Consider the following 52,217-nt stretch of genomic DNA (forward strand, 5'->3'; position numbering starts at 1 on the left):
TGGTTCGTGCGCCGTGATGCCTCGATGCTGCGGGCCAGCATTGATCGCTTCCTCACCGTCTACAAAAAACCATCGGATCAGGACGCCGCGTTCCTGCGGATCTATCGTCGTCTCTATCAAGTGCACTATCCACTGGCCAGGGCGGACCGACAGCGCCTGGAAAAACTTCGCCCGGTGCTGCAGAAACACGCCGACGCCCAGGGCATGGACTGGCTGAACCTGGCGGCGCTGGCCTTCAAGGAGTCATCCCTGCAACCCGTCGCCCGCAGTGGCGGTGGCCCCACCGGTCTGATGCAGATCACGCCTTCTGCGGCGCAGCGGGTGGGGGTCAACAATATTCAGGACCTTGATGGCAATGTGCAGGCCGGGGCCAAGTACCTGGCGATGATCCGGCGCAAATTCTTTGCCAGTCCGAAACTCAACGAGCGCGAACGCATGGCCTTCGTGCTGGCGGCCTACAACATCGGGCCGGAGCGGGTGCAAGGCATGCGCGCCGAAGCCCGTCGGCGAGGCTTGAATCCCAACCAGTGGTTCTTCCAGGTCGAACGCATTGCCATGGAGCAAGTGGGTATGGGGCCTGTCAGTTATGTTAATAGCGTGAACAAGTATTACTTGGCGTTCGACCGGGAGCGGGAGTCGTTGGAGCCCCAGGGGCAAAAGTTTGTCTCACGCAAATGATCAACTAATCTGATTGTTATGACGGGTTTTTTGCGCTTTTAGTATGTGAATTTCTGATTAATATAGCGGCCAACCAACACACACTGACAAGGAATGAAACAGCATGAGCACTCTGATCAATAAGGTACTGTCTACACGCGCTGGCTACGGCCTGACCGTTCTGCGCATCGTGGTCGGCATTATTTTCGCCGCTCACGGTTCGCAGAAGCTTTTCGGGGCATTCGGTGGCTATGGTCTGGCTGGAACCGCGCAGTACATGGAAAGCCTTGGACTGGCGCCGGGTTACCTGATGGCGGCACTGGCGGGCGGCACCGAATTCTTCGCCGGCCTGGCCCTGATCATCGGCTTGCTGGTTCGCCCGGCCGCACTGGGCCTGATCTTCCTGTCGCTGGTCGCGATTTTCTCGGTGCACATCAGCAACGGTCTGTTCATGGCCAACAACGGTTATGAGTTCGCCCTGGCGTTGCTCGGTGGCAGTATCGCGGTATTGATCGAAGGTGCGGGCAAGCTCTCGGCGGACCGTGCCATCGCGGGTTGACCGCTCTGGTTCAACGAAAAGGCCCGCATTGTGCGGGCCTTTTTTGTTGCGCGTCATTCTTGACACTGTCCAGTCAGCTTCTCTAGGATGTTGCTCATGCGCCGATTTAAACAGCTACTTGCGGGGCGCCAGGTGACCCATCCAGTTGCCGATAGAAGCCGGAACAGGCTTCGAAATACCGCTAAAGCGCTGGTTCGGTGTTGCCTCTCACCTGCCATGCAGACTTTTGAGGCAGAGACACGACACAATGAATGCACTAAACCCCGTTGTACGTCCCGCGCCGATCACGGCACACCTGACCCAGCGCAATCCAAAAATCCTGCTTGGCGGCAAACATCAGCCGACGCTCTTGCGTTATCTCGATGGCTGGCCACGTCGTACCGGCGGTCCCGCTGCCTTCCTGATCCAGTTTGTCGAAGACGGTGAGTCGCTCGCTCGTTTCGCCGACGACAGTTTCGATCTGGCAGTGATTCAGTCCCCCAGCCTCGAAGATGCGCCTGAAGTGATCCGGCAACTGACCCGCGTTGCCCGGCAAGGGCTGATTACCCGGCTTTAAAGCTTACGGGTACTCGATTGCCACGATGTACACACACTGCTCACCCGTCGGTGTCTGGACCCGGACTTCGGCGTCCAGTGCCTTGCCGATCAATGCGCGGGCCAGGGGCGAGTCGATGCTGATCAGGCCCTGTTTGAGGTCCAGTTCATCCGGCCCGACAATGCGGTAGCGCGACTCTTTGCCGTCCTCGTCCTCGATCGTGACCCAGGCGCCGAAATAGACCTTGTTCGGATCGCTGGGTTTTTCGCTGACAACCTTGAGCGCCTCCAGGCGTTTGGTGAGAAAACGCACGCGACTGTCGATCTCTCGCAGCATCTTTTTGCCATAGGTGTATTCGGCGTTCTCCGAGCGATCACCCTGGGCCGCGGCTTCGCTGACAGCCTGGGTAACCTGGGGCCGACGTACATGCCACAACTCATGGAACTCGGCGCGCATCCGCGCTTCACCCTCGGGGGTGATCAGCGCGGTGCCAGCGGTGCGGGGAGGGCGGTAACGGCTCATGACAGCTTCTTGTGGTGAGGATGGCAGGAGTCTATCAACCCTCGCGCAAGACTGTCAGTGGGCTGGCGTTCAATGCCCGACGGGTGCCGAACACCCCTGCACCACCAATCAGCACGGCGCCCACCAGTGGGAGCAACAACAGCCATGGATGTGGATGCCACGGCAGGTCAAAGGCGTAGCGGTAGAGCACCCAGCTCACCACTTCCGAACCCAGCGCCGCCAGCAAGCCACTGACTGCGCCCAGCAAACCGAACTCGATACGCCGGGCCTTGACCAGCAATTGCCGCTCCGCTCCCAGCGCACGCAACAGTGCGCCCTGGCGAATGCGTTCATCCAGCGTCGCTTGCAGGCCGGAGAACAGCACCGCCATCCCCGCCGCCAACACGAACAACAACACGTACTCCACCGCCAGGGTCACCTGGGCGAGGATGCTGCGCAGTTGCTCCAGCAAGGCTTCGACCTGCAGGATGGTCACCGCCGGGAAGGCGCGGGACAGATCGACAATCTGTTGGTCGTGACCCGCTGCCAGATAGAAACTGGTCAGGTAGGTCGCTGGCAGATCCTTGAGGGTGCCGGGCTGGAAGATCATGAAGAAGTTCGGCTGGAAGTTGTCCCAGTTGATCTCCCGCAGGCTGGTGACCTTCGCCTCGCGATTGACTCCGCCAACGCTGAAAACCAGGTGGTCGCCGAGCTTTATTTTCAAACTCTCGGCGACCTTGCCTTCTACCGACACGCCGGGAACATCGTCCGGCATCTGTTGGTTCCACCAATTGCCGGCCGTGAGTTTGTTGCCCGACGGCAGGTCCGCGGCCCAGGTCAGGCTCAGGTCGCGCTGGATCGCCCGGTCGCCGGCCGATTCCTTGGTGACGATTTGCTGCACAGGCTCGCCGTTGATGCTGATCAAACGCCCTGGCACCACCGGATACAGCGGTGCCGATTGTGCCGACACGGCGATCAGGTGATCGGTGAACGTCTGTTTGTCCGCCGGCAGGATGTTCAGCGCGAAGTAGTTTGGAGCGTTTTTCGGCAGCTGGTTTTGCCAGGTGTCCAGCAACTCGCCGCGCAACAGCGCAATCAGCGCCATCGACAGCAGAATCAGGCCGAACGCCAGGGACTGGCCCGCGGCAGCGAGCGGATGACGCAGCAGTTGGCCCAGTCCCAGGCGCCAGGGCAAGGACGCACGAGCAAGCATGCGCCGCAGGCTCTTCAACAGCAGCAACAACAAGCCGCCCAGCACCAACGCTGCAATCACGCCGCCGCCGAGCAGGGCAAAGGTCAGCACCAGGTCCAGGCTCAGGCGCCACATGATCAGGGCGAGGGCGCCCAGCGCTGCGCCGTAGACCATCCAGGTGCTGGAAGGGATCGGCAGCATATCCCGGCGCAGCACGCGCAATGGCGGAACCCGGCCCAGAGCCGCCAGTGGCGGCAAGGCGAATCCGGCCAACGCCACCAGTCCGGTGCCGATCCCGGCAATAGCCGGAAACAGCCCGCCCGGAGGCACGTCGGTCGGCAACAAGTCATGCAGCAGGGCAAACAATCCCAGCTGTGCGAGCCAGCCGAGGAGGGCGCCGCTGATGCTGGCCAGCAGCCCGAGCACAGTCAATTGCAGGCTGAACAGCACCATGGTTTCCCGGCGCGACAGCCCGAGGCAGCGCAGCAAGGCACTGGCATCGAACCGTCGGGTGGCGAAGCGGGTTGCCGACAGCGCCACCGCCACGCCGGACAGCAACACCGCCACCAGGCTGGCCATGTTCAGGTAGCGTTCGGCTTTGCCCAAGGCGCCACCGATCTGTCGATTACCGTCGCGGGCGTCCTGCAAGCGCTGGTTGGCGGCAAGCCCCGGTTTGATCAGTTGCCGATACGTCTCGAGTGCCTGAGCGCTGCCTCGCCATAATTCGCGATAGCTGACCCTGCTGCCGGGCTGCACCACGCCGGTGGCTGCAAGGTCGTCGAGGTTGATCAGCACCCGCGGTGTCAGGCTGTAGAAATTGCCGGCGCGATCGGGTTCGTAAGTCAGCACCCGCGCCAGTTTCAGGGTTTTCATGCCGACATCGATGCTGTCACCGATCTTCAGGTCCAGGGTGGTCAGCAGGCGTGCCTCGACCCAGGCTTCACCGGGTTGCGGTCCGCCACCGACTATTTGCGTGGCAAAGGGGGCGGGCGCGCTTTTCAATTCGCCGCGTAGCGGGTAGGTGTCATCGGCCGCCTTGATGCTGGACAGCTGAATGCTGTTGTCGGTGGCGATGACGCTGGAGAATTCCACCACTTGAGCGTGTTCCAGACCCAGTTCGGTACCGCTTCTTATCTGTTCGGGGCGCGCAGGCGAACTGCCTTCGAGCAGCAGGTCGGCACCGAGGAATTCGGTAGCGCGCAGCATCATGGCGCCGTTCAGGCGCGCGCCAAAGTAACCGATGGCGGTGCTGGCGGCCACGGCCACCAGCAAGGCGAAAAACAACACGCGCAATTCACCGGCGCGGGCATCGCGTAGCAATTGGCGGATGGCGAGACTGAACAGGCGCAACAGCGGCAGGCGTGCCATCAAGGCTCCAGAGGGGCGACCAGCAGGCCGGCTTCAAGACGGATCAGGCGCCGGCAGCGATGGGCCAGGCGTTCATCGTGAGTCACCAGCACCAGGGTCGTGCCGCGCTCCTGGTTGAGCTCGAACAGCAAGTCGCTGATGCGCTCGCCGGTGTGGCTGTCGAGGTTGCCGGTCGGTTCGTCGGCGAACAGCACATCGGGCTCGGCGGCAAACGCTCGGGCAATCGCCACGCGTTGTTGCTCGCCTCCGGAGAGCTGGCGCGGCGAGTGAGTCAGGCGTTGGCCCAGTCCCACCCGTTGCAGCAATTGGGTGGCGCGCTCGCGGGCGTCTTTGCGGCCATCGAGCTCCAGTGGCAGCATGACGTTTTCCAGGGCATTGAGACTGTCGAGCAGCTGAAACGATTGAAAGACAAAACCCACGTGCTCGGCGCGGATGCGCGCACGCTGGTCTTCATCGAGGTTGCTCAGGCCTTGCCCGGCGAGAGTGACTTCGCCGCTGCTCGGCAGGTCGAGGCCGGCAAGCAGGCCCAGCAGGGTGGACTTGCCGGAGCCGGAAGCGCCGACGATGGCCAGGCTGTCGCCCTTGTTCAGTTCCAGGCTGAGTTGGTGCAGGATGGTCAGTTCACCTTCCGCGCTGGGAACCACTTTGCTAAGGTCCTTCGCGATGAGAATGCTTGCGCCCATGGAGAGTCCGATGCGTGTCTGGTTTTTGAGTGCTGGCCTGGCCTTGATGTGCATGGCCCAAAACGCAGCGGCGGGTACAGTCCTGATCGTTGGCGATAGTATCAGCGCCGGTTTCGGGCTGGATACCCGGCTGGGGTGGGTGTCGCTGCTTGAGCAACGGCTCAGGCACGAAGGTTTCGACGACAAAGTGATCAATGCGTCCATCAGTGGCGACACCAGTGCCGGAGGCCAGGCGCGCCTGCCCGCGCTGCTTGCAGAGCATAAACCGGAACTGGTGATCCTTGAGTTGGGCGGCAATGACGGCCTGCGCGGGATGCTGCCAACTCAATTGCAACAAAATCTTGCTTCGATGATCGACAGCTCCCGGGCCAGCGGTGCCAAGGTGTTGCTGCTCGGCATGCAATTGCCACCCAATTATGGTGCGCGTTACACCAAGGCGTTCGCCGAGGTCTACAGCAACCTGGCCGATGAGAAAAAGATCCCGTTGGTGCCGTTTTTCCTCGATGGCGTAGGCGGCCATCCGGACTTGATGCAGGCTGACGGCATACACCCGGCGGCTGGGGCCCAGGACAAGTTGCTGGAAAATGTCTGGCCTACTCTAAAACCGCTGTTATGACACTTTTCTAGAAGCAGGCTTTCGGCTAAGGTGGCGCCCCCGATTTGGAGCCCCCGATGCCGCGTCCCGCCTGGTCACTATTTGCCTATCAACTGATCGAGCCTGACGAACAGCTGGATCTGTTCGCCTGCCAGGAAGTGCGGGTGCATCTGGTGACCCGTCAGCTGGAATTGGGCGGTTCGGCGGACCGGACCCTGTGCGGCAGTCTGTTGCCAGCGCAACCGCGCTGGTCGAGTGTTGATCGCCGGGTGTTTCAGGACCAGCGGCTGTGTTCGTTGTGCCGGGCCATTCTTGAGTCGCAGAAGCGGGGGACGTCGCCGATCTGGCCTGAATTGCGGTTTGAGCTTTGATCCGTCAGGAGTCGTGGCGGCCTTCGAGCCGACCTGTCTTTTGTTGGCCGTGTACATATCCGTTGCTGCGGTAACGGCGGCTTATGGTTTCGCCCTTACGGCGAGTCCCTTTTGGCAAACGCCCCAAAAGGAACCAAAAGGTCTCGCCCCTTACGTACGGCCCCTCGCTAAAGCTCGGGGTTCCTTCGCTCCGGTATTCATCAGGGCGCATCGCCTCCGGTCTGCTTCGCGACGACCTCCTCTCGATGTGTTCGACTTCGTCGAACGGCGCTACGCGCCTGCCCCCCTGATGAACACCTCCACTCAGCCTTCCGAGGGGGCGGGTGGATCAAGATCAAAAGCTGCAGGCGAGCTAACGCTCGGCCTGATGAGTGGTGAAGAGCGTGGGGGTACGCGGCCCTGCTTTTGCTCTGCTCTTCTGTGGGAGCGAGCTTGCTCGCGATGGACGTCAACGATAACGCGTGCTGCCTGAATGCCCGCGTTGTCCTGGCGTTTTTCGCGAGCAAGCTCGCTCCTACAGGGAAACGCGTTCAGTTGTGATCAGCCCGGCCAGCAGGCCGCCTCGCTTTTGCTTTTGATCTTCTTGCCCCGGAGCGAGGCACCGAACGTCAGGGGCAAGAGCCCTTGGTTACTTGGGGTTTTTCCAGGTAACCCGCCTTAAGGGCGGAACCCTCAAAAATCCACACCGCCTGCCCTACAGCCTTCGCGAGCAAGCCCGCTCCCACACGGGATCGAAGATAATCGCAAAATCGGCCTGCACTGCCTGCAATCGGGCGATCTCCCCGAAATAACGGACTGCAGTGTACAATCGCGTTCTTATACTCTCAGTTGATCATGCATAGGATTTTCCGGATGTTGTCGCGCTTTCCTGCCGTCACCCGCTGCCTGACTCTTGCCGCCCTCTTTGTGGCCGGTCCAGTCGCAGCATTGGAGCTTCCCCTGCCACCGCCCGGTGAGGACATCATCGGCCAGGTGCAGGTGATCAAGGCCAAGTACGAAGATACCTTCGCCGACCTTGGTACCGCCTACGATCTGGGCTACACGGAAATGGTCGCGGCCAACCCGGGTGTCGATGCCTGGTTGCCAGGCGTCGGTACGGAAATCATTCTGCCGACTCGCTTCATCCTGCCACCAGGTCCGCGTGAAGGCATCGTGATCAACCTGGCCGAGTACCGCCTCTACTACTACCCGAAAGGCAAGAACGTGGTGTACACGTTCCCGCTGGGTATCGGTCGTGAAGGCTGGGGCTCGCCGATTGCCCACACCAGCATCACCGCCAAGACACCGAACCCTACCTGGACGCCTCCGGCTTCGATCAAGGCCGAGCACGCAGCAGACGGTGATCCGCTGCCCAACGTCGTGCCGGCCGGCCCTGACAACCCGCTGGGGCCGTTCAAGTTCACCCTGGGCACTCCGGGCTACCTGATCCACGGTTCGAACAAGAAGTTCGGTATCGGCATGCGCACCAGCCACGGTTGCTTCCGCATGTTCAACAACAACGTGCTGGAAATGGCGGGCATGGTACCGGTCGGAACGTCCGTGCGGATCATCAACGACCCGTACAAGTTTGGTCTCAGTGGCGGCAAGGTCTATCTGGAGGCGCATACGCCGCTGGACGACAAGGGCAACCCGTCGGTGGTCGACAAGCACACCGCAGTCATCAATGCGATGCTCAAGCGTGAAGACATCACCAACAACCTTCGTATGAACTGGGATGTGGTGCGTGATGTGGTCGCCGCTGAAGACGGCCTGCCGGTTGAGATCGCTGTGCCGGGCAACGGCGTTGCACCGATGGTATCGAGCATGCCGATCGACCCGCTGCAGTAACGCTGGCAAAGAGCCCGTCGGCGCGGACAGCGTCGACGGGTTTTTTATTGCCTGGAGAAACGCCAGGCAATAAAAAAGCCGACCCAAAAAATGGGTCGGCTTGATAACAATCCCGAAGGATTATTACTTGCGGCTAGCTTTGTCCAGCATGCGCAGAGCACGCTCGTTAGCTTCGTCAGCAGTCTGTTGTGCTTTTTGAGCAGCAGCCAGAGCTTCATCAGCTTTACGGTAAGCTTCGTCTGCACGAGCCTGGGAGCGAGCAGCTGCGTCTTCAGTAGCGGTCAGACGTGCTTCGGTTTCTTTCGATGCGCTGCTGCAACCGGTAGCCAGAACTGCGGCCAGAGCCAGAGCAGAGAATTTCAGAACGTTGTTCATCGTGTTCCCCTTCAAGGACTTTCTATTAAGTAGCTATCTCCTCCGATTGAGGAAAGAGCCGGCGTACATACTACCCATTACTTGTAGTAAGTAAAACTGACGTGACGCAAGAAGCAAAAAAAATTGTAGGCGTTGATTCTTTTTCGAGCAACTTTTAACTGAATTGTTTAAAAAATATCCAGCTACAAGGCCCGTGGCTGAGCGAGCCAATGAGAAAAAGTTCCTGTGGTACAGCGCTGTTTTTCAGTCTGGCTAAAGTCCGCCTACATGGAATCGTCTACACTTTTGTTCGGCTTTTGTGTGGCGCCTCTCAATATCTTTCTCGATGTTCAGGTGACTTTAACAACGGGCGCTCGTCTTAAGTCTCAACATCCGGCAATGTACAGGCTATCGACCCGGAGTGATCTTCGGTCGAGCCAATCCTGCGTGATCCGGAGCAGCACCCGCCAACCCGCACGATGACGAGCGCACCTTGAGCATTTCTGCCAATGGTGCCTACTATTTGTACGTGCTCGGTAGCGCGAGATCGGTGCAGCTCTTCTCGGTGTCCACTCAGGCACGGGGTGGCGTAGATGTTCCTTCGCCGGAAAAACATCGGTAAGGTAGGGGTCGGAATTCCAGACCCGCGAGGAGTAGTGATGAGCGAGGCGTTGTCCATCCACCATGACCAGGCTGGTCATCAGTTCGAGACCAGTGTGGACGGTCATCGTGCCTATCTGACCTATATGGATCTGGGGAAACAGACCCTGGATATCTATCGCACCTTCGTGCCCAACGCATTGCGTGGTCGCGGTATTGCGGCAGCCTTGACCGAGAGGGCGCTGGAGTACGCTGACGAAATGGGCTACACCGTCATTCCATCGTGCTCCTACGTCGAGCGCTACATGGAGCGTCACCAGCGGCATGCGGCCAAGCTGAGTCAGTGACCTTCAACAAAACGAATACATAAAAAACGCCGGGTTCAACCCGGCGTTTTTTTTGTGTGTGTTTTTTGCGTCGCCAATCAGGCGATCAGCTGCGATCGCGTTTAGGCAGCACATCCTTGAGCTTGGCATGCATGCTGCGCAAGGTGTTTTCGGTCGCGGTCCAGTCGATGCAGGCGTCGGTGATCGACACGCCGTATTGCAGGTCGGCGAGGTCTTTCGGGATCGCCTGGGCGCCCCAGTTCAAGTGGCTTTCAACCATCAGGCCGATGATCGACTTGTTGCCTTCGAGGATCTGGTTGGCGACGTTCTCCATCACCAGCGGTTGCAGTGCCGGATCCTTGTTGGAGTTGGCGTGGCTGCAATCGACCATGATGTTCGGCTTGATCTTCGCCTTGTTCAGCGCCTGCTCGCAGAGCGCAACGCTGACCGAATCGTAGTTCGGTTTGCCGTTGCCGCCGCGCAGCACCACGTGACCGTAGGCATTGCCCTTGGTGGTCACGATCGACACGCCACCTTCCTGGTTGATACCCAGGAAGCGGTGCGGGCTGGAAACCGATTGCAGGGCGTTGATCGCCACGGTCAGGCCGCCATCTGTGCCGTTCTTGAAGCCGACGGCCGAGGACAGCCCGGAGGCCATTTCACGGTGAGTCTGGGATTCGGTGGTGCGCGCGCCGATGGCCGACCAGCTGATCAGGTCCTGCAAGTATTGCGGGGAGATCGGGTCGAGGGCTTCGGTGGCGGTCGGCAGGCCTTTTTCGGCCAGGTCCAGCAGCAACTGGCGACCGATGTGCAAGCCGTCCTGGATCTTGAACGAGTCGTCCAGGTACGGGTCGTTGATCAAGCCTTTCCAGCCGACGGTGGTACGTGGCTTCTCGAAATACACGCGCATGACCAGATACAGGGTATCGGACACTTCGGCGGCGAGAACTTTCAGGCGCTCGGCATATTCGTGGGCGGCCTTGATGTCGTGGATCGAGCAAGGCCCGATGACGACGAACAGGCGATGGTCGGTGCCATCCAGAATGTTGCGAATGACTTCGCGGCCCTTGGTGACGGTGCGCAGTGCGGCGTCGCTCAGGGGAATATCGCGCTTGAGCTGATCGGGAGTGATCAGTGTCTCGTTGGAGGCGACGTTTAGGTCGTTGATCGGTAAATCAGCCATCGTTTACTCGTCAGGTCACGGGTGCCGGCCGCCAGCGAACCCGCGCGGCGGAGCACAGCAAATTAAGCGCGTCGGGGAGCTGAACCTTAGCGCGTTACACCGTGGCTCGACAATGGGCAGACGCCGGTTTGGTGGGGTTTCGCAGTCAGTTTCCCTGCCGCGAGGGGCAAACCGATCAAGAACGCCTCTATTCCAGCACCGGTTGCGCAAAAGCCTTGCGCACCGATTCGTGAGAGAACTCATCGGCATGCTCCTGGAGCCATTCGAGGGCCAGGGCCTGAATATCCTGCAAGTCCTCGTGGGCGTCATGCAGGCGGCAGTAGCGTTCGATCTGGCACACCTGCTCGCCCATCCGGGCGCTGAACAGCATTTGTTCGTCGACGAAGGCGATGCCCACCAGATAACCGCGTTTGCGCCGCAGGCACCAGGCGACATAACCCAGATAACGCACGTCTGGACTCACGGTCGGCATACGAACTTCCAGCGCCGTGCCGTGGCGCCACGCGCGGTGATAATTGCAAGCCATGCCCCCGAGACTGATAGTGTGCAGCTGTCGTCGCGAAATACATTCAGGTTTCAGCAACGTTAATTCGACGGGCACATCGTCAGGGTGAGGAATAAATCGTCCCATGAACACAGACTCCATGTGTCGGCCATCTGACATTGTTACACCCAGTATAGTGGTCGAATTGGAACTGACCGATTTTGACGCCGACCAACGGTTGCTGGCGATGAGCGGTGTATCGCTGGTCATTTTCACCAGTGTCGGCTGCGCCAGTTGCCGTTTTGCCCGCGAGCAATTGCCGACACTCGACCTGGCAGTCGATCGACTGTGCTGGATCGATGCCGGCAACAACGGCGGTGTGGTCGAGCGTTATCAGGTCTTTCACTTGCCGGCGCTGTTTGTCGTTCGCGACGGTGAATTCTTTGGAGCACTGAAATCGCGCCTGACCGACACCGAGCTCAATCGGGCCGTGCACCAGGCGCTGAGTCGAACAGCAGAGGAGTTGCCATGATGGGGACAGTTGCCAAGCCGACGATCGGCATTATCGGGACCGGCGCAATCGGCGGTTTCTACGGGGTGATGCTGGCGCGTGCCGGTTTTGATGTGCATTTTCTGCTACGCAGCGAGTTCTCCGCGGTGGCCGACCATGGCTTGCGAGTCGATAGCGCGCCCCACGGTGTACTGACGTTGAACCCGGTGCAGGCCTATTCGGACGCGCAAGACATGCCACCCTGCGATTGGCTGCTGGTGGGCGCGAAAACCACCAGCAACGCCGACCTGGCACCTGCCATCCTGCAGGCGGCGGCACCGAACGCCAAGGTACTGCTGTTGCAAAACGGCCTGGACGTCGAAGACAGCCTGCGCGCGTTGCTCCCCGATTCGCTGCATGTGCTTGGAGGGCTCTGCTACATCTGCGTCCATCGCGAGGCGCCGGGTGTCATTACCCATCAGGCGCTGGGCGCGGTGCATGTGGGTTATCACAGCGGTCCTGCCGATGGGCCGGCACGCAGCGCAATTGTCGAGGAGGGCGTCGGGCTGTTTCGCAGCGCCGGCCTCGATTCCCAGGCCATGGCGAATTTACATCAGGCGCGTTGGCAAAAACTGGTCTGGAATATCCCTTACAACGGTCTCTCGGTTTTGCTGGGGGCGAGCACCACACCGTTGATGGCCGATGCCGACAGCCGCGAGCTGATCAAGGCGCTGATGGCTGAAGTGGTCCAAGGCGCTGTTGCCTGCGGGCACGACGTACCGGCAGGCTATGCCGAGCATTTGTTCATGGTGACCGAAAAGATGCCCGACTACTGGCCGAGCATGTACCACGATTATTTACACAAGCGACCGCTGGAACTGGCCGCGATCTACGCCCGGCCTTTGGCGGCGGCGAAGGCAGTCGGGTGTGAGATGCCACGCATCGAGGCCTTGTATCGCAGTTTGAGTTTCATTGATCGACGCAACACCTGAGTCGACCTACCTGAGGGGGAAGGGCATGCCAAAGGCAATTGACGACAAGCTGGTGCTGGCGATTTCTTCGCGGGCGCTGTTCGACCTGAGCGAAAGCCACAAGGTCTACCTGTCGAGTGGCGTCGAGGCCTACCGGCAATATCAGATCGAACACGAAGACGAAATCCTCGAGCCCGGCGATGCCTTCCCGTTGGTGCAGAAACTCCTGAACCTCAACAACAGCCTCGGCCGCGCCCGGGTCGAGGTGATTCTGGTGTCGCGCAACAGCGCCGACACCGGGCTGCGGGTGTTCAACTCGATTGACCACTACGGACTGGCCATTTCCCGTGCGGCCTTTGTCGGCGGGCGCAGTCCGTATCCCTACCTCAAGGCCTTTGGCTGCGACCTGTTTCTCTCGACCCACGCCGAAGACGTGCGCAATGCACTGGACGCCGGGTTCGCGGCAGCGACCATTCTGTCGGGCGGTGCCAGCCGTGCGGCCAGCGACGAGTTACGCATTGCCTTCGATGGAGACGCGGTACTGTTTTCCGATGAGTCGGAACGCATTTATCAGGCCGGTGGTCTGGAGGCGTTCCAGGCCAGCGAGCGTGAGGCCGCCCGCGAACCGTTGCGCGGTGGGCCGTTCAAAGGGTTTCTCGCGGCCCTCAACCTGTTGCAGCGTGAGTTCCCGGAGGACACCTGTCCGATCCGTACCGCGCTGGTCACGGCGCGATCGGCGCCGGCCCATGAGCGGGTCATTCGCACGTTGCGCGAATGGGACATCCGTCTCGACGAGTCGCTGTTCCTCGGCGGCCTGACCAAGTCGGCCTTTCTCGAAGCCTTCGCGGCCGACGTGTTTTTCGACGATCAGGCCGGTCACTGCGAGTTGGCCCGAGAAGTCGTCGCCACCGGTCATGTGCCCCATGGCATAAGCAACGAGCAAAAGGTTTAAGCCCACCGTTCAATGCGTTGCGCGGGACGTCGTAGTCGCCAAGGCACTGCTAAGCTGAATCAAATCTCCGCCATGTTGGCAGTCGAGGAGGTCATATGATTCGTTCGATGCTGTATGCCACTGACCTTGGTCTGTACGCGCCCGTGGTGATGCAGCATGCCCTGGAACTGGCCAGGACCTTCAATGCCAGTTTGTATGTCGTGCATGCGGTTGAACCCATGGGGTTGTTTGCCGAATCGGTGCTGCAAAGTTATCTCGATGAACAGGCGCTGAACGAGTTTCACAGCCAGGGCCTCAATACGGTGATTGCCAGTATCGAGCAGCGGGTGCTCGACAGTTTTCGTGAGGAGTTGGGGGATGAAGGGGAGCACGACCTGGAGCGGATTCAGGCAGTACGGGTGCTGCAGGGCGATCCGTCGCAGGTGATTCTGGACCAGGCGCAGAAACTCTCCGTGGATTTGTTGATCGTAGGTAGTCACAGCCATGGTGCTGGTGCGGAAACGCCTCTGGGGCGAACCGCCGCCCGTGTGTTGCAACTGTCCAAGGTGCCGGTCTATCTGGTGCCGCTGGTGCAACGTCGTCGTCAAGGGGATCTCTAGAACACGAATAATGGCAATTTGATAAAAAAGTTCTAGATTTATTCTTCGAGCCATTAATATAGTTATATACCGACGCTGATGCCCGTGGCGTCTACCTGCTTTGAGGGATTCATATGAAGCTTCAACAATTGCGCTACATCTGGGAAGTGGCGCACCACGACCTCAACGTTTCCGCTACAGCCCAAAGCCTTTACACCTCTCAACCGGGCATCAGCAAGCAGATCCGTCTGCTGGAAGACGAACTGGGCGTCGAGGTTTTTGCCCGTAGCGGCAAGCACCTGACCCGTGTCACCCCGGCCGGCGAGCGCATCATCACCACCGCTGGCGAGATTCTGCGCAAGGTTGAAAGCATCAAGCAGATCGCCCAGGAGTTCTCCAACGAGAAGAAAGGCACCCTGTCGATTGCCACCACTCATACCCAGGCGCGTTATGCGTTGCCGCCGGTGATCAGCAATTTCATCAAGCAATACCCGGACGTGGCCCTGCACATGCATCAGGGATCGCCGATGCAAATCGCCGAAATGGCCGCTGACGGCACCGTGGATTTCGCCATTGCCACCGAAGCGCTCGAGCTGTTCGGTGATCTGGTGATGATGCCGTGCTACCGCTGGAACCGTTGTGTGGTCGTGCCTCAGGGCCACCCGCTGACCAAGCTGTCGAAACTGACCCTCGAAGCACTGGCCGAATACCCGATCGTGACGTACGTGTTCGGTTTTACCGGCCGTTCGAAACTCGACGAAGCCTTCAGCCATCGCGGCCTGACGCCGAAAGTGGTGTTCACCGCCGCCGACGCCGACGTGATCAAGACCTATGTTCGCCTGGGTCTGGGCGTAGGCATCGTGGCCAAAATGGCTGTCGACACCAAGCTCGATAGCGACCTGGTGGTACTCGATGCCAGCGAACTGTTCGAGTCCAGCGTAACCAAGATCGGCTTCCGTCGCGGCACCTTCCTGCGGGGTTTCATGTGCGACTTCATCGAGAAGTTCGCGCCGCACCTGACCCGCGAAGTCATGGCCAAGGCCATTCAGTGCCACAACAAGCAGGAACTGGAAGAGCTGTTCGAAGGCGTCGAACTACCCGTTCACTGATAGCGTTTCCTGCCGGTCAAACCACCTCGGTGACAGCGAACTGTTGCCGAGCGCCCGCCACCATGATCTCCACCTCATCGCCCTCGAACTTGCCCAGCAGGCTTTTGCCCAGCGGTGAGCGCGGGGTGATGACGGTGATCAGTTGTCCCACTAGATCGACCTTCAACCCTGCTGCATCGGGGGCCAGAAACAGCCATTGTTCGCGCCCCTTTTCGTCCTCCAGCCCGAGCAGCGCGCCCACTTCGATGCCCCGCTGATCGTCATACGGACGCAGGGCGAGGTTCTGGCAGAGGCTCAGTGACTGGCGAATTTCCTCGACCCGCCTGGCTTGCCCGGCCGCGAGATAGGACGCTTCAAGCCCCAGGGTGTCGTACTTGTTCTCGGCGATGTTTTCTTCGTGGGTCGCCGTTTCGTAGGCGGTTTGCGCGGCCCGTTCGGCAATGTCGAGATCGATCCGCAGCCTGTCGATAATCAGTTGGTGGACGGTTTGCTTATTCATGATCAATCGCAGAATTGCAGGACGTTGGCGCGGCTTTTTTCGCTGGGTGCAGTCCGGTCCTGTTGCAGCCAGAACTGACAGTTCGGGTTGGCCAGGTTGCGACTGCTGCTACGTGCCTGATCAAGCCGTTGCTGCTGTTCGTTCTTGCGCAGGTTTTCTTCATATTGCTCGAACAGCGGGCTCTGTGGCGGAATGTTCGGCAGCGGTTGAGCCACTGCGGGTGGTTGGGCCAGCTGCTCAACTGCCGCCGCGACCGGGGCGAGTTGCTCGCTGAAAAGCAGGCGCGACGCGAGCCAGCAGGTCAACACAATGGCAATGAACCCGAGCCACATGCCGAGGGCGATACTGCCGGTCAGTTGCAGGGCGCTGAGGCTGATCGGGAAGGATCGGCGCGGAGTGGGGCGATGGGGCATGGTTGCCTCTTGGCGAAAGGTCACTGGCGAGTGGCGATTGTCGCATGAAGAATAATCGCCGTCGGCTCTTCTGCACGGGGTAATTTATGCGGACAATCGGCGCCTTTGCCAACGGGAGCCTGGAATGCCTGAAATGAAAACCCGCTGGGATATTTTTTGCACCGTGGTCGACAACTTCGGCGACATCGGCGTGACCTGGCGACTGGCCCGGCAACTGGTGGCCGAACATGGGCTGGCGGTGCGTCTATGGGTCGATGACCTGCGAGCGTTCGAGCGCCTGTGCCCGGAAATCGACATCCATGCTCCCAGGCAGTTGCAGCAAGACGTCGAAGTGCGCCAATGGCCAGCCGAGTGGCAACCGACCGAAGCCGCCGATGTGGTGATCGCTGCTTTTGCCTGCCAATTGCCGAGCGCCTATATGGAGGCCATGGCCGAACGGGAGAAGACGCCGCTGTGGATGAACCTGGATTACCTGAGCGCCGAGGACTGGGTCATCGGCTGCCACGGTTTGCCCTCGGTGAAGTACAAAAACGTGCAGAAGTTCTTCTTCTTCCCAGGATTTCAGAAGGGCACCGGCGGACTGCTGCGTGAGCGAGGGTTGCTGGAACGGCGTCGGCAATTTCAGCAAAACCCGCAGGCTCAAAGAAAATTCCTGCAAGGTTTGGGAATTGATCCTGCGCCCGGCGCGCAGCTGATCTCATTGTTTGCCTACGAAAACACCGGTCTGGCCAGTTGGCTGGATGCAATGGCTGGCGATTCTACTGCCACTCATCTGCTGGTGCCGGAAGGGCGGATTCTCGGCGACGTCGAGCGTTGGCTCGGTATACAGGGTTTGGCGGCCGGTGCCGTGCATGTGCGTGATGCCTTGACCGTGCAAGTGCTGCCATTCGTCCGCCAGGACCAATACGACCGGTTGCTGTGGTGCTGCGATTTCAATGCCGTGCGCGGCGAAGATTCCTTTGTGCGCGCCCAATGGGCTGGCCGGCCATTTCTCTGGCACATCTACCAGCAGGAAGAAGACATCCACCTGGACAAGCTCGAAGCCTTCCTCGAACTCTATGTAAAGGGGTTATCTGCGCCTGCGCGGGAGGCGATCAGCGGTCTCTGGCGGGCGTGGAACGCCGGTGAAAAAATGGCCGACCACTGGCAATTCACTCGTAAACACTGGCCAGAGCTGGAAAAACACGCCGAGGCGTGGTGTCTGGAGCAGGCCTTGCAGGCCGATCTTGCCACGGCGCTGGTACAGTTTTATGGAAATTGGATATGATACGCGGCCTAGATTTTTGTAAATCCCATCCAAATTCGGATATTCGCAATGAAAACTGGTAAAGAACTGAAACCCGGGACCGTGATTCGTCTCGAAAACGATCCTTGGCTGGTTCAGAAAGCTGAATTCACCAAGTCCGGTCGTAACAGCGCGATCATGAAGACCAAGCTGAAAAACCTGCTGACCGGTTACAAGACCGAGATCGTTTACAGCGCCGACGACAAACTGGACGACGTAATCCTCGACCGCAAAGAAGCGACCCTGTCCTTCATCAGCGGCGACACCTACACGTTCATGGACACCACCGACTACACCATGTACGAGCTGAACGCTGAAGACATCGAAGCCGTTCTGCCTTTCGTTGAAGAAGGCATGACCGATGTTTGCGAAGCGATCTTCTTCGAAGAGCGTCTGGTTTCCGTAGAGCTGCCGACCACTATCGTGCGTCAGGTTGACTACACCGAAGGTTCCGCTCGCGGCGACACTTCCGGCAAGGTGATGAAGCCTGCCAAACTGAAGAACGGTACCGAGCTGTCGGTTGCTGACTTCATCGAAATCGGCGACATGATCGAGATCGATACCCGCGAAGGCGGTTCCTACAAAGGCCGTGCCAAATAAGCACAGCTTCAGGAATGAAAAAGCCCGACCATTGAGTCGGGCTTTTTTTTGCCTGAAACACTCCACCCTCTGTAGGAGCGAGCTTGCTCGCGATGGAGGCCCAGTCAACGCGGGCATTCAGATAGCCCGAGTTATCGTTAACAACCATCGCGAGCAAGCTCGCTCCTACAGGGGACAGGGTGGGGCGGTGCTATTTCTTCAGGTGTTGCTTGAGTTCTTCAGACGTCTGCAGCATCGCCGAACGCACCGCTGGCACCTGGCTCACCACGTTGAGCAAACCATAGTCGTGGATCAGGCCGTTGTAGCGAACCGAGGTCACCGGCACACCGGCCTCGTCCAGCTTGCGGGCGTAGGCTTCGCCTTCGTCGCGCAATACGTCGGCCCCGGCGGTCTGCACCAGCGCTGGAGGCAATCCTTTCAACTGGGCGGTGGTTGCGCGCAGTGGCGAGGCGTAGATCTCGTTCCGTTGCTTGGCGTCGGTGGTGTAGTTGTCCCAGAACCACTTCATCATGTTTTTGGTGAGGAAGTGCCCTTCGGCAAACTGGTTGTAGGACGCGGTTTCGAAGTTGGCATCAGTCACCGGCCACAACAGCACCTGGAACCTGATCGCCGGTGTGCCCTTGTCCTTGGCCATCAGCGCAACCACAGCCGCCATGTTGCCGCCGACACTGTTGCCGGCTACCGCCAGGCGTTGGCCATCGACGTTGATCTCTTTGCCGTGCTCGGCCACCCATCGGGTTGCGGCGTAAGCCTGGTTGATCGCCACCGGGTAATGCGCTTCCGGCGACGGCGTGTAGTTCACGAATACGGCCGCGGCACCCGAACCCGTCACCAGGTCACGCACCAGCCGCTCGTGGGTCGGGAAGTCCCCCAGCACCCAGCCACCGCCGTGGAAGAACATGAACACCGGCAGCTCGCCCTTGACCCCGGCCGGCCGGACGATGGTCAGGCTGATCGGTTGGCCGTCGACTTGAATGGTCTTCTGGCTGACATCGGCTTTTGGCAGCGTCAGCTTCACCCCGGCCTGCGCGCCCACCAGCACGGCGCGGGCCTCGGCGGGCGTCATTTGCTCCATCGGCTTGCCGGTTCCGGCGTTCAGAACGTCGAGGAACGCCTGGGTGTTGTGTTCAACCCCGGTACCTGCGAACGCGTTGCTGATGGACAAGGCGAGAAGGGTACCGGTCAAGACTTTGCTGAAAGTGTTCATGTTCGTTTCCTGTTCGGGCCTGGGTAGTCAGCGCTTAGACGGTTACGTGCAGACGCACATCGACGTTGCCACGGGTGGCATTGGAGTACGGGCAGACCTGGTGGGCCGCATCGACCAGTGCTTGTGCATCGGCTTGTTCAAGACCCGGCAGGCTGATGTGCAGGTCGATGTCCAGGCCGAAGCCGCCAGGGATCTGGCCGATGCCGACATGAGCGGTGATCGAAGCGTCGTTAGGAATGCTGCGCTTGGTCTGGCTGGCCACGAATTTCAGGGCACCGATGAAGCAGGCGGAGTAGCCGGCAGCGAAGAGTTGCTCTGGGTTGGTGGCTGCGCCGCCGGCACCGCCGAGTTCTTTGGGCGTGGCGAGCTTGACGTCGAGGATGTTGTCGCTGGAAACCGCACGACCGTCACGGCCACCGGTGGAGGTTGCGATTGCGGTGTAGAGAGTTTGCATGGTGAAAGCCTCGTTCAGGGTTTGTTTGTTTTGCGCTAAATGTTTGTGCGCTAAGTAAGTGCGAAATAAATGTATCGCGCTAATGTTTAGTGCGCAAGATAAATTTTCAAGGAAATTTGAAAAAAGACGAAAGGCTGTGGGGCGGTTTTGGTTGGAAGTATTGAATTAGAGCTATCGAGGGGGGATTTTTTCAGCAGAGATTTTTTCAGAAGCAGGTGGCGAGCCCGATCTTTCGGTACAGCACAAAACAAATGTGGGAGCGGGCTTGCTCGCGAAGGCGATAGATCAGTCGACTCTTGTGTTGACTGAAACACCGATTTCGCGAGCAAGCTCGCTCCCACAAGGGATTTGTGGTGAATTGGAAACTACAGGCTGTCTTGCAGGTGACGACGCAACTCCTGCAGCTCAGCTTGCAGGTTTTTCAGGCGCTCCAGGGTCATCCCGCTGGCGCCGAGGATGCACTGGGGAACATCCCGGGCCTTGTCGCGCAACGCCCGGCCCTGTTCGGTGAGTTCGACGATCACCACCCGCTCATCTTCGCGGCTGCGGGTTCGGCTGAGCAGGCCTTCGGCTTCCAAGCGCTTGAGCAGCGGCGTCAACGAGCCAGGATCGGTCAGCAACCGCGTGCTGATTTCACCTACGGTCAAACCGTCCTTTTCCCACAACACCATCATCGCCAGGTATTGCGGGTAGGTCAGGCCCAGCGCTTGCAGCAAGGGTTTGTAGACCTTGGTCATCATCAGTGAAGTGGAATGCAGGGCGAAGCAGGCCTGATTGTCCAGCAGCAGGTTGTCGCAGTTGTCCGGGGTGTTGCGCTCGGTGGTCATGTCGAAGCCTTGATCTGTGATCTGAAGAATCTAGCGGGCGAATCTTTAATGCGCCAGATAATTTTGATCAGTGCCGTTGCAAATGGGTTTGCAGCACCAGATCCCAGGGCGGAATCGGGCTGAAGCGGGTTTTCAGGTACTCCAGCAACAAGCGACTGCGGGAGTTGGGCTGCTGTTCCAGGCGCAAGGCGTAGATGCCGGCGCTTTCCGGTTTCGGCAGACCGCTGTCGCAGAACAGCGGCAGCAACTCACCCCGCAACAGGTATTCGCTGGCCAGCCAGGTCGGCAGGTGCGCGATACCCAGTCCGGCCAATGCGCCGCACACCAGCGCCTCGGCATTGTTGGCGCTCATGCGGATCCGCGCCGGCCGGTGCAACTGCATTTGCCCGTCGCGCTCGAAACGCCAGGCGAAGGGCGGAGCCAGGCCATCCCAGTCGAGTCCGTCGTGTTCAATCAGCTGTGTCGGCTCGGTCGGCACGCCCCGACGTCGCAAATAATCAGGGCTGGCGCAGGCGATACGCACCATGCTCGCCAGCGGCGTGGCCACCAGCCGGGTATCGGCCAATTGCCCGGCGCGCAGCACCAGATCGACCTTGCCGAGGTTCAGGCCCTGCATGTCGACGAAGCTGTCGATCAAGTGCAGCTGCACATCGAGCCCGGGGTAGAGCATCAGGAAGTCGGCAATCACCGGTGCCAGGTGCCGGCGACCAAAGGCTGCCGGCGCATCGATACGAATCAGGCCTTCCGGCGCGCTGCTCAGGGACACGGCCTCGGCCCGGGCCAGGCGCAACTCGGCGACGATCCGCCGTGCGCGTTCGGCAAAGGCCAATCCCGCCGGGGTAGCGCGTACCGCATGCGTGCTGCGCAGGAACAATTGACTGCCGACCGCGCTTTCCAGGCTGTCGATACGCCGTGCCACGGCCGAAGGGGTCAGCGGATGACGGCGCGAGGCGGCGGAAAAACTGCCGGTTTCCAGCACGTCGAGGAACAAGGCCAGTTGGTCGGTCAGTTGATTGGGGTTCATGGCAGGTTTGTGCTTGTGCGAATTTGGCACAGCCATTGTGCGATGCTGTGCGTTTCCGCGCCAGAAGCAACTGCGTAGGATCAAAGTCCTGACGGCAACGGGGAAAATACGGTGATTGAGTTCTTGATGTATCTGGTGTTCGGCGCTGCGTTGGGCACGCTCGGCGGTTTGTTTGGCATCGGCGGCGGCCTGATTGCCATTCCGCTGCTGGGCGTGCTGTTCGGGCTCGATCAGCAGATTGCCCAAGGCACCGCGCTGGTGATGGTGGTGCCGAACGTGATGCTGGCGCTGTGGCGCTATCATCAGCGCAACCGGATCGAACTGCGCCACGCGTTACCGCTGGCCATCATGGGGTTCTGCTTCGCCTGGCTCGGGTCGATCTGGGCGGTGGGCATTGATGCGCAAACCATGCGCATAGGCTTTGTCGCCTTTCTGATCGCACTCTCGGCGTACAACCTCGTTCGCATGTTCGCCGCCAGCGCTCCGCCGGTTTCGCAGATGAACTACTCATGGCCCTGGCTGGGCCTGCTTGGCGCTGCATCCGGCACGATGGGCGGGTTGTTTGGCGTGGGGGGCGCGGTGGTGGCGACACCGGTGCTGACCAGTCTGTTCGGCACGAGCCAAGTGGTTGCGCAGGGGCTGTCGTTGGCGCTGGCCTTGCCGAGTACGGGGGTGACGCTGGTGACTTACGCCGTGCACCATCAGGTCAGTTGGGTGATCGGCTTGCCCTTGGCGGTCGGTGGGCTGATGAGCATCAGTTGGGGCGTGAAGGTTGCCCACGCATTGCCGGAGCGGCTGCTGCGTGGGCTGTTTTGCGGGTTCCTGGTGTTCTGTGCGGTGATGCTCGCCTTCAAAGTTTGAAGCCTTCGATGATGTGTTCGGCCAGGCACTCGGTGATGGGTGACGGGTTATGCAGGTTGCGCACGAGCATGATGCTGGCCTCGGGCAGCAGCGGCAGGTCCTGGGCCTCACCGAGGATGCGCATGTCCGCGGTGATCAGGCTTTCAAGTTGCGCCGTGACGGCCAGGCCGGCGCTGACCACGGCCATGATCGCCGACAGGCTGTCGCTGTTGTACGCCACCCGGTAATCGCGCCCCCGGGCATCCAGGGCATTGCAGGCCCACAGGCGGCAGAAACAATCACTGTTGAACATTGCCAGTGGCAGCGGCGTCTGCTCATGAGCGCTGTAGCATTGCGCTTCGGCCCAGACAAAACGTTCCTTGCGCAACAACTGGCCGATTTCGCTGCCCGGTTCGCGGGTCACGATGGACAGGTCGAGGTCCTGGCGCATCAGCAGTTGTTTTGATGATTCGCAGTGCACTTCTATCTGAATCAGCGGGTAAGACTGGGCAAACCGGCGCAGAATCCCCGGGAGGAACCGCATCACATAATCGTCCGGCGTGCCGATACGCACCGTGCCGACCATGTCGGGCTCACGCAAGGTATTGAAGACCTCGCTGTGCAGCTTGAGGATGCGTCGCGCATAGCCGAGCAGCACCTGGCCTTCAGCCGTCAGTCGCACCTGCCGCCCGTCGCGCTGGAACAACTGACGCTGCAGCACATCTTCTTCCAGTCGTTTCATCTGCATGCTGACGGCTGACTGGGTGCGGTTGACGATTTCGCCGGCGCGGGTAAAGCCACCCTGGTCGGCGATGGCGACGAAGGTGCGCAACACTTCGGTATCGATACTCGGGTAGGCGGACATCCATCAATCTCCGAGATATGTGACATCAGAAACATTCGTTGGATTGATCTTAGACCCGGCGCGAGACTGGAGCCATCCAAACGGAGGGCAACAAGATGAAAGGTCAACACGAGTTCCAAGGATCAGAAAAACACTCGATTCACGTGATATCCGATCTGCTGCACAAGGTCGGCCGCTGGTACGAATTGCATCGCGAGCGCGAATTGCTGGCGAGCTTGAGCGACGAAGCACTCAAGGACATCGGCATGAGCCGTGCGGATGTGGAGAACGAGTCGATCAAGCCGTTCTGGAATGACCCGATGCATAAATGATGAATGCCACGCTACACAAACCCCTTACCGGTGAGGTAGGTTGCGAGCAGACAAGGAGGCCCCCATGCCCGCAACGTTGTCCTTTACCCTCAAACAGGCTCGGCGTCTGGCGCTGGCCGCCCAAGGGTTCAACGGGCGGTCGCCGCCAGCGGCGATCAAGGCTGTTGCGCTCAATCGCCTGATCGAACGGCTGGGCATTTTGCAGATCGATTCGGTCAATGCATTGGTGCGCTCGCACTACCTTCCGCTGTTTTCCCGCCTCGGTAACTACTCTTCCGATTTGCTCGACCAGGCTGCCTGGAGTCAGGGCCGGCGCCGTACGTTGTTCGAGTATTGGGGGCATGAAGCCTCGTTGTTGCCACTTTCCATGTTCCCGCTGATGCGCTGGCGCATGCAGCGTGCCAGACGTGGCGAGGACATTTATCAGCAGCTGGCGCGCTTCGGTCGTGAGCAACAGGACACAATTCGCCGGGTGCTGGCCTCGGTTGAGGAGCAGGGCGCGCTGGGGGCCGGCAGCCTGTCGACTCGTCAGGAACGGGCCGGCCCCTGGTGGGACTGGAGCGCGGAAAAGCATGCGCTGGAATGGTTGTTCGCTGCCGGTGAAGTGACCGTTGCCGGACGGCGCGGATTCGAAAGGCTCTACGATCTGCCGGAGCGGGTGATTCCCTCGGCGGTGCTTGCGCACCCCGTCCTGAGTGAAGACGAGGCCCAGCGCGGCCTGTTGCGGCATGCGGCAACGGCCTTGGGGGTCGGTACGGAGAAGGATTTGCGTGACTATTTCCGCTTGAACCCTGCGGACAGTCGTCCACGTTTGGCCGAGTTGGTCGAGGCCGGGGAATTGCTGACCTGCGAAGTGCAGGGCTGGCGGCAACCGGCCTATTGTCTGCCCGAGCCAAAAGTGCCACGTAAAGTCGTGGCCAGTGCCTTGCTTTCGCCGTTCGATTCGCTGATCTGGGAACGCAGCCGGACCGAGCGCCTGTTTGATTTCCGCTATCGGCTGGAGATCTACACGCCGCCGGACAAACGGGTGTACGGCTATTACGTCCTGCCGTTTTTGCACAACGAACGGATTGCCGCACGAGTCGATCTGCGCGCCGAACGGGCGACCGGCCGTTTGGCGGTGCATGCGGTGCATGAGGAGGAGGTGGGGCTGGATGACGAGGGGATGTTGGCGTTGGCGGTCAATCTGCGGCAGATGGCGGATTGGCTGGGGCTGGCACAGGTTCAGTTGAATTGCCCGCGGGCGAGTGCGGCGAGGTTGCGGGTGGCACTGGCACAGATTGAGGGTGGCTGAGCTGGCCTCTTCGCGAGCAGGCTCGCTCCCACAGGGGAACGCGGTCCAATGTGGGAGCGAGCCTGCTCGCGATGAAGGCGCCGGGATTTAGCGCCGAACCTGTTTCAAGGTTTCAGCAATCAAAAACGCCAGCTCCAGCGACTGATCGGCATTCATCCGCGGGTCGCAGTGGGTGTGATAGCGATCCGACAAGCCATCCTCGGTGATCGGCCGCGCACCACCGATGCACTCGGTCACGTTCTGCCCGGTCATTTCAATGTGGATACCCCCGGCATAACTGCCTTCGGCTTCGTGTACCTGGAAGAACTGCTTCACCTCGCCAAGGATCTGCGCAAAGTCGCGGGTCTTGTAGCCGCTGCTGGCCTTGATGGTGTTGCCGTGCATCGGGTCCGAACTCCACAGCACCTGCTTGCCTTCGCGCTGGACGGCGCGGATCAGCTGCGGCAAGTGATCGCCGACCTTGTTCGCGCCCATCCGCGCGATCAGGTTCAGGCGACCCGGATCGTTCTGCGGGTTGAGCACGTCGATCAAGCGAATCAGGTCGTCCGGGTTCATGCTCGGGCCGACCTTGACCCCGATCGGGTTGTTCACCCCGCGCAGGAATTCGACGTGGGCGCCGTCCAGCTGACGGGTGCGGTCGCCGATCCACAGCATGTGGGCCGAGCAGTCGTAGTAGTCGTTGGTCAGGCTGTCGCGACGCACGAAGGCTTCTTCGTAGTTCAGCAGCAGCGCTTCGTGGGCGGTGAAAAAACTGGTTTCGCGCAACTGCGGCGAACTGTCCATGCCGCAGGCGCGCATGAATGCCAGGGTTTCATCGATACGGTCGGCCAGGTGGCTGTACTTTTCCGCCAGCGCCGAGTTGGCAATGAAGTCCAGGTTCCACTTGTGCACCTGGTGCAGATCGGCAAAACCGCCCTGGGCGAATGCACGCAACAGGTTCAGGGTGGCGGTGGACTGGTGATAGGACTGCAGCAGGCGTTCCGGGTCCGGCACGCGGCTTTTTTCGTCGAAACCGATGCCGTTGACGATGTCGCCACGGTAGGCGGGCAAGGTCACGCCATCGATGGTTTCGTCATTGGCCGAACGGGGCTTGGCGAACTGCCCGGCCATGCGCCCGACCTTGACCACTGGGCAGCCGGCGGCAAAGGTCATCACGATCGCCATCTGCAACAACACCTTGAAGGTGTCGCGGATTTTCGCCGCGGAGAATTCGGCGAAGCTTTCGGCGCAGTCACCACCTTGCAACAGAAACGCGCGGCCCTGGGTCACCTCGGCAAACTGACGGCGCAACTCCCGGGCTTCACCGGCAAACACCAGTGGCGGATAGCTGGCCAGGGTCTGCTCGACCTGCTGCAGATGCGCGGCGTCGGGGTATCGGGGTTGTTGCTGGATCGGCAGGGCGCGCCAGCTGTCAGGGCTCCAGGGTTGGCTCATCACGGTCTCTAGTGTTTTCGCTCGGACGTCCATGTTATCAGCAAATTAGTGCGTGACCTGTTCCTGTCGCTTCGCCGACAATCTCGCCTTTGCCGCTCTCTACACGCGGTGTTATTGCGTTGCCGGCCCCGGTGACGATCAGGAGATGAAATGACTGAGGAGCGCGTCGAGCATCTGCTCGCCGAGGTACAGGACGAGTTCGGCGTGATTCGTGTGCTGGAAGTGGCCGATTACCGTTTTCTCGAATTCGGTGATGCCATCGAGCAAAGCTGCGTGTTCACGGCCGATCCGAGCTGGCTCGAGTACGACTACACCCGGGCGATGCTGATCGGTGCGCTGTGCCACCAGCAACCGGAAAGTGCGCTGTTTCTCGGCCTCGGCGCCGGGACACTGACCCAGGCCTGCCTCAAGTTCCTGCCGCTGGAAGATGTCGAAGCCATCGAACTACGCCCGGACGTACCGCGCCTGGCTATTGAATATCTGGGGCTGGATGACGATCCGCGCCTGTACATCCGCGTTGGCGATGCGCTGGAACTGCTGGACACCGCTGAGTCGGCCGACCTGATTTTCGTCGACCTTTATACCGATGTCGGTCCGGGTGTCGGTCATCTGGCCTGGAGCTTTCTGGAAAACTGCCAGAAGCGATTGAATCCGGGTGGCTGGCTGGTCATCAATCAGTGGGCGACCGACGATGGCAAACCCCTGGGTGCCGCCTTGTTGCGCGGTTTGTATCACCGACATTACTGGGAGCTGCCGGTGAAGGAGGGCAACGTGATTCTGATCGTGCCGTCGGAGCTGGACCAGGATCTGGACATGGACGGCCTGATCGCCCGCGCCGAAGCGCTGGCGCCGCGGTTGGGGTACTCGCTGGATTCGTTGATCAAGGCGATTCGCCCGGCTACCTGAGTTGTCAGTGATGGCCCCATCGCGAGCAGGCTCGCTCCCACATTTGACCGCGATCCCCTGTGGGAGCGAGCTTGCTCGCGATAGCTTTCGTACTGGCAATACAAGGCTAAAGCCCTTTGAACACGCCCGGCCGCCGCTCCACCATCGACCGCACACCTTCCTTGACGTCCTCGCTAGCCATCAACTTCTTGACCAGCTGCGGCAACGCCTGTGCCGCCGCGGTTTCCCCTTCATACCGGGCCTGTCGCGCAGACATCAGCGTCGCCTGCACCCCAAGCGGTGCCTGACGGGCGATCCGTTCGGCCAGTTCAATCGCCCGGGGCAGCAAGTCCTCACTGGCCATGACCTCCTGCACCAGACCCAGGTGCAAGGCATCACGGGCGTCGAATTCATCACCGGTCAACAACCAGCGCATGGCATTGCCCCAGCCGGCCACTTGATGCAGGCGCAGGGTCGCACCGCCGAACGGGAAGATTCCGCGTTGTACTTCCATTTGCGCGAACCGGGTGTTGCTGGCGCACAGGTTGATGTCGGCGGCCAGCATCAACTCGATGCCGATGGTCAGGCAGTAACCCTGGGCGGCGACGATTACCGGTTTGCTGACCCTGGGACCTGCGAACACCGCCCACGGATCACAGCCGCCGGGTGGAACCTGCCAGCCATCTGTCAGTGTGACGCTGGCATTGACCAGGTCGAGCCCCGCGGTGAAGTGTTCGCCATGAGCGAACACTACCGCCACCCGCGCCTCGCTGTCGGCTTCGAACTCGCCATAGGCCAGGCTCAACGCGTTGAGCAGGTCGAGATCAAAGGCATTGCGCTTGGCCACCCGATCCAGACCGATCAGGAACACATGACCATGCCGTTCGCGGCTGACTCGACTGGAGCTGGGCTGATTCATGGAGTGGTCCTCGGGGTGGGAAAGGCGTGCCAGACCGACGGTCTGCACGGCAAAGGGTGAACCGTTTTAGCGCCATCACCCGCAAGGCCGGGCCTTTGAAAAATAGACGGCTGATCGATTATTCGCAAAGCCTGTTACACAACGGCGTATCCGGTGGAACTCCGATAAAAAAAGCTCCCTTTTTGGGCGAATTCCGGTATAGTGCGCGCCGGCCTTTAACCGGGCCGCGTTTAGGTAGCGCAATTCCCCGAAGCCAGCTTCGGCTGCACGTCCGCCCAGCGGACTCTTCCTTGACGATTCTTTTCATTCATTCGTTTTCGCAAATCCCCGCCGACAAAGCTGCCAGGGCGACTCTTGAGTCTCAACACGGCATGTGCAGCTTTGGAGCATGGGTCTTTGCGGATGCACTTAGAGGCAGACCCATGACCCAGGAAATCGGCGGCTTCGCCGCTCTTGAACTTCATCCAAATATTGTCGCTGCAGTAGTCGCTACCGGCTATGAAGAGCCTTCGGCCATTCAGCAGCAGTCGATCCCGATCATTCTCGCCGGTCACGATATGATTGGTCAGGCGCAAACCGGTACCGGTAAAACCGCTGCCTTTGCCCTGCCAATTCTGCACCGCATTGATCCGTCCAAGCGCGAGCCGCAAGCTCTGATCCTGGCCCCAACTCGTGAGTTGGCGCTACAAGTTGCAACCGCTTTCGAAACCTACGCCAAGCAAATGCCGGGCGTGACTGTTGTGGCTGTCTACGGCGGCGCGCCGATGGGCCCACAACTGAAAGCAATCCGTAATGGCGCACAAATCGTTGTCGCCACTCCGGGCCGTCTGTGCGACCACCTGCGTCGTGACGAAAAAGTACTGGCGACCGTGAACCACCTGGTTCTCGACGAAGCCGACGAAATGCTCAAGCTGGGCTTCATGGACGACCTGGAAGTCATCTTCAAGGCCATGCCGGAAACCCGTCAGACCGTACTGTTCTCGGCCACCTTGCCTCAATCGATCCGTGCCATCGCCGAACGCCACCTGCGCGATCCGAAGCACGTCAAGATTCAGAGCAAGACCCAGACCGTTACCGCGATCGAGCAGGCTCACCTGCTGGTTCACGCTGACCAGAAGACTTCGGCCGTTCTCAGCTTGCTGGAAGTGGAAGATTTCGACGCCCTGATCATGTTCGTGCGCACCAAGCAAGCGACCCTGGACCTGGCCAGTGCCCTGGAAGCCAAAGGCTACAAAGCCGCTGCGCTGAACGGTGACATCGCCCAGAACCAGCGTGAGCGCGTGATCGACTCCCTCAAGGATGGCCGTCTGGACATCGTTGTGGCGACCGACGTTGCCGCTCGTGGCCTGGACGTTCCGCGCATCACTCACGTGTTCAACGTTGACATGCCGTACGATCCAGAGTCCTACGTTCACCGTATCGGCCGTACCGGCCGTGCCGGTCGCGAAGGTCGTGCACTGCTGCTGGTGACTCCGCGTGAGCGCCGCATGCTGCAAGTGATCGAGCGTGTAACCGGTCAAAAGGTTGCTGAAGTTCGCCTGCCGGACGCTCAAGCCGTTCTGGATGCGCGCATCAAGAAGCTGACCAACAGCCTGTCGCCGCTGGTGGCTGAAGCCGAATCGACCCACGGTGATCTGCTCGATCGCCTGACCGCCGACATCGGTTGCAGCCCGCGTGCCCTGGCCGCAGCCCTGCTGCGCAAGGCTACCAACGGTCAAGCGCTGAACCTGGCCGCTATCGAGAAAGAGCGTCCACTGGTGCCGAACAATGCACCGCGTGGCGATCGTCCAGAGCGTTCCGGTGATCGTCCTGAGCGTGGTGACCGCGAGCGTCGCGCTCCGATGCCACTGGGCGAAGGTCGTGCACGTTGCCGTACCGCGCTGGGCGCGCGTGACGGTATCGCTGCCAAGAACCTGCTGGGCGCCATCCTCAACGAAGGTGGCCTGGCGCGTGAAGCGATCGGTCGCATCCAGGTGCGTGACAGCTTCAGCCTCGTCGAGCTGCCGGAAGATGGTCTGGAGAAGTTGCTGACCAAGCTGAAGGACACTCGCGTTGCCGGTAAGCAGTTGAAGCTGCGTCGCTACCGCGAAGATTGATCCGCTCTCGGGCTGATTGATCGAACATAAAAAATCCCCGACTGGTTCGGGGATTTTTTTTGCCTTTCAATCGGCGGTGCGGCATTCGCGAGCAGGCTCGCTCCCACAGGTGCCGCAGATCAAATGTGGGAGCGAGCCTGCTCGCGATGGGGGCGACGCGGTCTGTCTGTCAGCCGAAGCGGTAAATATCCATGCCCAGCGCACCCATGGTGAACCCTTGGTGAGCGACGCTGAACTGCCCGCCAGCGGCGCGGGCAAAGTACAGCGGCAACAAGTGCTCATCACTCGGATGATTGCGTACAGCGTTTGGTGCCTGCACACGATAGTCGTGCAGCGCGGCTTCGTCGTTCGCTGCGAGTTTGTCGATCATCCAGTCGCGAAACCCCAGGGCCCAGGGCTCAACGCTCTCGGGGCCGGCATGCCAGTCCAGTTCCCGCAGGTTGTGAGTGATGCTGCCGGAGCCGATCAGCAGGACGCCATGCTCGCGCAGGCTGGCCAGCGCGTGGCCAACACGGGTCTGCAGGGCGGGACCGCCACGGGTGGGCAATGAGACCTGGACAATCGGGATGTCTGCCAGCGGATACATCAGCGATAAAGGCACCCAGACGCCATGGTCGAAAGGCCGATTGCTGTCGATACGTGCAGCAAAGCCAGCGGTTTTCAATAATTCGGCAACCTCGGCGGCGAGTCGTGGGTCGCCGGGAGCCGGGTACTGGACTTCGAACAGGGCTTTGGGAAAGCCACCGAAGTCATGCCAGGTTTCCGGTTGTGGATTGCCGCTGACCAGCAGCTCATTGCTTTCCCAGTGCGCGGAAACAATCACGATGGCCTTGGGCTTCGGTATCTCGGCGGCCAGGCGGGCAAGTGCCGGCCCGCTGGCGCCGGGTTCCAGGGCGAGCATGGGGGAGCCGTGGGATATGTACAGGCTGGGGAACATGAATGAGCTCCTGAGAGTTAAGATGCAACATCTTCAGTCAGATCATTAATCTAAATCTAATATAAGTTTTAGAGTGTTTTGATCGAATTTTCGGGGTTATTTATGCAGCCGGAGTTTTGGCACAAGAAATGGGCGGCGAACCAGATTGGCTTTCATCTGCCGCAGGTGAACCCTCATCTGAAGCGGTTCTGGCCAGCGTTAAGCCTTGAAGAAGGCGCACGCGTGTTGGTGCCGTTATGTGGAAAAAGCCTGGATTTGCTATGGCTCGCCCATCAAGGCCATGAGGTCTTGGGAGTCGAACTGTCGGAAAAAGCCGTCGAGGAGTTTTTCAGCGAACATGGCTTTGATCCTGCCATCAGCGAGCAGGGGCCGTTCAAGGTTTATCGGGCAGGTTCCATTGAACTGTGGTGCGGCGATTTCTTCGAGCTGACGGCAGGCGATGTGGCCGACTGCTCCGCGCTTTATGATCGCGCGGCGTTGATCGCGCTGCCGGCGGAAATGCGAGAGCGCTACGCCGCCCATTTGAAGCGGATATTGCCGAAGGAGTCCCACGGCCTGGTGATTACCCTGGACTATGACCAGGCGCAAATGCCCGGCCCTCCGTTTGCTGTGCTCGATGATGAGGTGCGGCGGTTGTTCGGGGACTCATGGGCGCTGAAGATCCTGGAAGATCAGGATGTGTTGAGCGAGAGCGGGAAATTCCTGGAGGCGGGTCTCACGCGGCTTGAGGAGCGGGTTTATCGGGTTTCCACGCGGTAATTTGTAGCGACAGTTCTGGCCTCATCGCGAGCAGGCTCGCTCCTACAAGGGGTCTGCATCGTACACAAATCACCTGTAGGAGCGAGCCTGCTCGCGATGGGGCCAGAATGAGCGCCGCGGCAATCTGCAGACAAAAAAGGCCCGCATCGCTGCGGGCCTTTTGCTTTGCTGTGGAGTGTATTAGCCCCGACGACGAGCCAGAGCGTCGATGCGCTCTTCCAGCGGCGGGTGGCTCATGAACATGCGAGCGAACCCTTGCTTGATGCCACCGTTGATGCCGAAGGCGTTCAGGGTGTCGGGCATGTGCACCGGCAGCCCTTGTTCCGCCCGCAGGCGTTGCAGGGCGCCAATCATCGCGGCGGTGCCGGCCAGGTTTGCACCGGCTTCGTCGGCACGGAATTCACGCTTGCGCGAGAACCACATGACGATGGCGCTGGCCAGGATGCCCAGAACCAGTTCGGCGAAGATGGTCGCCACGTAGTAGGCAATACCCTGGCCTTCTTCGTTCTTGAAGATCACCTTGTCGACGAAATTGCCGATGATCCGTGCGAAGAACATCACGAAGGTGTTCACCACGCCCTGGATCAACGCCAGGGTGACCATGTCGCCATTGGCCACGTGACCGATTTCGTGGGCCAGGACGGCTTTCACTTCATCCGGCGAGAAGCGCTCGAGCAATCCCTGGCTGACCGCGACCAATGCGTCGTTCTTGTTCCAGCCGGTGGCGAAGGCGTTCGCCTCGTAGGCCGGGAAGATACCGACTTCGGGCATTTTGATCCCGGCTTCGCGAGACAGTTGCTCGACGGTTTGCAGCAGCCATTGCTCGTGACGGGTGCGTGGCTGGGTGATGATCTGGGTGCTGGTGCTCATCTTCGCCATCCACTTGGAGATGAACAGCGAGAACAGCGAACCTGCGAAACCAAAGACCGCACAGAAGATCAGCAGCTGATTGAGGTTAAGGTCAACCCCATTGGCCGCCATGAACCCGTTGAAGCCGAAAAGGCTCAGGGTGATGCTGGCAATCAGCACGACCGCCAGGTTAGTGGCCAAGAACAGCAGGATGCGCATCATGGTTGTAGAAATCTCCTCATGCTAAAGATGTGGCGTACTGCGGGGTATATAAGGTGCTGCACCGGGGTATTCAACCGGGTGACTATTTCAAACTGTGTCCTACGGCAACAGTCTAGCTGCTTGCAGGGCATTTCCGACAAGTATGCGGGAAGTGTTTGTCAGTCAATTCATGTCGAAGGCCCCGCCTTTGTTAGGCGCGAGCAGGCAAGGCGCGATCCGCCAGCGGTCAAGGCGACTGTCAGTGGCGCAATGCAAACAAATGTTGCCGGATGAATCACCGTGCGACGTTCGGGAACGTCGCACGGTGACAGATCGCTTACTGGCGGTAGGACTTGAGGAAGCCGCCAATGCGTCCGATGGCCATCTCCAGGTCATCGACACGGGGCAGGGTCACGACGCGGAAGTGGTCCGGCCATGGCCAGTTGAAAGCGGTGCCTTGAACCACCAGCAGCTTCTCGGAGAGCAGCAGGTCGAGGACGAACTTTTCGTCGTTATGGATCGGGCAGACCTTGGGGTCGATCCGCGGGAATGCATACAGCGCCCCCATCGGCTTGACGCAGCTCACGCCCGGAATGTCGTTGAGCAACTCCCAGGTGCGGTTGCGTTGCTCCAGCAGGCGGCCCTGGGGCAGCACCAGGTCATTGATGCTCTGATAGCCACCTAGGGCGGTCTGGATCGCATGCTGGCTCGGCACGTTGGCACACAGGCGCATGTTGGCCAGCATGTCGATGCCTTCGATGTAGCTCTGGGCGTGGTGTTTCGGGCCGGAGATGGCGATCCAGCCGGAACGGAAACCGGCCACGCGATAGGACTTGGACAGGCCGTTGAAGGTCAGGCAGAGCAGGTCCGGCGCCAGGGAGGCGGTGCAGATGTGCACGGCGTCATCGTAGAGGATCTTGTCGTAGATCTCGTCGGAGAACACCACCAGATTGTGCTGGCGAGCCAGTTCCAGCATGCCCAGCAGGACTTCTTTGGAGTACACCGCGCCGGTCGGGTTGTTCGGGTTGATGATCACCAGGGCCTTGGTGTTCGGGGTGATCTTGGCCCTGATGTCGGCCAGGTCTGGCCACCAGTTGGCTTGCTCGTCGCACAGGTAATGCACCGGGTTACCGCCCGATAGGCTCACCGCTGCGGTCCACAACGGATAGTCCGGCGCTGGCACCAGCACTTCGTCGCCGTTGTTGAGCAGGGCCTGCATCGACATCACGATCAGTTCGGAAACGCCGTTGCCCAGGTAGATGTCTTCAATGCCGACGCCTTCCACCTGCTTTTGCTGGTAGTACTGCATGACGGCCTTGCGCGCACTGAACAGGCCCTTGGAATCGCTGTAGCCCTGGGCGGTCGGCAGGTTGCGGATTACGTCCTGGAGGATTTCATCCGGTGCTTCGAAACCAAAGGGCGCCGGGTTGCCGATGTTCAGCTTGAGGATGCGATGGCCTTCCTCTTCCAGGCGCTTGGCGTGCTTGAGCACCGGGCCGCGAATGTCGTAGCAGACGTTGGCGAGCTTGTTCGATTTGCTGACCTGCATGGCGATGTGTTCCCGAAAATGAACGATCCAGACGGCGTTTGGGCAACCGTGCTGGGAATCCTGCGTATTCACACAGGCCTGACGCCTTGAGATGCAGCACCCATATTTCCGTTTGAATGCGCGTGGTCTGGCTGCCAGACTGGCGTTTGACGAGGCGCAATCATACGTGCCGCCCGATCCGTGGAAAAGGTACAGATCGGGCTTTTTCAGCCGCTGAGGTGTGATGATGGAAAAGTTGGAAAAAACCCTGGAAGAATGGAAGGCGATGCTCGACCCGGAGCAGTACAACGTGTGCCGCCTCAAAGGCACCGAACGACCGTTTTCCGGCAAGTACAACGCCACCAAGACCGACGGTATCTACCACTGCATCTGCTGTAACGAGCCGCTGTTCGACTCCAAAACCAAGTTCGACTCGGGTTGCGGCTGGCCGAGCTTCTACGCGCCGATCGGCGACAGCGCCATGACCGAAATCCGTGATGTCAGCCACGGCATGATCCGCACCGAAGTGGTCTGCGCCAAATGCGACGCGCACCTGGGGCATGTATTCCCTGATGGTCCGCCGCCGACGGGCCTGCGTTACTGCATCAATTCGGTGTGCCTGGACCTGGTGCCGCGCGAGTAATGCGAGCCCTGTAGGAGCGAGCCTGCTCGCGATGGTCGTCAACGATAACGCGGGAAGCCTGGTGCCCCGAGTTGTTCTCTGGTCCATTGCGAGCAAGCTCGCTCCTACAGTGGATTGGCGTTCGATAATTTAAATTGCACACAATTCAATTGCTCGCTATTTTGTTATCTCTTCCATTCAATCGGAACCTCAAACATGAGCGACAACCTGCTGAGCATTCCTTGCACCACGATCAAGGGTGAGCAAAAGACCCTGGCGGATTTCGCCGGCAAAGCCGTGTTGGTGGTCAACACGGCCAGCAAGTGCGGTTTCACTCCGCAGTACAAAGGCCTGGAAGAGCTGTGGCAGACCTACAAGGACCAGGGCCTGGTGGTGCTCGGCTTTCCCTGCAACCAGTTCGGCAAGCAAGAGCCGGGCAATGAAGGGGCGATCTCCGAGTTCTGCGAGCTGAACTTCGGTGTCAGCTTCCCGCTGTTCAAAAAGATCGACGTCAATGGTGCCGATGCCCATCCGCTGTTCGTGCAATTGAAAAAGCGCGCACCGGGGGTGCTGGGTTCCCAGGGCATCAAGTGGAACTTCACCAAGTTCCTGATCGGCAAGGACGGGCAATTGGTCAAGCGCTTCGCTCCGGCGACCAAGCCGCAGGACCTGACCCGCGAGATCGAAGCCCTGCTCAAATGAACACCTTGTCAGTCGATTCCCTGAAGCTCGACAGCCAGTTGTGCTTCAAGCTGTACGCGGCATCCCGCGCGGTAATTCGCGGCTACAAGCCAATGCTCGATCAGTTGGGCCTGACTTACCCTCAGTACCTGGCGATGCTGGTTTTATGGGAGTGGCAGGAAGCGACCCCGGAGCAACCGACCGTCAAGGCATTGGGCGAGCGTTTGGCTCTGGATTCCGGCACGCTGACACCTTTGCTCAAGCGCCTGGAACAACTGCAACTGGTGCAGCGTCAGCGTTCGGCGCGCGATGAACGTGAAGTGCACCTGAGCCTGTCGCCAGCCGGCACGGCCTTGCGCGACCAGGTCGGGCCACTCAAGGCGCGCCTGTTGTGCGACAGCGGGGTCGATCTGAATCGTCTCAACGAATTGCGCGATGGCCTCGATCACCTGTTGGGGCAGATCAAGGCGCTGTCATAGCGGGGATCCACAGGTCCAGCAAGGCGGCCAGTTCTTCGCGCCGGAAGGGTTTGGCCAGGTAGTCGCTCATGCCCGCGGCACGACAGCGTTCACGCTCCTCCGACATGGCGTTGGCCGTCAGGGCAACGATGGGCAGTTGGGGCCAGCGTCCGCTGCGGCGGATTTGCCGGCTGGCTTCATAGCCGTCCATTACCGGCATGTTGCAGTCCATCAGCACCAGGTCGAAATCCCGTTGCTCGAGTTGATCCAGTGCCTCGCCACCATGAGCGGCGGTGGTGACCTCGCAACCGAGTTTGCCGAGCATGCCCTTGGCCACCAACTGGTTGACCGGGTTGTCCTCCACTAACAGCACGCGCCCGCGGCGTTGCGGGCATTGTGTGTCGAGTCGAGCCTCGTTGACCGGATGGGTTTGCGGTTGCAGGATCCTGCGCAACGTTTGAAGTAGCATACTGCGGGCCAAAGGGCGGGCCTGCTGTTGCAAGGGGGCGAGTGCGTTGACCTCTTCGCTGGGCATGAAGTTGCCATACGCGGTGATCAGCAGGATCGGCGCGCTGAGGGTGGGGCGCAAACTGAACAGGCATTCGGGGCAGTCGGTGATGAGCACGTCGGCTGCCAGGCCAAGCAATGGGTCATCCATGGACCGCCGTTCATAGTCCAGCCCCCAGACAGGCAACAGGCTGTTCAACAGTTCCCCCAGTCCGCTGCTGGCGGCCGTGATGGCAATGACTTTGCCCCTGAGTAAAACAGCTGGCATTGCACGGGTATGGCTGGGCAATGGCAACTCCGCGCAGAACTGGCTGCCAAAACCTGCCTCGGAGCTGATGGTCAGACGCCCCTGCATGGCTTCGCAAAGGTTATAGGTCAGGGCCAGGCCCAGCCCGGTGCCGCCAAATTGACGGGTAATACCGGCACCGGCCTGGGTGAAAGGCTGGAGGATCTTGACCTGGGCCTCCTGAGGGATGCCGATGCCGGTGTCGCAGACTTCGATCCTGACGCCGTCGCCGAACGTCGACAGGCGCACGTCGACCCGCCCGAAACGGGTGAACTTCAGGGCGTTGGACAGCAGGTTACTGACGATCTGCCGCACCCGGGTCGGATCGCCGAGCACCAGTGCCGGGAAATGCGGATCGATCAGGCAGGTCAGTTCGACGCTGGGGGCGGCGTTCTGCGACAACAGGTTGGCGGTGTCTTCGATCAGCGAACCCAGGTCGAAGGGGATGTGTTCGAGTTCGAGTTGGCCGGCATCGAACTTCGACAAATCGAGAATATCGTTGAGCAATTCCACCAGCACTTTGCCCGAGTCATGGGCGATCGACAGTTGCTGCTGTTGTTCGGCATTGAGCGGTCCGTCGAGGGATAGCGCGATCATCCCGAGCAAGCCATTTAGGGGCGTGCGGATTTCATGGCTCATGTTGGCCAGGAACACCGAGCGGGCTTCGGCCATATCGAGGGCGGTACTGCGGGCGACTTCCAGTTCCTCGTTGGATTGGCTCAGCCGGTCGTTGATCGCCTTGAGTTCGGCAGTGCGGGCCGAGACGATGTTTTCCAGTTGGCCAAGATACTCGGTCAGGCGGTTTTCCGCATTGCGCCGCTGCTGGATTTCGGTGGCGATGTTCCTGAATTGCTGGTTGGCAACCTTGACCAACACGCCGATCTCATCGTTGACGTGCCCGGCGGGACACTCCAGCGAGGTCGGCTCGGTGCTGCTCGGGTCGCGACCGCTGAGTTCACGGATGACCCGCACCAGGGGTTTGGTCAGCATCACATAGAACAGCGCCAACAGGATGCCGGACAGCAGCAGGCTGCGGGCGAAGCCATTGAGCAGGGTCACTTCGGCCCGGCGCAGGAACCGGTTGCCGAAGGCGTAAGTATCGACTTTCAGGCGCAGCGTACCCAGGGATTCGTTGGGTAAATTATCCAGGTAAAGCCGGTCTTCGAACTGTCGGTTGGCGCCGAACAGGAAGTCACTGAGCATCCTGTAACCGTTTTCCACACCGGGTCGCTTGACATTGGCCAGCACGGTGCCGTTGTTGTCGATCAGTTTTGCGCTAATGATCGCTGGCGAGCGCAGCAGGCCCAGGGTCAGTTCCTTGGCGAGTTCGGCGTCGATGTTGTAGGCGATTCGCGAGGCCGGGTTGTGGCTGATTTCCAGCAATGAAAGGATTTCACGATTGATGGAGGCGTCTTCACTGGCATAATCGATGCCTATTTGCAGCAGGCTGAGCAGCGTGCCCAGAATGAAACCGACCAGCACGGTAAGCCGGGCTTGCTTGAATGACAGCCGGTTGGTGAATTTGATGTCCATGGGGGGGTGAACCACTTCCGTTTCCTTTCGCTGCTCAAGCATAGTCGATCATGCCTGCCTGCTGATGTTCTCGCGAGGGCTGTACCGCGGGGGTAGCCGCTTGTGTGACGCTGTGTTTCGTCGCTGTATCACCATCATTACTGTGAACGTGCCCGAGGAGAAGTCGTGGATTCCCGATTGAATGCTTTTCTTGAACGCGCCGATGCCGTTCTGGCCCGTATCGAGCCGTTGCTGCCAGCGCCACGGCCAGCCATCGACTGGACGCAATGCCTGGCCGCGCGCTGGCAGCGTGAGTCGCGCGGCGGTTATCTGATGCCGCTGGAGGTCAGCCTCGACATGCGTTTGTCGGACCTGATCGGCGTCGACCGGCAAGTCGAGCAGCTTGGGCGCAATACCCGGCAGTTCCTTGACGGCATGCCGGCCAACCATGCCTTGCTCTGGGGCTCGCGCGGCACCGGCAAGTCGTCGCTGGTGCGCGCCTTGTTGGCCGAACACGCTCACGCCGGTTTGCGCTTGATCGAGATTGAACGTGATCACCTGGCAGACCTGCCGCGGGTGGTCGAACAGATCGGCAAACTGCCCCAGCGTTTCGTGCTGTTTTGCGATGATCTCTCGTTCGAGTCGGGCGAGGGGGATTACCGAGTGCTCAAGAGCGTCCTTGATGGCTCGCTGGAACAGGCGCCGGACAACGTTTTGTTGTACGCCACGTCCAACCGTCGCCACCTGGTGCCGGAAAAGGAAAGTGACAACGAAAACTGGAAACGGGTCGACGGCGAACTGCATCCGAGCGAGGCGGTGGAAGACAAGATCGCACTGTCGGACCGCTTCGGCCTGTGGCTGTCGTTCTATCCGTTTACCCAGGAACACTTCCTCGACGTCGTCGAGCACTGGATCGGCCAGTTGGCCGGCAAGGCCGGACTGGCGTGGCAGCGCACCGAAGAGCTGGACATTCTGGCGGTACGCTGGGCCACCGGCCGAGGCAACCGCAATGGGCGTTGTGCCTATCAATTTGCCCGTTACTGGGTCGGGCTGAAACTGTTGGAGCACAAGGCATGATCGATTTACATAAGAGCGGCCAGGGCCTCGAAGGCTACGGCATGCTACACGCGCAGCTGGAATCATTGCTGGCGGACGAGCGGGATTTCATCGCCAATGCCGCACAGTTCTCGGCGTTTCTGTTCAATCAACTCGATGATTTGAACTGGGCCGGTTTCTACCTCAACCGTAATGAAGAACTGGTGCTGGGCCCGTTTCAGGGGCAGATCGCTTGCGTGCGGATTCCGTTCGGTCGTGGCGTTTGCGGGGCGGCGGCAGCCACCCTGCAGACTCAACGAGTCGAAGATGTGCACGCGTTTCCCGGTCACATTGCCTGCGACAGCGCCTCGAACAGCGAACTGGTGGTGCCGTTGGTCAAGGACGGCCGATTGATCGGTGTGCTCGACCTCGACAGTCCGAAACTCGCGCGCTTCACCGCGCAGGACCAGGCTGGAATCGAACAGCTGGCGGCGATTTTCCTGCGCCTGACCGACTGCTGATCAAGACGCCAGGCCGGCCTTGGTCAGCAGGCCCGACGCGTCCACCGCATCGATCTGCCCGGGGTCGAGGAAGCGCCTGGCGTACTGCAAATAGATCTGTGCCTTGATGAACAGCCCGAACAGCTCCGGGTCGATGTGGGCATCACGGCACATGAACGCCATGATGCCCAGCGCCTCGCTCAAGGTCTTGGCTTTTTTGTAGGGGCGGTCGGCGGCCGTCAACGCTTCGAAAATATCGGCAATCGCCATCATCCGCGCCGGCAGGCTCATTTCTTTTCGCTTCAAGCGTTTCGGATACCCGGTGCCGTCCATTTTTTCGTGGTGCCCGCCGGCTATTTCCGCGACGCTGCGCAAGTGCTCGGGGAACGGCAGATGGTTGAGCATCAGTATCGTCTGAACGATGTGGTTATTGATGACATACCGCTCCTCGCTCGTCAGGGTGCCCCGGACAATGCTCAGGTTGTACAACTCGCCCCGGTTGTATTTGTGGGGTGGAACGTCGAGCTTGAAGCCCAGGGGATTGTCTTGCGGTATCACTTCGTTTTCGCTGCGTTCGAACAGGTGCTCGGGTTTGTCCGCCAGTAACGGTTCGCTGACGGGCAGGTTGGGGGCGGGCGTTCGGGCCTGACGCCGGTTTTCTTCCCAAGACACGCCCAGCCGGTCATCCAGGGTCCGGGTCCAGGTTCGTTCAGCCAGGCGGCGCAGGCGTTGCAGGTCAGCGTCGGCCATGGCTTCGCCGCCGAGGTTGCAGCGGGCAACGAAGGCGAAATCGTCATCGAGCCCGGCCAGGCTGGCATTGCGCAGTTCCGCCAACGGTTGCTCATCACCGCCCAGGGCAATGCCCCGCCAGTAGCTGATCCAGGCATCGCACTTGAGTACCTCGAAGCGGGTACGGATTTCGTGGATACGATCGGTCAGGGTTTCCAGCTTCGTGGCTTTGTCGACGACATATTCCGGGGTGGTGACCTTGCCGCAATCGTGCAGCCAGGCGGCGATGTGCAGTGCCTCCCATTCATCTTCGGTCGGCTGATAGGCGCTGAAGGCGGGCTCCTGGCTCGCTGCCGCCGCTTGGGCGAGCATCAGGGTCAGTTCCGGCACGCGCTGGCAATGGCCGCCGGTGTAGGGGCTTTTGGCGTCGATGGCGCCGGCCAGCAGTTGAATGAAGGCGTCCAGCAGCTGTTTTTGCCGGGTTTGCAGGCGCTGGCTTTCGATGCACACGGCAGCCGCGCCGGACACCGCCTGGAGAAACGCAATGCGGTCCGGCCGCAGCTTGTCCAGATCGCTCTGCTCGCCGCTGTCGGCTAAGAGCAACACCAGCAGACCCACGGTTTCGTTGTGGCGATTGTGCAGGCGGATCCCGATCAGATGGACCCGAGGACTTTCCAGCGCGAGCAGGATTTTCTGCAGATCACCCGCCTGCTCGAACCCCAGGTTGCTGACGACATTGTCGACATTGGCCAGCTGGTGCAGCCATGGGGGGCTTTGCGGGGTCTCGAGCGAGTGTCCGCGGATGTCGAAGTCTTGCAGGTTTTCGGCGGTGTTATTGATCACCAGTCCGTGGGGTTCCATGTGCTGGCCATCACCTTCGCGCAGATAGATCAGGCCGGCCTGGGCCTGGCCGATTTTCACGGTTTCAAACAACACCCGTTCCAGCAGCGGGGCGAAACGGGTTTCGGCGCTGAGGCTGTCAGTGATCTGGAAGAAGCTCGCCAGGGTGTCTTTCATTCGTGCCATCGACACACTCAACTGGTCGACTTCGAGCACCGGCGAGCGACGGGAAAGCGGAAAATTGAAATCGAAACTGCGAATCGCATCGGCCTCCTGCACCAGGGCGCGCAAGGGTTTGACCAGGATTCTTGATGTCAGCCAACCCAGCGGCACGCATAACAGCAAGGTTGCCAGGGTAATGAGCGCACCCTGCCAGCGCATCCGGTAAGCGTCGACGAGCAACTCGTCTTCCGGTACCAGCAGTGCCATTTGCAGGCCTTGGGGGCCGCCTTCCTGCATGCTGCTGCGGGCCACGATCCACTGCCGGCCGTTGGCGTTCAGGCGACTGCCCTGAGGGGGACTGTTGAGCAACGCGTCCAGGCCGGGGCTCAGGTCCGCCGCCTTGACCAGGCGGGACGTCTGATCATCGATGATCAGCTTGCGGCTGTCGGGGTAGGCAATGGCATTGCCTTCGGCATCGAACAGCACGATTTCGGTACTGGGGGTCACGACGTGCTTGGCCAGGGTCGCGCTGAGTTCGGCCAGAGTCAGGTCGGCGGCCAGGATTGCCTTGTCGCCGCTGCGTCGTGCCAGCGTCGTGCCGATGTTGTGGGTGGAAAAGAAGATATAGGGTTCGGTCGTGATCTGGTCGTTGTCGCCGCGGGCGCTGGTAAACCAGGCGCGGTTGCGTGGGTCGTACGTGTCGTTCAGGTTGTCCTGGCGGCTGACAAGTGCCAGGTTCCGGTCGAAAAACAACGACTGGGAGTGGGCCTGGCCGCTGCTGTCGTGCTCGATGCTCCAGACTTGGAAAACCGCCGTATCCGGAGCCTCGACCAGGGCTTTGACCTCCGGGGTGCGTAGCGGGCGGACCATGAAAAAGTCACCATTGTCGTAGCCCAGGTACAGTGAAGCCAGGTTGGGGTTGTCCTCGAGTGACTGGCTGAACGGTTCGAGCAGTGCCAGGCGCTGTTCCAGATCAGGGGACTGGCCCGCCGGATTGAGTGCCAGCAGGCTCAACAGATGACGAATGGGGTCATAGGTCGCGTGCAGGTCCAGGCGGACATCCTGCTCAATGCGGTTGAAGAGTTTTTCGCTGCTGGACAAGATGATCTGTGTGGTTTGCCGGTAGTTGAAAAGCCCCAGCACCGCCCCGGTCAGCAACAGCAAAAAGGTGAACATCACGCTGATATGGACATGCAGCGGAAACCGGCGTGGATCCGTGCGCAGTGGGTCAGGCATTGCGGGTTTCTCCATGATGGTCAACACACCGCTGAGGGACCAAGCATAGTTAAGGCTCTGGCAGTTTGCCTTCGTCGTAATGCTCGATCTGACGTAGCAACGCGTCCTCCAGTTCGAGCATGGTGCGCTCCATGGATTTGCAGCATCCGGCCACTTTTTCGCGATCGGAATCCTCATGGCAGGCGGCTTCGAGTGCCTCGCAGCGGTCGATCAGGCGGGAGGCTTGTACTATCCGGGCTGCGCCTTTGATTTTGTGGGCAATGTCCTGCAGCGCTTGCGTATCCCCAGAGCTGGATAGCGACAGCAGCGTTGGCAGATCCTGGCGGTTGCTGTTCACCAACTCGTTCAGCAATCGTCGGTTCAATATCGGGTTGCCCCCGGTCAGCAGTTTCAACCCGTGAAGGCTGAACGCCGGGGCTACATGGGTTGGTTCAATGCCTTGCACCCATTGACTCAAGGCTCCGAGGCTGAGGGGTTTGAACAGGCAGTCGTCCATTCCGGCCTGTTTGCAGCGTTGTATTTCTTCCGGTTGGGCGTTGGCGGTAAAACCGAGAACGGTGCAGGGAGGACGATGGAGTTGTCGCTCATGCTGGCGAATGGCACGGGCAAGCTCATAACCGTTCATGACCGGCATGTTGCAATCGGCGATCACCAGATCAAAAGGCTGGTCCTTCCATGCCTCCAATCCCTCCTGTCCATCGGCCGCGACGGTAAATCGATGCCCAAGAAACTCCAGTTGCTGGCACGTGAGCAATCGATTGGCCGAGTGATCGTCGACTACCAGAACATTCAATGGGGTTGTGGCGACGACGACTTGGGTTTCGACCGCACGGGCCGACTGTTGCAGCGGCAACGTTTCCAGCTGCAGCAACACCTCCACTTGGGTACCGATGCCCGGCTCGCTGCGCAATTGCAGGCTGCCGCCCATCATCTCGCAGAGATTGCGACTGATCACCAGCCCCAGCCCTGCGCCTCCTCTGGCCGATTGCATGGCGTGGTCGGCCTGAGCGAAGGGTTCGAACAGGCGTTGTTGATCCTGTTCGCTGATCCCGATACCACTGTCGTGAACCTGCACCCGCATCTGCACATGCTCAGGTTGCGTTGCCGGGTGCAGGTCGACAATGACCCGGACCTGGCCTTGCTCGGTAAACTTGATGGCATTGCTGATCAGGTTGGACAGCACCTGTTTGAAGCGCAATGGGTCCAGCAACACATCGAAGGTCGGGTTCGCCGATGAAAACTCCAGCAGCAGCTCGAGTTCCTTCTGTCGGGCCAGACCTTCGAAAATCCGCACGACCGAGGTCACAAGTTCACTCGGATCAACCCGCTCCGGAGTCAGGCTCAAGCGTCCTGATTCGATTCTGGCGATGTCGAGAATGTCGCCGATCAATTCCAGCAACCCATTCGCCGAGTTGTACGCGACATCGATGGCCGGACGCTCCGGGTGCTGATGATCAAGACGCTTGAGTGTCAGTTCAAGCATGCCGATGATTGCATTCATCGGCGTGCGGATCTCATGGCTCATCGTGGCCAGAAACGTGCTTTTGGCCCGGTTGGCGTTATCGGCGCGTTCTTTCGCGCAACGCAGATCATCGAGCAGTTGCCGCCGTTCGCTGATGTCGATCCAGCCACCGATAATGCCTTGCACTTTTGCGCTGGAATCCCGATAGGGAAGAATCCAGTGATAGATCGTCAGTCGCCGGCCACCTATGTGCAGCTCGCGATCGACGATCAACGGTCTGCCCTCGGCCACCACGCGCTGGTAGTCGGCCTGGTACTCCCGGGCTTCGAACACATTGCTCATCGATCCCTGCATGACGCTTTTGCCAATGACATCTTCACGCCGGGCGCAGAACGCTTGCAGGTAACTGTCGTTGCAACTTTGCAGCAGCCCCTGGCGATCACGTACGTAGATCGGATGGGGCGTGCCATTGACCAGCGATCGCATGAACTCGAACTGGTCGTTCAGCGCACGCTCGGCGGCCTTTCGCTGCTTGATCTGGCGTCGCATGTAGTCGTTCCACGCAATGGAAATCAGCAATAGCACGCCGGCACCGATGACGATTTGGTAGAACAGTCTTTGATAGTTGCGCCAGGTGCTTTGCGAGGACGCCGAATAGCCGCGCCAGCGACTGTTGATGATGCCCAGTTCTTCCGGCGAGATGCTCAGCAATGCCTTGTCGAGAATGGCGTTCAGCTCTTTGGCGCCCCGAGCGGTGGCAAGGGAAAACGCTGCCTGCTCGGTGCCGATGGTGGTGCTGATTTGCAATGTGTGCTCGAACAGCCGCGAGGAAATAAAGTAATTGGCAATGACCAGTGAGTTCACCGCGCCCTCTGCCTGGCCTTCGGCGAGTAACTCCACGGCGCTGAAGGTGTCCGGGGTTTCGATCAAATTGATTCGGGGAAACTCTCTGCGCAGGTAATCAATGATTGGATTGCCGCGGGCAATGGCCAGGCGCTTGTCCTGTAGCTGCGCGAGGTTGGTCGAGCTGTCGGCGGCTTTGCGGGTCAGCAGGACGTAGGAATTTTCCAGAAAGGGGCGGGTAAAGTTCAGCTGGGTTTGACGTTCGGCACTGGGGAGCAAGGCGGCGATCACATCTACCTTGTTGTCCTTGATCTGTTTGATCATCTCGTCATCGCTTCGACTGCTCCGGATATCGAAGCGCAAGCCGGTACGCAGCCTGATAAGCTCAAGCAAATCTGCGGTGACCCCGCGAAAATTGCCATTGCTATCGAAAAATGTCAGTGGCGCAAAGGCTTCGTTGACGACAACGCGCACAATCGGGTGGTGGCTCAGCCAGCGTTCTTCGCGGTCAGTGAGTTGCAGCTTTTGATCGGTCAGCAGAATGTCGCTACCGGCGCTCCAGCGTTTGGCGATGTTTTCTCGTTCACTGGAGGGGATGGCCGTGATCATCGCGTTGATGATGCCGAGCAGCTCAGGGTTGTTCCGGTTGACGGCGAAGCTGAAACCAAAGGCTTCATGTTTGCCGAAGTTGGCCATGCGGATGTTGTTCAGGTACCCCTTGTTGATCATGTAGTGAGTTGAAATGGTGTCACCGAGGAACACGTCCGCCTGATCGAAAGCAACGGCATTGATCGCATTCTGGTAGGACGGATAAGACGTGATGATCGCCTTCGGATACAACGCCTTGACTTCCGCCAGCGGCAAGTAGTGATACACCATGCTCAGGCGCAATCCGGCCAGGCCATTGGTGAGGGATCGTGTTTCCCCTTCGCGGGTGACCAATACGGGTTGGTCGACGGCATAGGGTATGGACAGTGCAATGTCGGCGTTGCCAGCTTCGAATCCATTGGCGGTGCCGAGCAGATCGACTTCGCCATTTTCCAGCGCAGTGATCGCGGCCCCTCGGGAATCGAAACGCTGAACCGTGACGGGCAGACCGGTTGCTTTTTCCAGGAGACCGGCGTAATCGGCCGTAAAACCTTCATAGTCCTGACCACTGGTGGTCAGGTCGAATGGAGGATAGTCCGGGGCCGACGTACCGAGCGTCAGTTGGTTTTTTTGTTTTATCCATTGTCGCTGGGATTCATCCAGCCGAACCTCCAGCGCTCCGACCTTCGAGCGACTGAGCAGCGTGTAGTTTTCATTGCCCGGTGCCCCGAACAACGAGGTGCTCACGCATAGACCTGCGGTCAATTGAATCAGATAGACCTTCAAACGTCTGGGCATCCAGGTTCTCACACGAGTGCGTTACGTTTTGCCATCTCGATCAGTTCAACCAGGGATTTGGCTTTGAGTTTCTGCATGAGGCGCTTTTTGTAGGTGCTCACGGTCTTGTTGCTCAGAAACATGCCCTTGGCGATTTCCTTGTTTGTGCGGCCTTGGGCAAAAAGTTGCAAGACCATCAGTTCCCGGTCGTTTACGGATTTGAACAGTTCCAGTTCCATGCAGCGTGTTTCATCTCCGCGGATGGGGTTCAAGGCCTCGCTCGGAAAATAGTTGTAACCTGCAAATACCGCTTTTATGGCGCTGACCAGTTCACTGATGTCCTCTTGTTTGCAGACATAGCCCGATGCACCCGATTGCATGCAACGAATACCGAAAAGTGTCGGGCATTGTGCTGTCAGTACCAGGGTTTTAAGAGGGGTGCTCATTGCATTGAATCGGGATAGCACTTCCAGGCCATCCAGTTTTGGAATGCTGATGTCGAGAATAACCAGGTCCGGCATGCATTCGCGAACCATCTGCATGGCATCGACCCCATTGTCAGTTTCGCCGACGACTTTGTAACCTTCATGTTCCAGTAACATTCGAACGGCAAGGCGGATAACCGGGTGATCGTCGACAATAAAAACGGAGTTCATAATCAAGTCCCATGCGAGCTCAAATAAAGCGCGCACCATAGCTCAGATACTTGAAGGGACGCATGAACTGACCAGTCTGTAGCAGCAATATAGGAAAAATCCTACAGATGAAAAAGAATGGGACTACGTATTAACTAGGTTTCTTATTAGGACGGCTGAAAGAAGTCCAGCATGTGGGTGTGCTTTAAATGGAAGTTGTTTGTAAGCTTTTCAATGTATGTTTGTCAGTTTTTATATGTTTTTTTCTATAGTGGTGCTGAGGTCAACAAGTCTCTAAATTCAGATTGTTTCAGTGGTTTTATCAAGTAACCCAGTAATGGCAGCCCCTGTTCAGAGGCCGTTTTTTCAAGCTCATCCAGTTCAGATGTCGTCAGGCTACTGAGAATGATCGCCTGCCTGATCAACCCTCGCTGGCTGGCGAACCGGACCAGATCGAGTCCCGTCAGGTCGGGCAGGCATTGATCGCATAAAAGGATGTCGAACGGTTGGTCGGCCCCGAGCAGTTGCTGCAGGGCGCCTTTGGCGCTGTCGGTGGTCGTCAGCCGGGTGAAGCCATAACTTTCCAGCAGGCATTGAGTGGCTATCAGTTGGAAGGGATGGTCTTCCACCACGAGGATGCGTAGATCGTCTTCGGCCATGGCGCGCACTTCATCTGTCGAACAGAAGGGAGGGCGATTGTTTCGCGAGAGTACCGGGCAAGCGATCAGTTTGCTCGCCATGTGCTGTAGGGCGATTCGACGAAACTTGAGTGCAGTTGGATGCTGAAGGGGGTATCAGCCATAACGAATGCCGTAATGGCTGATCAATCGACACACCTCAGTGGCTGGCGCGGCCGGTCATTTCCAACGCCATGTCACTGGCATAGCTGTCGGTCATTCCGGCGATGAAATCAATCATGCGCAAAAACGAAGTGTGCAACGGGCCGTGAGGATCGGGTGCATTGTTGCCCAGCAGGTCAAGGATGCGGCGGCTCTTGAACGACGGCGTACGCCCATTGTGCTGCTCCAGCGCGGCACCGCAAAAGGCGTTGAGCAGGATTTCCAGCGTGGTATAGGCACCGATCTCGTGCAGGGTCTTGCGCTTGTCCTGGAAGATTTTCTTGCGGGCCATGTCCTTGGCATTGAGCACGCAACGCTTGGCGGGACCGTGCATGTGTTCCACCAGATCGCCGGGCAGAATACCGGCCAGCAGCGCATCCTGTTGCTCGACGAAGGCGCGGGCCGCAGCATTGGTCAAGTGCTCGATGGCTTTACCGCGCAGGATAGCCAGTTTGCGTCGGCGCGAATCGTCGGGACCGAGCTGGCGATAGGTCTCCGGCAAGTCATCGCCCACCAGGCCCAACAGCAGGGATTCGACTTCGGCGTATTCCAGTAACTCCATTTCCAGGCCGTCTTCCAGGTCGATCAGCGCATAACAGATGTCGTCGGCGGCCTCCATCAGGTACACCAGCGGGTGCCGCGCCCAGCGTTGCTCCTCCAGTTGTGGCAGGCCGAGTTTATGGGCGATCTGCTCCAGCAGCGGCAGCTCGCTCTGATAACAGCCGAACTTGTGTTTCTTGTAGCCCAGCGAGTCGGCGTGCCTGGCCGTCCATGGATACTTCAGGTACGTGCCCAGCGTTGCATAGGTCAGGCGGGTGCCGCCGTCGAACTGGTGATACTCAAGTTGGGTGAGTACCCGAAAGCCTTGGGCATTGCCTTCGAAATTCAGGAAGTCATTGCGCTCGGCTTCACTCATTGCATCCAGCCAGCCACGGCCGGCGGCTTGCTGGAACCAATGGCGGATCGCGTCTTCACCGGAATGGCCGAACGGCGGGTTGCCGATGTCGTGTGCCAGGCAGGCCGATTGCACCACCATCCCCAGGTCGCTGGGTTCGCACCATTCGGGCAGGGTCCTGCGGATGGTTTCGCCGACGCGCATGCCCAGTGAGCGACCCACACAACTGACTTCCAGCGAGTGGGTCAGGCGCGTATGAATGTGATCGTTGCTGGACACCGGATGGACCTGGGTCTTGCGCCCGAGACGGCGGAAAGCTCCCGAGAAAATGATGCGGTCGTGGTCTTTGTGAAAAGGGCTGCGGCCGAGTTCTTCCGGGCTGTGCAAAGGTTTTCCGAGGCGTTCGCGGGTAAGCAGGGTATGCCAATCCAAGGCGGGTCACTCCGTCAGGTGTCTGATGGCCTAGCTTCCCGTTTCGCGCCATGACCTGCAAGCGGAACTACAACCCGGCGGCGTTGATATCGAGGCCTCCTTGCAAGATCATTTTCTGGAGGGTGCCTGTTGACCGGGTAGGCGCACAGGATTGCACCCCTCGATAGAGGAGCGCATCCCGTCGAATTTGCAAGCGTGCAGCCAGAAAGAAACTGTTCAGTCTTTGCGCGAAGAGCCCTGCATGATCAGTTTGATCAGCGGCCCCAGTGTGGTGCCGAGGCGGATCAGCCGGGTCAGACTGCTGAGGCCACCCCCGTTTTTCGCACCCTTGCCGGTCAGAAAACCCAGCAAGGTGACGGCGGCCACGCCCCAGAGTGGAGCGTGCTTGATGCCGAAGCCGTCCTGCAGGTTTTGCGTCATCCCGCGCACCCGTTGCAAGGGCTGCAGCAGTTGCGAGGATTCGTGGCGGATTTCCTGGCGGTGCATTTCCATGCGCAGGCGGATCAGGGCCTTGCGCATTTCCGTGCGTGAGCTGTTTTGTGGCAATTCAGGCAGGTTCATGGCAGCAGGCGCTCCCGATCGTTGGCCAGCTCTTCCAGGGTGCCATGGAAGGGCGAGGACTCATCGAATATCGCCGCTCTCAAGCGCATTCCACAGAATATGGCGGCGAGGGAGTAGAACACACAGAGCCCGATGATGGCGGTCAGGCGATACGTGTCCCAGAACACGATAAGCACCAGCGTCGACAGCCCCACCAACAGCAGCAACGCAAACACCAGCGCCAGGCCCGCAAACAGCAACAGGCTGACGGTGCGGGCTTTTTGCTCCTGTAGTTCGATGCCGAACAGCTCGACATGGCTGTGCAGCAAACCAAGGAAGGCAGCACCCAGGCGCCGCGATGAGGAGCTGGTTCCCGTCACGGACGGGCCGGATTCGCCGATCGACATATCAGCGCCGGCTGGCCAGCAGGCCGATCAGGAAACCCACGCCGGCCGCGATCCCCACAGATTGCCAAGGGTTGGCCTGTACATAGTCTTCCGTGGCGGTGACAGCAGCCTTGCCGCGTTCGCGCAGGGAGTCTTCGGTCAGCTTCAGGGTTTCACGGGCACGCAAGAGACTTTCGTGGATCTGCTCGCGCAACTCGTCGGCCTGATCGCCGGCCAGGGTCGCGGTGTGCTCCAGCAAGCGTTCGGTGTCACTGACCAGTGTCTGAAAGTCGTTCATCAGGATTTCTTGAGCAGTCTTTGCCTGGGGGCGGGCCATGGTGGATCTCCTTAAGTGGCTTTCTGATGCGTTCGAGTATGAGCCTTCGGCGAAGGTTCAGTACAAATGACTGGTACAACTTTTGCTGAGTCGTGGTGCGCCGGTCCGCACCATTGCGCTATTGCCGGGCATGATTTCAGTAAAACCGTAGGACCAACAATCAAAAACTCGCGTAAACGTCCGGGGCGCGTTTTTCCTGGACGGCGTCCGTGCGCCAAAGTGGTTCAACGAGATCAGTGCGCTGATGTCTTGAAGCTGCAACTTGGTGCATGGCCAGTCATCGCGAACTGCTTTGGTGCTTTTTTCTGCCATAAGGTCTGCCCATCCCATGGAAAACCTGCAAAGCGCTGTGGACACCCTGGTCCATAGCTCCAACACGCTGTTCATTCTGATCGGTGCGGTCATGGTTCTGGCCATGCACGCCGGTTTCGCCTTTCTCGAAGTCGGAACCGTGCGACAGAAAAACCAGGTCAATGCGTTGTCGAAAATCCTCAGCGACTTCGCCGTTTCGACACTGGCCTACTTCTTTATAGGCTATTGGATTTCCTATGGCGTGACGTTCATGCAACCAGCGGCGGTGCTCAATGCCGACCATGGTTATGGCCTGGTGAAGTTTTTCTTCCTGCTGACCTTTGCCGCGGCGATCCCGGCGATCATTTCCGGAGGCATCGCCGAGCGCGCCCGGTTTGTTCCCCAGTTGTGTGCAACCGCGTTGATCGTCGCGTTCATCTATCCGTTCTTCGAAGGCATTGTCTGGAACGGCAACCTGGGTCTGCAAGCCTGGTTGCTGGAGCGCTTTGGTGCCGGTTTCCATGACTTCGCAGGATCGGTGGTGGTGCATGCCATGGGCGGTTGGCTGGCACTGGCGGCGGTGTTGTTGCTCGGACCGCGTAATGGCCGCTATCGCGACGGTCGGCTGGTCGCGTTCGCGCCATCGAGCATCCCGTTTCTGGCACTGGGCTCGTGGATCCTGATTGTTGGCTGGTTCGGTTTCAACGTCATGAGCGCGCAAACCCTGCAAGGTGTCAGCGGACTGGTGGCGGTGAATTCGTTGATGGCCATGGTTGGCGGTACGGTGGCGGCGCTGATTGTCGGGCGCAATGACCCCGGCTTTCTGCACAACGGCCCGTTGGCGGGGCTCGTGGCAATCTGTGCCGGTTCCGACCTGATGCATCCTGTGGGGGCGCTGGTCACCGGTGCCATCGCGGGGGCGCTGTTTGTCTGGTGCTTTACCGCGGCCCAAGGCAAATGGCACATCGACGATGTGTTGGGTGTGTGGCCGTTGCATGGTTTGTGCGGCGTGTGGGGCGGCATCGCCTGCGGCATTTTCGGCCAGACCGCTTTGGGCGGGTT

Annotated in this window: 53 protein-coding genes (1 of these 53 running past the window's edge); 26 read left to right on the forward strand and 27 right to left on the reverse strand. The window is 59.7% G+C overall.

The window, feature by feature from the left end; translation table 11 throughout:
* From KGB20_RS14030 to KGB20_RS14040, 3 genes are all read left to right on the forward strand, one after another.
* Positions 1–678, forward strand: partial view of a transglycosylase SLT domain-containing protein gene (locus KGB20_RS14030; protein WP_223532586.1) — the final stretch only. Its footprint begins 744 nt before the window's first position; only the last 678 of its 1,422 coding nucleotides appear in the window; its start codon lies beyond the left edge, outside the window; the stop codon is at positions 676–678.
* Between the two features lie 103 nt (positions 679–781).
* Entirely contained in the window at positions 782–1,216 is a 435-nt protein-coding gene (locus KGB20_RS14035; RefSeq protein WP_223532588.1) for a DoxX family protein, read from the forward strand.
* 247 nt (positions 1,217–1,463) lie between these two features.
* A complete protein-coding gene (locus KGB20_RS14040) occupies positions 1,464–1,772 on the forward strand; it encodes a class I SAM-dependent methyltransferase (protein ID WP_150812277.1) in 309 nt (102 codons plus the stop codon).
* Between the two features lie 3 nt (positions 1,773–1,775).
* Here the strand turns inward: KGB20_RS14040 and greB are convergent, their stop codons facing one another.
* The 3 genes from greB to KGB20_RS14055 are packed head-to-tail and all read right to left on the reverse strand — an operon-like array spanning position 1,776 to position 5,495.
* Entirely contained in the window at positions 1,776–2,273 is a 498-nt protein-coding gene (gene greB / locus KGB20_RS14045; protein WP_057713804.1) for a transcription elongation factor GreB, read from the reverse strand.
* Positions 2,274–2,307: 34 nt separating this feature from the next.
* Positions 2,308–4,812, reverse strand: coding sequence for an ABC transporter permease (locus KGB20_RS14050; RefSeq protein WP_223532590.1), 2,505 nt, complete (start codon positions 4,810–4,812; stop codon positions 2,308–2,310).
* Positions 4,812–5,495, reverse strand: coding sequence for an ABC transporter ATP-binding protein (locus KGB20_RS14055; RefSeq protein ID WP_046043370.1), 684 nt, complete (start codon positions 5,493–5,495; stop codon positions 4,812–4,814). Before KGB20_RS14055 ends, KGB20_RS14050 begins: the two co-directional genes overlap by 1 nt.
* A 10-nt stretch (positions 5,496–5,505) precedes the next feature.
* Here KGB20_RS14055 and KGB20_RS14060 point away from each other — a divergent pair, with 10 nt between their 5' ends.
* From KGB20_RS14060 to KGB20_RS14070, 3 genes are all read left to right on the forward strand, one after another.
* Positions 5,506–6,111 (forward strand): arylesterase, encoded by a 606-nt coding sequence (locus KGB20_RS14060; protein ID WP_090457081.1) that lies wholly within the window; start codon positions 5,506–5,508, stop codon positions 6,109–6,111.
* A gap of 56 nt (positions 6,112–6,167) precedes the next feature.
* Entirely contained in the window at positions 6,168–6,461 is a 294-nt protein-coding gene (locus KGB20_RS14065) for a hypothetical protein (protein WP_003226812.1), read from the forward strand.
* Between the two features lie 852 nt (positions 6,462–7,313).
* Entirely contained in the window at positions 7,314–8,288 is a 975-nt protein-coding gene (locus tag KGB20_RS14070; RefSeq protein WP_150812279.1) for a L,D-transpeptidase family protein, read from the forward strand.
* 123 nt (positions 8,289–8,411) lie between these two features.
* Here the strand turns inward: KGB20_RS14070 and oprI are convergent, their stop codons facing one another.
* Positions 8,412–8,663 (reverse strand): outer membrane lipoprotei OprI, encoded by a 252-nt coding sequence (gene oprI / locus KGB20_RS14075; protein ID WP_003199355.1) that lies wholly within the window; start codon positions 8,661–8,663, stop codon positions 8,412–8,414.
* Positions 8,664–9,301: 638 nt separating this feature from the next.
* Here oprI and KGB20_RS14080 point away from each other — a divergent pair.
* On the forward strand, positions 9,302–9,589 hold the full coding sequence (locus KGB20_RS14080; RefSeq protein WP_223532592.1) for a GNAT family N-acetyltransferase: 288 nt from the start codon (positions 9,302–9,304) through the stop codon (positions 9,587–9,589).
* A gap of 85 nt (positions 9,590–9,674) precedes the next feature.
* Here the strand turns inward: KGB20_RS14080 and KGB20_RS14085 are convergent, their stop codons facing one another.
* Both KGB20_RS14085 and KGB20_RS14090 read right to left on the reverse strand, forming a co-directional pair.
* Positions 9,675–10,751, reverse strand: a complete 1,077-nt coding sequence (locus KGB20_RS14085) for a 3-deoxy-7-phosphoheptulonate synthase (RefSeq protein WP_007973561.1) — start codon at positions 10,749–10,751, stop codon at positions 9,675–9,677.
* Positions 10,752–10,938: 187 nt separating this feature from the next.
* A complete protein-coding gene (locus KGB20_RS14090) occupies positions 10,939–11,382 on the reverse strand; it encodes a PilZ domain-containing protein (RefSeq protein ID WP_150812282.1) in 444 nt (147 codons plus the stop codon).
* On the opposite strand from KGB20_RS14090, the gene KGB20_RS14095 reads away from it, so the two are divergent.
* The 5 genes from KGB20_RS14095 (at position 11,381) to cysB (ending at position 15,335) form a co-directional block, all read left to right on the forward strand.
* Positions 11,381–11,767, forward strand: coding sequence for a thioredoxin family protein (locus KGB20_RS14095; RefSeq protein ID WP_223532594.1), 387 nt, complete (start codon positions 11,381–11,383; stop codon positions 11,765–11,767). The two genes, KGB20_RS14090 and KGB20_RS14095, sit on opposite strands and share 2 nt — an antisense overlap.
* On the forward strand, positions 11,764–12,717 hold the full coding sequence (locus KGB20_RS14100; RefSeq protein ID WP_150812284.1) for a putative 2-dehydropantoate 2-reductase: 954 nt from the start codon (positions 11,764–11,766) through the stop codon (positions 12,715–12,717). The genes KGB20_RS14095 and KGB20_RS14100 overlap by 4 nt, the downstream gene beginning before the upstream one ends.
* Positions 12,718–12,742: 25 nt before the next feature.
* Positions 12,743–13,648: a 5'-nucleotidase gene (locus KGB20_RS14105; protein WP_046043378.1), complete on the forward strand. Its 906-nt coding sequence runs from the start codon at positions 12,743–12,745 to the stop codon at positions 13,646–13,648.
* Between the two features lie 95 nt (positions 13,649–13,743).
* Positions 13,744–14,247 (forward strand): universal stress protein, encoded by a 504-nt coding sequence (locus tag KGB20_RS14110; RefSeq protein WP_057713811.1) that lies wholly within the window; start codon positions 13,744–13,746, stop codon positions 14,245–14,247.
* A 113-nt stretch (positions 14,248–14,360) separates the two neighbouring features.
* Entirely contained in the window at positions 14,361–15,335 is a 975-nt protein-coding gene (gene cysB / locus KGB20_RS14115; RefSeq protein WP_015094029.1) for an HTH-type transcriptional regulator CysB, read from the forward strand.
* A gap of 16 nt (positions 15,336–15,351) precedes the next feature.
* On the opposite strand, the gene KGB20_RS14120 is transcribed toward cysB, so the two are convergent.
* A complete protein-coding gene (locus KGB20_RS14120) occupies positions 15,352–15,834 on the reverse strand; it encodes a GreA/GreB family elongation factor (RefSeq protein WP_090457077.1) in 483 nt (160 codons plus the stop codon).
* Positions 15,835–15,836: 2 nt separating this feature from the next.
* Positions 15,837–16,247 carry a hypothetical protein gene (locus tag KGB20_RS14125; protein WP_218494457.1) on the reverse strand — a complete coding sequence of 137 codons (411 nt, stop codon included), beginning with the start codon at positions 16,245–16,247 and terminating at the stop codon, positions 15,837–15,839.
* Positions 16,248–16,371: 124 nt separating this feature from the next.
* Between KGB20_RS14125 and earP the strand changes: the two genes are divergently transcribed.
* Positions 16,372–17,514: an elongation factor P maturation arginine rhamnosyltransferase EarP gene (gene earP / locus KGB20_RS14130; RefSeq protein ID WP_223532596.1), complete on the forward strand. Its 1,143-nt coding sequence runs from the start codon at positions 16,372–16,374 to the stop codon at positions 17,512–17,514.
* Positions 17,515–17,562: 48 nt separating this feature from the next.
* A complete protein-coding gene (locus KGB20_RS14135) occupies positions 17,563–18,132 on the forward strand; it encodes an elongation factor P (protein WP_007943632.1) in 570 nt (189 codons plus the stop codon).
* Between the two features lie 190 nt (positions 18,133–18,322).
* Here the strand turns inward: KGB20_RS14135 and KGB20_RS14140 are convergent, their stop codons facing one another.
* The 4 genes from KGB20_RS14140 to KGB20_RS14155 all read right to left on the reverse strand — a co-directional run bounded on the left by KGB20_RS14140 (position 18,323) and on the right by KGB20_RS14155 (position 21,644).
* Positions 18,323–19,339 (reverse strand): alpha/beta hydrolase, encoded by a 1,017-nt coding sequence (locus KGB20_RS14140; protein ID WP_223532598.1) that lies wholly within the window; start codon positions 19,337–19,339, stop codon positions 18,323–18,325.
* 34 nt (positions 19,340–19,373) lie between these two features.
* On the reverse strand, positions 19,374–19,793 hold the full coding sequence (locus KGB20_RS14145; protein ID WP_046031808.1) for an organic hydroperoxide resistance protein: 420 nt from the start codon (positions 19,791–19,793) through the stop codon (positions 19,374–19,376).
* Between the two features lie 365 nt (positions 19,794–20,158).
* Positions 20,159–20,620 (reverse strand): MarR family winged helix-turn-helix transcriptional regulator, encoded by a 462-nt coding sequence (locus KGB20_RS14150; RefSeq protein WP_223532600.1) that lies wholly within the window; start codon positions 20,618–20,620, stop codon positions 20,159–20,161.
* A gap of 67 nt (positions 20,621–20,687) precedes the next feature.
* Positions 20,688–21,644, reverse strand: coding sequence for a LysR family transcriptional regulator (locus KGB20_RS14155; protein ID WP_090457967.1), 957 nt, complete (start codon positions 21,642–21,644; stop codon positions 20,688–20,690).
* A gap of 111 nt (positions 21,645–21,755) precedes the next feature.
* On the opposite strand from KGB20_RS14155, the gene KGB20_RS14160 reads away from it, so the two are divergent.
* Entirely contained in the window at positions 21,756–22,505 is a 750-nt protein-coding gene (locus KGB20_RS14160) for a sulfite exporter TauE/SafE family protein (RefSeq protein ID WP_154910815.1), read from the forward strand.
* Here KGB20_RS14160 and KGB20_RS14165 read toward each other — a convergent pair.
* Complete coding sequence (locus KGB20_RS14165; protein WP_150812291.1) at positions 22,495–23,349, reverse strand: LysR substrate-binding domain-containing protein; 855 nt, start codon at positions 23,347–23,349, stop codon at positions 22,495–22,497. The two genes, KGB20_RS14160 and KGB20_RS14165, sit on opposite strands and share 11 nt — an antisense overlap.
* Positions 23,350–23,444: 95 nt before the next feature.
* Between KGB20_RS14165 and KGB20_RS14170 the strand changes: the two genes are divergently transcribed.
* Together KGB20_RS14170 and KGB20_RS14175 are read left to right on the forward strand one after the other, a co-directional pair.
* Complete coding sequence (locus tag KGB20_RS14170; RefSeq protein ID WP_008049076.1) at positions 23,445–23,660, forward strand: DUF1127 domain-containing protein; 216 nt, start codon at positions 23,445–23,447, stop codon at positions 23,658–23,660.
* A 64-nt stretch (positions 23,661–23,724) separates the two neighbouring features.
* Entirely contained in the window at positions 23,725–24,954 is a 1,230-nt protein-coding gene (locus KGB20_RS14175; protein ID WP_223532602.1) for a winged helix-turn-helix domain-containing protein, read from the forward strand.
* Positions 24,955–25,041: 87 nt separating this feature from the next.
* Here KGB20_RS14175 and KGB20_RS14180 read toward each other — a convergent pair whose 3' ends face one another.
* Positions 25,042–26,388: a class II 3-deoxy-7-phosphoheptulonate synthase gene (locus KGB20_RS14180; RefSeq protein ID WP_150759484.1), complete on the reverse strand. Its 1,347-nt coding sequence runs from the start codon at positions 26,386–26,388 to the stop codon at positions 25,042–25,044.
* A 150-nt stretch (positions 26,389–26,538) separates the two neighbouring features.
* Between KGB20_RS14180 and KGB20_RS14185 the strand changes: the two genes are divergently transcribed.
* Positions 26,539–27,294 (forward strand): spermidine synthase, encoded by a 756-nt coding sequence (locus KGB20_RS14185; RefSeq protein ID WP_223532603.1) that lies wholly within the window; start codon positions 26,539–26,541, stop codon positions 27,292–27,294.
* Positions 27,295–27,400: 106 nt separating this feature from the next.
* On the opposite strand, the gene KGB20_RS14190 is transcribed toward KGB20_RS14185, so the two are convergent.
* Positions 27,401–28,192, reverse strand: a complete 792-nt coding sequence (locus KGB20_RS14190; protein WP_223532605.1) for a crotonase/enoyl-CoA hydratase family protein — start codon at positions 28,190–28,192, stop codon at positions 27,401–27,403.
* Positions 28,193–28,614: 422 nt separating this feature from the next.
* On the opposite strand from KGB20_RS14190, the gene KGB20_RS14195 reads away from it, so the two are divergent.
* The gene (locus KGB20_RS14195; protein ID WP_007973525.1) at positions 28,615–30,288 is read left to right on the forward strand and encodes a DEAD/DEAH box helicase; all 1,674 of its coding nucleotides are present in this window, start codon (positions 28,615–28,617) and stop codon (positions 30,286–30,288) included.
* A gap of 169 nt (positions 30,289–30,457) precedes the next feature.
* Here KGB20_RS14195 and KGB20_RS14200 read toward each other — a convergent pair whose 3' ends face one another.
* The gene (locus KGB20_RS14200) at positions 30,458–31,225 is read right to left on the reverse strand and encodes a DODA-type extradiol aromatic ring-opening family dioxygenase (RefSeq protein WP_223532607.1); all 768 of its coding nucleotides are present in this window, start codon (positions 31,223–31,225) and stop codon (positions 30,458–30,460) included.
* Between the two features lie 102 nt (positions 31,226–31,327).
* On the opposite strand from KGB20_RS14200, the gene KGB20_RS14205 reads away from it, so the two are divergent.
* Positions 31,328–31,984 carry a thiopurine S-methyltransferase gene (locus KGB20_RS14205; RefSeq protein WP_223532624.1) on the forward strand — a complete coding sequence of 219 codons (657 nt, stop codon included), beginning with the start codon at positions 31,328–31,330 and terminating at the stop codon, positions 31,982–31,984.
* Positions 31,985–32,164: 180 nt separating this feature from the next.
* Here KGB20_RS14205 and htpX read toward each other — a convergent pair whose 3' ends face one another.
* Together htpX and KGB20_RS14215 are read right to left on the reverse strand one after the other, a co-directional pair.
* Positions 32,165–33,055, reverse strand: coding sequence for a protease HtpX (gene htpX, locus KGB20_RS14210; protein WP_007973520.1), 891 nt, complete (start codon positions 33,053–33,055; stop codon positions 32,165–32,167).
* Between the two features lie 316 nt (positions 33,056–33,371).
* A complete protein-coding gene (locus tag KGB20_RS14215) occupies positions 33,372–34,583 on the reverse strand; it encodes a pyridoxal phosphate-dependent aminotransferase (protein WP_223532608.1) in 1,212 nt (403 codons plus the stop codon).
* 226 nt (positions 34,584–34,809) lie between these two features.
* On the opposite strand from KGB20_RS14215, the gene msrB reads away from it, so the two are divergent.
* The 3 genes from msrB to KGB20_RS14230 all read left to right on the forward strand — a co-directional run bounded on the left by msrB (position 34,810) and on the right by KGB20_RS14230 (position 36,344).
* Entirely contained in the window at positions 34,810–35,205 is a 396-nt protein-coding gene (msrB, locus tag KGB20_RS14220; RefSeq protein WP_223532610.1) for a peptide-methionine (R)-S-oxide reductase MsrB, read from the forward strand.
* Between the two features lie 195 nt (positions 35,206–35,400).
* Positions 35,401–35,886: a glutathione peroxidase gene (locus KGB20_RS14225; RefSeq protein ID WP_056727098.1), complete on the forward strand. Its 486-nt coding sequence runs from the start codon at positions 35,401–35,403 to the stop codon at positions 35,884–35,886.
* A complete protein-coding gene (locus KGB20_RS14230; RefSeq protein ID WP_218543352.1) occupies positions 35,883–36,344 on the forward strand; it encodes a MarR family winged helix-turn-helix transcriptional regulator in 462 nt (153 codons plus the stop codon). The genes KGB20_RS14225 and KGB20_RS14230 overlap by 4 nt, the downstream gene beginning before the upstream one ends.
* On the opposite strand, the gene KGB20_RS14235 is transcribed toward KGB20_RS14230, so the two are convergent.
* Positions 36,328–38,691, reverse strand: coding sequence for a response regulator (locus tag KGB20_RS14235; RefSeq protein ID WP_150812297.1), 2,364 nt, complete (start codon positions 38,689–38,691; stop codon positions 36,328–36,330). The genes KGB20_RS14230 and KGB20_RS14235 overlap by 17 nt on opposite strands.
* Before the next feature lie 123 nt (positions 38,692–38,814).
* On the opposite strand from KGB20_RS14235, the gene KGB20_RS14240 reads away from it, so the two are divergent.
* Positions 38,815–39,705 (forward strand): ATP-binding protein, encoded by an 891-nt coding sequence (locus KGB20_RS14240; protein ID WP_057713827.1) that lies wholly within the window; start codon positions 38,815–38,817, stop codon positions 39,703–39,705.
* Positions 39,702–40,184 (forward strand): GAF domain-containing protein, encoded by a 483-nt coding sequence (locus KGB20_RS14245; protein WP_223532612.1) that lies wholly within the window; start codon positions 39,702–39,704, stop codon positions 40,182–40,184. The genes KGB20_RS14240 and KGB20_RS14245 overlap by 4 nt, the downstream gene beginning before the upstream one ends.
* On the opposite strand, the gene KGB20_RS14250 is transcribed toward KGB20_RS14245, so the two are convergent.
* The 8 genes from KGB20_RS14250 to KGB20_RS14285 all read right to left on the reverse strand — a co-directional run bounded on the left by KGB20_RS14250 (position 40,185) and on the right by KGB20_RS14285 (position 50,864).
* Complete coding sequence (locus KGB20_RS14250) at positions 40,185–43,130, reverse strand: HD domain-containing phosphohydrolase (RefSeq protein WP_223532614.1); 2,946 nt, start codon at positions 43,128–43,130, stop codon at positions 40,185–40,187. It lies immediately after the preceding gene.
* Positions 43,131–43,179: 49 nt separating this feature from the next.
* The gene (locus KGB20_RS14255; protein ID WP_223532616.1) at positions 43,180–46,821 is read right to left on the reverse strand and encodes a transporter substrate-binding domain-containing protein; all 3,642 of its coding nucleotides are present in this window, start codon (positions 46,819–46,821) and stop codon (positions 43,180–43,182) included.
* Positions 46,822–46,829: 8 nt separating this feature from the next.
* The gene (locus KGB20_RS14260) at positions 46,830–47,456 is read right to left on the reverse strand and encodes a response regulator transcription factor (protein WP_057713831.1); all 627 of its coding nucleotides are present in this window, start codon (positions 47,454–47,456) and stop codon (positions 46,830–46,832) included.
* A gap of 245 nt (positions 47,457–47,701) precedes the next feature.
* Positions 47,702–48,094, reverse strand: coding sequence for a response regulator (locus KGB20_RS14265; RefSeq protein WP_150812301.1), 393 nt, complete (start codon positions 48,092–48,094; stop codon positions 47,702–47,704).
* Positions 48,095–48,272: 178 nt separating this feature from the next.
* Positions 48,273–49,601 (reverse strand): deoxyguanosinetriphosphate triphosphohydrolase, encoded by a 1,329-nt coding sequence (locus KGB20_RS14270; protein ID WP_223532618.1) that lies wholly within the window; start codon positions 49,599–49,601, stop codon positions 48,273–48,275.
* Between the two features lie 216 nt (positions 49,602–49,817).
* Complete coding sequence (locus KGB20_RS14275; protein WP_057713834.1) at positions 49,818–50,162, reverse strand: hypothetical protein; 345 nt, start codon at positions 50,160–50,162, stop codon at positions 49,818–49,820.
* On the reverse strand, positions 50,159–50,548 hold the full coding sequence (locus tag KGB20_RS14280; protein WP_057713835.1) for a phage holin family protein: 390 nt from the start codon (positions 50,546–50,548) through the stop codon (positions 50,159–50,161). The genes KGB20_RS14275 and KGB20_RS14280 overlap by 4 nt, the downstream gene beginning before the upstream one ends.
* A 1-nt stretch (position 50,549) precedes the next feature.
* Positions 50,550–50,864, reverse strand: coding sequence for a YqjD family protein (locus tag KGB20_RS14285; RefSeq protein ID WP_057713836.1), 315 nt, complete (start codon positions 50,862–50,864; stop codon positions 50,550–50,552).
* A gap of 328 nt (positions 50,865–51,192) precedes the next feature.
* On the opposite strand from KGB20_RS14285, the gene KGB20_RS14290 reads away from it, so the two are divergent.
* Positions 51,193–52,217: ammonium transporter (locus tag KGB20_RS14290; protein WP_223532620.1), on the forward strand; the 1,025-nt coding region annotated here is incomplete at its 3' end.

It is taken from the genome of Pseudomonas sp. BF-R-30, assembly GCF_019956175.1.
In the GTDB taxonomy this organism is placed as follows: domain Bacteria; phylum Pseudomonadota; class Gammaproteobacteria; order Pseudomonadales; family Pseudomonadaceae; genus Aquipseudomonas; species Aquipseudomonas jessenii.

Bases quoted from the DNA above. Each gene is read 5' to 3' on its own strand.
- KGB20_RS14035 (WP_223532588.1), top strand. From the start codon at position 782: ATGAGCACTCTGATCAATAAGGTACTGTCTACACGCGCTGGCTACGGC.
- KGB20_RS14040 (WP_150812277.1), top strand. From the start codon at position 1,464: ATGAATGCACTAAACCCCGTTGTACGTCCCGCGCCGATCACGGCACAC.
- greB (WP_057713804.1), bottom strand. From the start codon at position 2,273: ATGAGCCGTTACCGCCCTCCCCGCACCGCTGGCACCGCGCTGATCACC.
- KGB20_RS14050 (WP_223532590.1), bottom strand. From the start codon at position 4,812: ATGGCACGCCTGCCGCTGTTGCGCCTGTTCAGTCTCGCCATCCGCCAA.
- KGB20_RS14055 (WP_046043370.1), bottom strand. From the start codon at position 5,495: ATGGGCGCAAGCATTCTCATCGCGAAGGACCTTAGCAAAGTGGTTCCC.
- KGB20_RS14060 (WP_090457081.1), top strand. From the start codon at position 5,506: ATGCGTGTCTGGTTTTTGAGTGCTGGCCTGGCCTTGATGTGCATGGCC.
- KGB20_RS14065 (WP_003226812.1), top strand. From the start codon at position 6,168: ATGCCGCGTCCCGCCTGGTCACTATTTGCCTATCAACTGATCGAGCCT.
- KGB20_RS14070 (WP_150812279.1), top strand. From the start codon at position 7,314: ATGTTGTCGCGCTTTCCTGCCGTCACCCGCTGCCTGACTCTTGCCGCC.
- oprI (WP_003199355.1), bottom strand. From the start codon at position 8,663: ATGAACAACGTTCTGAAATTCTCTGCTCTGGCTCTGGCCGCAGTTCTG.
- KGB20_RS14080 (WP_223532592.1), top strand. From the start codon at position 9,302: ATGAGCGAGGCGTTGTCCATCCACCATGACCAGGCTGGTCATCAGTTC.
- KGB20_RS14085 (WP_007973561.1), bottom strand. From the start codon at position 10,751: ATGGCTGATTTACCGATCAACGACCTAAACGTCGCCTCCAACGAGACA.
- KGB20_RS14095 (WP_223532594.1), top strand. From the start codon at position 11,381: ATGAACACAGACTCCATGTGTCGGCCATCTGACATTGTTACACCCAGT.
- KGB20_RS14090 (WP_150812282.1), bottom strand. From the start codon at position 11,382: ATGGGACGATTTATTCCTCACCCTGACGATGTGCCCGTCGAATTAACG.
- KGB20_RS14100 (WP_150812284.1), top strand. From the start codon at position 11,764: ATGATGGGGACAGTTGCCAAGCCGACGATCGGCATTATCGGGACCGGC.
- KGB20_RS14105 (WP_046043378.1), top strand. From the start codon at position 12,743: ATGCCAAAGGCAATTGACGACAAGCTGGTGCTGGCGATTTCTTCGCGG.
- KGB20_RS14110 (WP_057713811.1), top strand. From the start codon at position 13,744: ATGATTCGTTCGATGCTGTATGCCACTGACCTTGGTCTGTACGCGCCC.
- cysB (WP_015094029.1), top strand. From the start codon at position 14,361: ATGAAGCTTCAACAATTGCGCTACATCTGGGAAGTGGCGCACCACGAC.
- KGB20_RS14120 (WP_090457077.1), bottom strand. From the start codon at position 15,834: ATGAATAAGCAAACCGTCCACCAACTGATTATCGACAGGCTGCGGATC.
- KGB20_RS14125 (WP_218494457.1), bottom strand. From the start codon at position 16,247: ATGCCCCATCGCCCCACTCCGCGCCGATCCTTCCCGATCAGCCTCAGC.
- earP (WP_223532596.1), top strand. From the start codon at position 16,372: ATGCCTGAAATGAAAACCCGCTGGGATATTTTTTGCACCGTGGTCGAC.
- KGB20_RS14135 (WP_007943632.1), top strand. From the start codon at position 17,563: ATGAAAACTGGTAAAGAACTGAAACCCGGGACCGTGATTCGTCTCGAA.
- KGB20_RS14140 (WP_223532598.1), bottom strand. From the start codon at position 19,339: ATGAACACTTTCAGCAAAGTCTTGACCGGTACCCTTCTCGCCTTGTCC.
- KGB20_RS14145 (WP_046031808.1), bottom strand. From the start codon at position 19,793: ATGCAAACTCTCTACACCGCAATCGCAACCTCCACCGGTGGCCGTGAC.
- KGB20_RS14150 (WP_223532600.1), bottom strand. From the start codon at position 20,620: ATGACCACCGAGCGCAACACCCCGGACAACTGCGACAACCTGCTGCTG.
- KGB20_RS14155 (WP_090457967.1), bottom strand. From the start codon at position 21,644: ATGAACCCCAATCAACTGACCGACCAACTGGCCTTGTTCCTCGACGTG.
- KGB20_RS14165 (WP_150812291.1), bottom strand. From the start codon at position 23,349: ATGTCCGCCTACCCGAGTATCGATACCGAAGTGTTGCGCACCTTCGTC.
- KGB20_RS14170 (WP_008049076.1), top strand. From the start codon at position 23,445: ATGAAAGGTCAACACGAGTTCCAAGGATCAGAAAAACACTCGATTCAC.
- KGB20_RS14175 (WP_223532602.1), top strand. From the start codon at position 23,725: ATGCCCGCAACGTTGTCCTTTACCCTCAAACAGGCTCGGCGTCTGGCG.
- KGB20_RS14180 (WP_150759484.1), bottom strand. From the start codon at position 26,388: ATGAGCCAACCCTGGAGCCCTGACAGCTGGCGCGCCCTGCCGATCCAG.
- KGB20_RS14185 (WP_223532603.1), top strand. From the start codon at position 26,539: ATGACTGAGGAGCGCGTCGAGCATCTGCTCGCCGAGGTACAGGACGAG.
- KGB20_RS14190 (WP_223532605.1), bottom strand. From the start codon at position 28,192: ATGAATCAGCCCAGCTCCAGTCGAGTCAGCCGCGAACGGCATGGTCAT.
- KGB20_RS14195 (WP_007973525.1), top strand. From the start codon at position 28,615: ATGACCCAGGAAATCGGCGGCTTCGCCGCTCTTGAACTTCATCCAAAT.
- KGB20_RS14200 (WP_223532607.1), bottom strand. From the start codon at position 31,225: ATGTTCCCCAGCCTGTACATATCCCACGGCTCCCCCATGCTCGCCCTG.
- KGB20_RS14205 (WP_223532624.1), top strand. From the start codon at position 31,328: ATGCAGCCGGAGTTTTGGCACAAGAAATGGGCGGCGAACCAGATTGGC.
- htpX (WP_007973520.1), bottom strand. From the start codon at position 33,055: ATGATGCGCATCCTGCTGTTCTTGGCCACTAACCTGGCGGTCGTGCTG.
- KGB20_RS14215 (WP_223532608.1), bottom strand. From the start codon at position 34,583: ATGCAGGTCAGCAAATCGAACAAGCTCGCCAACGTCTGCTACGACATT.
- msrB (WP_223532610.1), top strand. From the start codon at position 34,810: ATGGAAAAGTTGGAAAAAACCCTGGAAGAATGGAAGGCGATGCTCGAC.
- KGB20_RS14225 (WP_056727098.1), top strand. From the start codon at position 35,401: ATGAGCGACAACCTGCTGAGCATTCCTTGCACCACGATCAAGGGTGAG.
- KGB20_RS14230 (WP_218543352.1), top strand. From the start codon at position 35,883: ATGAACACCTTGTCAGTCGATTCCCTGAAGCTCGACAGCCAGTTGTGC.
- KGB20_RS14235 (WP_150812297.1), bottom strand. From the start codon at position 38,691: ATGCTTGAGCAGCGAAAGGAAACGGAAGTGGTTCACCCCCCCATGGAC.
- KGB20_RS14245 (WP_223532612.1), top strand. From the start codon at position 39,702: ATGATCGATTTACATAAGAGCGGCCAGGGCCTCGAAGGCTACGGCATG.
- KGB20_RS14250 (WP_223532614.1), bottom strand. From the start codon at position 43,130: ATGCCTGACCCACTGCGCACGGATCCACGCCGGTTTCCGCTGCATGTC.
- KGB20_RS14255 (WP_223532616.1), bottom strand. From the start codon at position 46,821: ATGCCCAGACGTTTGAAGGTCTATCTGATTCAATTGACCGCAGGTCTA.
- KGB20_RS14260 (WP_057713831.1), bottom strand. From the start codon at position 47,456: ATGAACTCCGTTTTTATTGTCGACGATCACCCGGTTATCCGCCTTGCC.
- KGB20_RS14265 (WP_150812301.1), bottom strand. From the start codon at position 48,094: ATGGCCGAAGACGATCTACGCATCCTCGTGGTGGAAGACCATCCCTTC.
- KGB20_RS14275 (WP_057713834.1), bottom strand. From the start codon at position 50,162: ATGAACCTGCCTGAATTGCCACAAAACAGCTCACGCACGGAAATGCGC.
- KGB20_RS14280 (WP_057713835.1), bottom strand. From the start codon at position 50,548: ATGTCGATCGGCGAATCCGGCCCGTCCGTGACGGGAACCAGCTCCTCA.
- KGB20_RS14285 (WP_057713836.1), bottom strand. From the start codon at position 50,864: ATGGCCCGCCCCCAGGCAAAGACTGCTCAAGAAATCCTGATGAACGAC.